51 protein-coding genes and 1 riboswitch (2 of these 52 running past the window's edge) are annotated in these 57,149 nt (G+C 71.5%); of the genes, 20 read left to right on the forward strand and 31 right to left on the reverse strand.

All coding sequences use genetic code 11. The features are described 5' to 3' along the window. The 3 genes from N5I75_RS08925 to N5I75_RS08935 form a co-directional block, all read left to right on the forward strand. Positions 1-1,131: the 3' portion of a DUF2252 domain-containing protein gene (locus tag N5I75_RS08925; RefSeq protein ID WP_476676034.1), read on the forward strand. The gene continues 201 nt to the left of window position 1, outside the view; 1,131 of the gene's 1,332 nt are visible here — the last part of the coding sequence; the start codon falls outside the window, past its left edge; the stop codon is at positions 1,129-1,131. 85 nt (positions 1,132-1,216) lie between these two features. Further along, the gene (locus N5I75_RS08930; protein ID WP_476676036.1) at positions 1,217-1,897 is read left to right on the forward strand and encodes a hypothetical protein; all 681 of its coding nucleotides are present in this window, start codon (positions 1,217-1,219) and stop codon (positions 1,895-1,897) included. A gap of 74 nt (positions 1,898-1,971) precedes the next feature. Next, the gene (locus tag N5I75_RS08935; protein WP_476676038.1) at positions 1,972-2,790 is read left to right on the forward strand and encodes a thioredoxin domain-containing protein; all 819 of its coding nucleotides are present in this window, start codon (positions 1,972-1,974) and stop codon (positions 2,788-2,790) included. Positions 2,791-2,806: 16 nt separating this feature from the next. On the opposite strand, the gene N5I75_RS08940 is transcribed toward N5I75_RS08935, so the two are convergent. Beyond that, positions 2,807-3,376, reverse strand: coding sequence for a dienelactone hydrolase family protein (locus tag N5I75_RS08940; protein ID WP_476676039.1), 570 nt, complete (start codon positions 3,374-3,376; stop codon positions 2,807-2,809). Positions 3,377-3,438: 62 nt separating this feature from the next. Between N5I75_RS08940 and N5I75_RS08945 the strand changes: the two genes are divergently transcribed. Then, positions 3,439-4,551, forward strand: coding sequence for a mechanosensitive ion channel family protein (locus N5I75_RS08945; protein ID WP_476676041.1), 1,113 nt, complete (start codon positions 3,439-3,441; stop codon positions 4,549-4,551). A gap of 21 nt (positions 4,552-4,572) precedes the next feature. Here N5I75_RS08945 and N5I75_RS08950 read toward each other — a convergent pair whose 3' ends face one another. From N5I75_RS08950 to N5I75_RS08970, 5 genes are all read right to left on the reverse strand, one after another. Beyond that, positions 4,573-6,159 (reverse strand): Na+/H+ antiporter, encoded by a 1,587-nt coding sequence (locus tag N5I75_RS08950; protein WP_476676042.1) that lies wholly within the window; start codon positions 6,157-6,159, stop codon positions 4,573-4,575. Between the two features lie 271 nt (positions 6,160-6,430). Further along, positions 6,431-6,910: a GNAT family N-acetyltransferase gene (locus tag N5I75_RS08955; RefSeq protein ID WP_476676044.1), complete on the reverse strand. Its 480-nt coding sequence runs from the start codon at positions 6,908-6,910 to the stop codon at positions 6,431-6,433. After that, positions 6,907-7,848, reverse strand: a complete 942-nt coding sequence (locus N5I75_RS08960; protein WP_476676046.1) for an RluA family pseudouridine synthase — start codon at positions 7,846-7,848, stop codon at positions 6,907-6,909. The genes N5I75_RS08955 and N5I75_RS08960 overlap by 4 nt, the downstream gene beginning before the upstream one ends. A 62-nt stretch (positions 7,849-7,910) precedes the next feature. Beyond that, complete coding sequence (lspA, locus tag N5I75_RS08965) at positions 7,911-8,501, reverse strand: signal peptidase II (RefSeq protein ID WP_476676048.1); 591 nt, start codon at positions 8,499-8,501, stop codon at positions 7,911-7,913. A 106-nt stretch (positions 8,502-8,607) separates the two neighbouring features. Then, positions 8,608-9,450 (reverse strand): TraR/DksA family transcriptional regulator, encoded by an 843-nt coding sequence (locus tag N5I75_RS08970; protein WP_476676050.1) that lies wholly within the window; start codon positions 9,448-9,450, stop codon positions 8,608-8,610. A gap of 614 nt (positions 9,451-10,064) precedes the next feature. Here N5I75_RS08970 and ileS point away from each other — a divergent pair. Further along, entirely contained in the window at positions 10,065-13,235 is a 3,171-nt protein-coding gene (ileS, locus tag N5I75_RS08975; RefSeq protein ID WP_476676052.1) for an isoleucine--tRNA ligase, read from the forward strand. Between the two features lie 329 nt (positions 13,236-13,564). Here the strand turns inward: ileS and N5I75_RS08980 are convergent, their stop codons facing one another. The 16 genes from N5I75_RS08980 to rsmH all read right to left on the reverse strand — a co-directional run bounded on the left by N5I75_RS08980 (position 13,565) and on the right by rsmH (position 31,575). After that, the gene (locus tag N5I75_RS08980; RefSeq protein ID WP_394434894.1) at positions 13,565-14,767 is read right to left on the reverse strand and encodes a DivIVA domain-containing protein; all 1,203 of its coding nucleotides are present in this window, start codon (positions 14,765-14,767) and stop codon (positions 13,565-13,567) included. Positions 14,768-14,813: 46 nt separating this feature from the next. Then, positions 14,814-15,098 (reverse strand): YggT family protein, encoded by a 285-nt coding sequence (locus tag N5I75_RS08985; RefSeq protein ID WP_476676054.1) that lies wholly within the window; start codon positions 15,096-15,098, stop codon positions 14,814-14,816. A 71-nt stretch (positions 15,099-15,169) separates the two neighbouring features. After that, a complete protein-coding gene (locus N5I75_RS08990; RefSeq protein ID WP_394434892.1) occupies positions 15,170-15,811 on the reverse strand; it encodes a cell division protein SepF in 642 nt (213 codons plus the stop codon). Positions 15,812-15,937: 126 nt separating this feature from the next. Further along, positions 15,938-16,693: a YggS family pyridoxal phosphate-dependent enzyme gene (locus N5I75_RS08995; protein ID WP_476676056.1), complete on the reverse strand. Its 756-nt coding sequence runs from the start codon at positions 16,691-16,693 to the stop codon at positions 15,938-15,940. Positions 16,694-16,699: 6 nt separating this feature from the next. Further along, positions 16,700-17,440 carry a peptidoglycan editing factor PgeF gene (gene pgeF / locus N5I75_RS09000; protein ID WP_476676058.1) on the reverse strand — a complete coding sequence of 247 codons (741 nt, stop codon included), beginning with the start codon at positions 17,438-17,440 and terminating at the stop codon, positions 16,700-16,702. Positions 17,441-17,501: 61 nt separating this feature from the next. Continuing rightward, a complete protein-coding gene (gene ftsZ, locus N5I75_RS09005) occupies positions 17,502-18,728 on the reverse strand; it encodes a cell division protein FtsZ (protein WP_476676060.1) in 1,227 nt (408 codons plus the stop codon). A 288-nt stretch (positions 18,729-19,016) separates the two neighbouring features. Beyond that, positions 19,017-19,823 carry a cell division protein FtsQ/DivIB gene (locus N5I75_RS09010; protein ID WP_476676995.1) on the reverse strand — a complete coding sequence of 269 codons (807 nt, stop codon included), beginning with the start codon at positions 19,821-19,823 and terminating at the stop codon, positions 19,017-19,019. A 28-nt stretch (positions 19,824-19,851) separates the two neighbouring features. Then, entirely contained in the window at positions 19,852-20,940 is a 1,089-nt protein-coding gene (gene murG / locus N5I75_RS09015; RefSeq protein ID WP_476676062.1) for an undecaprenyldiphospho-muramoylpentapeptide beta-N-acetylglucosaminyltransferase, read from the reverse strand. Positions 20,941-20,946: 6 nt separating this feature from the next. After that, positions 20,947-22,257: a putative lipid II flippase FtsW gene (gene ftsW / locus N5I75_RS09020; protein ID WP_476676064.1), complete on the reverse strand. Its 1,311-nt coding sequence runs from the start codon at positions 22,255-22,257 to the stop codon at positions 20,947-20,949. A 106-nt stretch (positions 22,258-22,363) separates the two neighbouring features. Continuing rightward, positions 22,364-23,806, reverse strand: coding sequence for a UDP-N-acetylmuramoyl-L-alanine--D-glutamate ligase (gene murD / locus N5I75_RS09025; RefSeq protein WP_476676066.1), 1,443 nt, complete (start codon positions 23,804-23,806; stop codon positions 22,364-22,366). Then, positions 23,788-24,861, reverse strand: a complete 1,074-nt coding sequence (mraY, locus tag N5I75_RS09030) for a phospho-N-acetylmuramoyl-pentapeptide-transferase (RefSeq protein WP_398197078.1) — start codon at positions 24,859-24,861, stop codon at positions 23,788-23,790. Before mraY ends, murD begins: the two co-directional genes overlap by 19 nt. Then, positions 24,858-26,252, reverse strand: a complete 1,395-nt coding sequence (locus N5I75_RS09035) for a UDP-N-acetylmuramoyl-tripeptide--D-alanyl-D-alanine ligase (RefSeq protein WP_476676068.1) — start codon at positions 26,250-26,252, stop codon at positions 24,858-24,860. Before N5I75_RS09035 ends, mraY begins: the two co-directional genes overlap by 4 nt. A gap of 4 nt (positions 26,253-26,256) precedes the next feature. Continuing rightward, positions 26,257-27,930, reverse strand: a complete 1,674-nt coding sequence (locus N5I75_RS09040) for a UDP-N-acetylmuramoyl-L-alanyl-D-glutamate--2,6-diaminopimelate ligase (protein ID WP_476676070.1) — start codon at positions 27,928-27,930, stop codon at positions 26,257-26,259. Between the two features lie 58 nt (positions 27,931-27,988). Beyond that, on the reverse strand, positions 27,989-29,956 hold the full coding sequence (locus N5I75_RS09045; RefSeq protein WP_476676072.1) for a peptidoglycan D,D-transpeptidase FtsI family protein: 1,968 nt from the start codon (positions 29,954-29,956) through the stop codon (positions 27,989-27,991). A gap of 4 nt (positions 29,957-29,960) precedes the next feature. Beyond that, the gene (gene ftsL / locus N5I75_RS09050) at positions 29,961-30,593 is read right to left on the reverse strand and encodes a cell division protein FtsL (RefSeq protein ID WP_476676074.1); all 633 of its coding nucleotides are present in this window, start codon (positions 30,591-30,593) and stop codon (positions 29,961-29,963) included. A gap of 25 nt (positions 30,594-30,618) precedes the next feature. Next, positions 30,619-31,575: a 16S rRNA (cytosine(1402)-N(4))-methyltransferase RsmH gene (rsmH, locus tag N5I75_RS09055; protein ID WP_476676076.1), complete on the reverse strand. Its 957-nt coding sequence runs from the start codon at positions 31,573-31,575 to the stop codon at positions 30,619-30,621. A gap of 411 nt (positions 31,576-31,986) precedes the next feature. Here rsmH and N5I75_RS09060 point away from each other — a divergent pair, with 411 nt between their 5' ends. From N5I75_RS09060 to N5I75_RS09075, 4 genes are all read left to right on the forward strand, one after another. Then, positions 31,987-32,535 (forward strand): beta-class carbonic anhydrase, encoded by a 549-nt coding sequence (locus tag N5I75_RS09060; RefSeq protein WP_476676078.1) that lies wholly within the window; start codon positions 31,987-31,989, stop codon positions 32,533-32,535. 184 nt (positions 32,536-32,719) lie between these two features. After that, the gene (locus tag N5I75_RS09065; protein WP_476676080.1) at positions 32,720-33,757 is read left to right on the forward strand and encodes an AAA family ATPase; all 1,038 of its coding nucleotides are present in this window, start codon (positions 32,720-32,722) and stop codon (positions 33,755-33,757) included. Next, complete coding sequence (locus tag N5I75_RS09070) at positions 33,757-35,157, forward strand: DUF58 domain-containing protein (RefSeq protein ID WP_476676082.1); 1,401 nt, start codon at positions 33,757-33,759, stop codon at positions 35,155-35,157. The genes N5I75_RS09065 and N5I75_RS09070 overlap by 1 nt, the downstream gene beginning before the upstream one ends. Continuing rightward, positions 35,154-37,553, forward strand: a complete 2,400-nt coding sequence (locus tag N5I75_RS09075) for a transglutaminase TgpA family protein (protein WP_476676084.1) — start codon at positions 35,154-35,156, stop codon at positions 37,551-37,553. The genes N5I75_RS09070 and N5I75_RS09075 overlap by 4 nt, the downstream gene beginning before the upstream one ends. An 85-nt stretch (positions 37,554-37,638) precedes the next feature. Here the strand turns inward: N5I75_RS09075 and N5I75_RS09080 are convergent, their stop codons facing one another. The 3 genes from N5I75_RS09080 to N5I75_RS09090 all read right to left on the reverse strand — a co-directional run bounded on the left by N5I75_RS09080 (position 37,639) and on the right by N5I75_RS09090 (position 39,819). Next, positions 37,639-38,043, reverse strand: a complete 405-nt coding sequence (locus N5I75_RS09080) for a DUF3040 domain-containing protein (RefSeq protein ID WP_324768364.1) — start codon at positions 38,041-38,043, stop codon at positions 37,639-37,641. Positions 38,044-38,317: 274 nt separating this feature from the next. Then, positions 38,318-39,139 (reverse strand): methyltransferase, encoded by an 822-nt coding sequence (locus tag N5I75_RS09085; protein ID WP_476676086.1) that lies wholly within the window; start codon positions 39,137-39,139, stop codon positions 38,318-38,320. A 98-nt stretch (positions 39,140-39,237) separates the two neighbouring features. Then, positions 39,238-39,819 carry an SAV_6107 family HEPN domain-containing protein gene (locus N5I75_RS09090; protein ID WP_476676088.1) on the reverse strand — a complete coding sequence of 194 codons (582 nt, stop codon included), beginning with the start codon at positions 39,817-39,819 and terminating at the stop codon, positions 39,238-39,240. Between the two features lie 163 nt (positions 39,820-39,982). On the opposite strand from N5I75_RS09090, the gene N5I75_RS09095 reads away from it, so the two are divergent. The 5 genes from N5I75_RS09095 to N5I75_RS09115 all read left to right on the forward strand — a co-directional run bounded on the left by N5I75_RS09095 (position 39,983) and on the right by N5I75_RS09115 (position 46,032). After that, a complete protein-coding gene (locus N5I75_RS09095; RefSeq protein ID WP_476676090.1) occupies positions 39,983-40,771 on the forward strand; it encodes an ATP-binding cassette domain-containing protein in 789 nt (262 codons plus the stop codon). Then, positions 40,743-42,827, forward strand: coding sequence for a YhgE/Pip family protein (locus N5I75_RS09100; RefSeq protein WP_476676092.1), 2,085 nt, complete (start codon positions 40,743-40,745; stop codon positions 42,825-42,827). The genes N5I75_RS09095 and N5I75_RS09100 overlap by 29 nt, the downstream gene beginning before the upstream one ends. A gap of 35 nt (positions 42,828-42,862) precedes the next feature. Beyond that, complete coding sequence (locus tag N5I75_RS09105; RefSeq protein ID WP_476676094.1) at positions 42,863-43,489, forward strand: TetR/AcrR family transcriptional regulator; 627 nt, start codon at positions 42,863-42,865, stop codon at positions 43,487-43,489. A 391-nt stretch (positions 43,490-43,880) separates the two neighbouring features. Next, a complete protein-coding gene (locus tag N5I75_RS09110; protein WP_476676096.1) occupies positions 43,881-44,492 on the forward strand; it encodes a DUF4126 domain-containing protein in 612 nt (203 codons plus the stop codon). Positions 44,493-44,535: 43 nt separating this feature from the next. Then, positions 44,536-46,032, forward strand: coding sequence for a phytoene desaturase family protein (locus N5I75_RS09115; protein ID WP_476676098.1), 1,497 nt, complete (start codon positions 44,536-44,538; stop codon positions 46,030-46,032). 58 nt (positions 46,033-46,090) lie between these two features. Here the strand turns inward: N5I75_RS09115 and N5I75_RS09120 are convergent, their stop codons facing one another. The 5 genes from N5I75_RS09120 to N5I75_RS09140 form a co-directional block, all read right to left on the reverse strand. Then, positions 46,091-46,993 carry a hypothetical protein gene (locus tag N5I75_RS09120; RefSeq protein ID WP_476676100.1) on the reverse strand — a complete coding sequence of 301 codons (903 nt, stop codon included), beginning with the start codon at positions 46,991-46,993 and terminating at the stop codon, positions 46,091-46,093. Between the two features lie 45 nt (positions 46,994-47,038). Then, complete coding sequence (gene metF, locus N5I75_RS09125; RefSeq protein WP_476676102.1) at positions 47,039-47,959, reverse strand: methylenetetrahydrofolate reductase [NAD(P)H]; 921 nt, start codon at positions 47,957-47,959, stop codon at positions 47,039-47,041. Positions 47,960-48,053: 94 nt separating this feature from the next. Then, positions 48,054-48,701 (reverse strand): thiamine phosphate synthase, encoded by a 648-nt coding sequence (thiE, locus tag N5I75_RS09130; protein WP_476676104.1) that lies wholly within the window; start codon positions 48,699-48,701, stop codon positions 48,054-48,056. Between the two features lie 72 nt (positions 48,702-48,773). Next, positions 48,774-49,139 (reverse strand): Rv2175c family DNA-binding protein, encoded by a 366-nt coding sequence (locus N5I75_RS09135; protein WP_476676106.1) that lies wholly within the window; start codon positions 49,137-49,139, stop codon positions 48,774-48,776. 120 nt (positions 49,140-49,259) lie between these two features. Next, complete coding sequence (locus N5I75_RS09140) at positions 49,260-50,492, reverse strand: NAD(P)/FAD-dependent oxidoreductase (protein WP_476676108.1); 1,233 nt, start codon at positions 50,490-50,492, stop codon at positions 49,260-49,262. 160 nt (positions 50,493-50,652) lie between these two features. Continuing rightward, positions 50,653-50,766, forward strand: a riboswitch (TPP riboswitch). Here N5I75_RS09140 and thiO point away from each other — a divergent pair. The 5 genes from thiO to N5I75_RS09165 all read left to right on the forward strand — a co-directional run bounded on the left by thiO (position 50,764) and on the right by N5I75_RS09165 (position 55,997). Then, positions 50,764-51,936: a glycine oxidase ThiO gene (gene thiO / locus N5I75_RS09145; protein WP_476676110.1), complete on the forward strand. Its 1,173-nt coding sequence runs from the start codon at positions 50,764-50,766 to the stop codon at positions 51,934-51,936. Its footprint overlaps the riboswitch before it by 3 nt. Further along, positions 51,933-52,133: a sulfur carrier protein ThiS gene (gene thiS / locus N5I75_RS09150; protein WP_476676111.1), complete on the forward strand. Its 201-nt coding sequence runs from the start codon at positions 51,933-51,935 to the stop codon at positions 52,131-52,133. Before thiO ends, thiS begins: the two co-directional genes overlap by 4 nt. Before the next feature lies 1 nt (position 52,134). Further along, complete coding sequence (locus N5I75_RS09155) at positions 52,135-52,929, forward strand: thiazole synthase (protein ID WP_476676113.1); 795 nt, start codon at positions 52,135-52,137, stop codon at positions 52,927-52,929. Positions 52,930-53,012: 83 nt separating this feature from the next. After that, positions 53,013-54,899, forward strand: a complete 1,887-nt coding sequence (pknB, locus tag N5I75_RS09160; RefSeq protein ID WP_476676114.1) for a Stk1 family PASTA domain-containing Ser/Thr kinase — start codon at positions 53,013-53,015, stop codon at positions 54,897-54,899. 231 nt (positions 54,900-55,130) lie between these two features. Then, positions 55,131-55,997, forward strand: coding sequence for a deoxyribonuclease IV (locus tag N5I75_RS09165; RefSeq protein WP_476676116.1), 867 nt, complete (start codon positions 55,131-55,133; stop codon positions 55,995-55,997). A gap of 31 nt (positions 55,998-56,028) precedes the next feature. Here N5I75_RS09165 and N5I75_RS09170 read toward each other — a convergent pair whose 3' ends face one another. Then, a complete protein-coding gene (locus tag N5I75_RS09170; RefSeq protein WP_476676118.1) occupies positions 56,029-56,661 on the reverse strand; it encodes a sulfite oxidase-like oxidoreductase in 633 nt (210 codons plus the stop codon). A gap of 176 nt (positions 56,662-56,837) precedes the next feature. Between N5I75_RS09170 and bfr the strand changes: the two genes are divergently transcribed. Further along, on the forward strand, positions 56,838-57,149 hold the 5' portion of the coding sequence (bfr, locus tag N5I75_RS09175) for a bacterioferritin (protein ID WP_476676120.1). 168 nt of this gene lie beyond the right edge of the window; only the first 312 of its 480 coding nucleotides appear in the window; the start codon lies at positions 56,838-56,840; its stop codon lies beyond the right edge, outside the window.

A 57,149-nucleotide genomic window follows, 5' to 3' on the forward strand; every position in this document is an offset into this window, starting at 1 on the left:
CCCTACCTGGACGACCGCACCAGCCGGGTGTGGATCCACGGCGACCTGCACGCGGAGAACTTCGGCACGTACATGGACGCCACGGGCCGGCTGATCTTCAACGTGAACGACTTCGACGAGGCGTACGTCGGCCCCTTCACCTGGGATCTCAAGCGGTTCGCCGCCTCCGTGGCGCTGATCGGCTACTCGAAGGCGCTCGGCGACGACCAGATCACCGAGCTGGTGCGCACGTACGCGGCGGCCTACCGCGAGCGCGTCCACGCCCTCGCGACCGGCGCCAAGAGCGACGAGGTGCCGCCCTTCACCCTGGACACGGCCGAGGGCCCGCTCCTGGACGCGCTGCGCGACGCCCGCTCGCTGACCCGCTTCGGGCTGCTCGACTCCATGACGGTGATCCGTGACTTCGAGCGCCGGTTCGCCGACGACGGCGGCGCCATCGAGCTGGACGCGGCGACGCGCTACAAGGTGCTCGCCGCGTTCGACGGCTACCTGGAGACGCTGCCGGAGTCGTCGCTGACCCGCCCGGACTCCTACCGCGTCAAGGACGTCGTGGGGCGCCGCGGCATCGGCATCGGCTCGGCGGGCCTGCCCTCGTACAACATCCTCCTGGAGGGCAACAGCGACGCCCTGGAGAACGACGTCGTGATCTACATGAAGCAGGGCCAGACCCCGGCCGTCTCCCGGCACATCACGGACGCCTCCATCCGCGGCTACTTCCAGCACGAGGGCCACCGCACCGTCATCTCCCAGCGCGCCCTCCAGGCCCACGCCGACCCGTGGCTGGGCTGGACCGAGCTGGACGGGGCGGGCCAGCTCGTCGCCGAGGTGTCGCCGTACGCGGTCGACCTGGACTGGGGCGACATCGACGACTACGACGAGATCACCGCCGTCGTCGCCGATCTCGGCCGGGCCACGGCCGCCATGCACGCGGCGGCGGACGACCTCTCGGGGCAGTCCCTCGTCCCGTTCTCCACCGAGCGCGCCATCGACGCGGCGATCGCCGCCGACGAGGACGGCTTCGCGGGCCTCCTGGTCGACTTCGCGCACAGCTACGGGGCACGCGCGCGTGCGGACCACCAGATCTTCGTGGACCTGTTCCGCAACGGCCGGATCCCGGGCCTGACCGCGTAGAGGCGCGTGGGCCAGCCCACGATTCCATAACGCACAGGTGCCCTTTAGCCATCGCCTACAGCGACCCATGGCACACTCCAGAGCGATGGACGACATATCCGGGACCCAGCTCAGAGCCGTGCGCGCGGCCCTCTTCACGGCGCTCGCCGTGACGCTCTCCGCCGCGTCGCACGTCCTGCTGTCCCGGGCCCCGCTGCCGCTCACGACGGTCGCCGTGACCGCCGTCGCCGTCTTCGTGATCGCGTACGCGCTGGCCGGGCGCGAGCGCCGCTTCGGCCGGATCGCGGCGCTGCTCGTCCCGCTGGAACTGGCCGCCGACACGGTTTTCACCACCGGCCAGCACGTCTGCTACGGCGAGGCGGGCGGTCCGGTCGCGGGCCCGCTGCGCTACCTCGGCTTCGACGTGCTGTGCGGCGGGACCGTCGGCACGCCCCTCGCCCGGATGACCGGCGGCACGAGCGACAAGGCCGCCGCCCTCCTCGCCCACAGCGACCCGGCGGCGTCCTGGCTGCTGCTCGGCGCCCACGTCACGGTCGGCCTGCTTGCCGCCGCCTGGCTGCGCCGCGGCGAGCAGGCCCTGGCGCAGCTCCTCCGCGCCGTGGCCGCGTTCGCCTTCCGCCCGCTGCTGATCGCGTTCGCCGCGGTCACCGCCCGCGCGGAGCGGGCTCCGCACCGCCCGCGCGTCTCCACGCGCGCGTGGGTCGCCCGTACGCGGACCGGACTGCCCTCCGTGGGACGGCGCGGACCGCCGTGCCTGGCCGCCTGAGCCAGAGCTAGCCACACCTTGAGCTAGAGCACGACAGTCCCCATCCTTTTCACGTATTCACGGAGCGACAGAACATGAGCAAGCGCAACAGCCAGCAGGCGAAGTCGGCGGCCCGCGAGCGGCTGCGGATCGAGCGGGAGCGCCAGGCCAAGAAGGACAAGGCGAAGCGGACGGCGATCGTCGCGAGCTCCATCGTCGGTGTCCTCGCGATAGCCGGCGTCGTCAGCTACCTGGTCATCCAGGGCAACAAGCCCTCCTACTGGGAGGCGGCGAAGGACGACGCCCTGGTCGCGCCGAAGAACACCAGCGGCAAGAACAACACCACGGTGGTCCTCGGCAAGGACTCGGCCAAGACGACGATCATCGCGTACGAGGACTCGCGCTGCCCGGTCTGCGCCAGCTTCGAGCAGACCGTCGGCCCGACGGTCAAGAAGGACATGGACGCCGGCAAGTACAAGCTCCAGTACGTCGGCGCGACCTTCCTCGACAACAACCTCCAGGGCGAGGGCTCGAAGAACGCGCTGAGCGCCCTCGGTGCCGCCCTGAACGTGTCCAAGGACGCCTTCTGGGACTACAAGGAGGCCCTGTACTCCGCGAAGTGGCACCCCGAGGAGACGACCGACAAGTTCAAGGACGACGCCTACCTGATCAAGGTCGCGAACACGATCCCCGAGCTGAAGGACGACAAGACGTTCCAGAAGGACGTCAAGGACGGCACCTTCGACAAGTGGGCCCTGGAGATGTCGCAGCAGTTCGACGACAACAAGTACGGCGTCCAGGGCACCCCGTCCTTCGTCGTCGACGGCAAGAAGCTCACCGGCTCCGACGGCGAGAACGCGCCGAGCACCGTCCAGGACTGGAACACCGCGGTGGACAAGGCCCTCAAGGGCTGACCCCCGCGCGGGACCCCTACAGGGTTTCGAGGAAGCCGAGCGCCACCCGCCAGGTGGCCTCGGCGGCCTCCTCGTCGTAGTCGGGCAGGTCGGGGTCGGTGTAGAGGTGGCCGGCCCCGGCGTAGCGGTAGACCTCGACGTCCGCCCCGGCCCGGCCCATCTGCAGGTACCAGGCGGTCAGCCAGTCGTCCGTCTCGAACGGGTCGGGCTCGGCGACGTGCAACTGGACGGGCAGCTCGTCCACCGACGCGTTCTCCGCGAGGTCGGACGTGCCGTGCAGGAGCAGCAGCCCCTTCGCCTTCTCGTCGCCCAGGGCGAGCGTCTGCGCGGTCGCGGCGCCGAAGGAGAACCCGGCGTAGACCAGGCGGCGGTCCGAGTAGGGCGCGGCGGCGAGCACGGCGCGCCTGAGCAGTTCGTCCTTGCCGATCTCGTCGCGGTGGGCCATGCCCTCCTCGACGGTGTCGAAGGTCTTCCCCTCGAAAAGATCCGGGGTCCACACCTCGTGCCCGGCGCCGCGCAGCCGGTCGGCGGCGGCCTTCACAGCGGGCCGCAGTCCGAACGTGGAGTGGAAAAGCATGATGTTCATGGTGGCCATGGTGCCAGGAACGCCACAGGTTAGAGGCAGCTGATCCCGGTTACCGTCGAGGAATGGAGAACGTACTGCGCCCTCTGATCGTCGTCGGCGGCTCGGTCGTGCTCACACTCCTCCTCGGGTGGGCCGTCGACCAGCTGCTGCAACGCGCCGACCGACGCCACCACGAGACACCACTGTGGGGACTGCTGCGCCGCTGTCGAGTGCCTCTGCAACTGGTGCTCTGCGCGGCCCTGCTGCGCGGCACCTACGACCACGCGGAGATCAGCAAGGAGCACTCCGCCGGGATCGGCCAGGTCCTGAGCCTCGTCCTGATCGGCGCCACCGCCTGGCTGATCGTGCGGATCGCCACCGCCGTCGTCGAGTCGTCCTACGCCCGCTACGCCACCAGCCACCGCGACGCCGCCCGGGTCCGCCGGGTCCGCACCCAGGTCACCCTGATCCAGCGCATCGTCACCGCGATCGTCGGTGTCGTCGCCGTCTCGGCGATGCTCCTGACGTTCCCGGCGTTCAAGACGGCGGGAGCCTCGCTCCTCGCCTCGGCCGGAATCCTGGGCATCGTCGCCGGTGTCGCCGCCCAGTCGACGCTCGGCAACCTCTTCGCCGGCTTCCAGATCGCGTTCGGCGACATGGTCCGCATAGGCGACACGGTCGTGGTCGACGGCGAGTGGGGCACCATCGAGGAAGTCACCCTCACCTACCTCGCCGTCCGCACCTGGGACGAGCGCCGGATCACGATGCCGGTGTCGTACTTCACATCGAAGCCGTTCGAGAACTGGTCGCGCGGCGGCTCCCAGATGACCGGCACCGTCTTCTTCCACCTCGACCACAGCGCCCCGGTCCCGCAGATGCGCGAGAAGCTGCACGACATCCTGCTCGACTGCGCCGCCTGGGACGGCCGCGACTGGGGCCTCGCCGTCACCGACACCACGCCCAGCACGATGCAGGTCCGCGCCGTCGTCACCGCGAAGGACGCGGACGACATCTGGACCGTACGGGTCCGGGTGCGCGAGCAGCTGCTCCGCTGGCTGACCGAGCACCACCCCTACGCGCTGCCCCGCATCAACACGGCGACGGCGCTGATCGCCCCGAACGAGATCGGCACGGCACTGCCCGACCACCACGTCCTGATGCGCGACGGCCGCGCCCCGCGCACGGGCCGCGGCTGAGCCCCCGTCCTCGTCAGCGGTCTACCGCAGACTGCGTACGTCGAGCTGCCGCAGCACCCGGTCGACGACCTCGGGGTCGGCGCCGGGTTCGCTGCGGGCGGCGAGCACCTCGTGGCGCGCCGCCGACAGCATCTCGTTCTGGATGCGCCGTACGCGCTTGATGCGGGCGTACCGCTTCTCGTGCGTCGCGCGCCGCTCCTCCGCCCCCATCTCGGGGTTGATCCGCAGGCCGATGTCGTAGGCGCGGCGCACCATCTGCTCCTGTACGTCCTCGGGCAGCTCCTCGACCTCCTCGATCTCCTTGAGCCGCCGCTTGGCGGCCTTGGCGGCGCGCAGGGCGAGATCCTTCTCGTACTGCTGCTCGATCTCGGTGTCGGCCTGGACGCCGAGCTTCCGCACGAGCCAGGGCAGGCTGAGCCCCTGGAGGATCAGGGTCGCCATGATCACCCCGAAGGCGATGAAGATGATCTCGTCCCGCTTGGGGAAGGGCGAGTCGTCGTCCATGGTCAGCGGGATGGCGAGGGCCAGGGCGACGGAGGCCACGCCGCGCATTCCCGCCCACCACATGATCACGGTCTCGCGCCAGCTCACCGGGATCTCCTCGGCGACGTCGCGCCGGGCGTGCAGCCGCTGGGTCACCCAGGTCATCGGCATCAGCCACAGCAGGCGGACGACGATGACGACGGCGACGACGGCCGCCGCCCAGCCGAGCATCTCGCTCCAGTGGCCCTCCGCCGTGCGGACGACGTTGTGCACCTCCAGGCCGATCAGGCCGAAGGCGACGCCGGTGACGAGCGTGTCGACGACGTCCCAGAACGCCCGTCCGGTCAGCCGGGTCAGCACGTCGTCGGCGTCGAAGGCGCGCTCGGCCAGGAACATGGCGACGGTCAGGACGGCGAGCACGCCCGAACCCTGCAGCTCCTCGGCGAGGACGTAGGAGGCGTACGGGACCAGGAGGGTCAGGCCGATCTGCAGCGTGGCGTCGCCGAGGTAGCCCATGAGCCGGTTCGCGGCCCAGCCGAGCGCGACACCGACGGCCACGGCGACGACGGCGGACAGCAGCAGTTCGAGCGCGGCGTGCTGCACCGTGAAGCTGCCGCTGACGGCGGCGGTGATCGCCACGTGGTACAGGGTGATCGCGGTCACGTCATTGAACAGCCCCTCGCCCTCCAGGATCGACACCAGGCGCCGGGGCAGGCCGAGTTGCCCGGCGACCGCGGTCGCGGCGACCGGGTCGGGCGGCGCGACGAGCGCGCCGAGCGCGACGGCACCCGCGATCGGCAGACCCGGCACGACGGCGTCGGCGACGACGGCGACAGCGGCCGTGGTGACGAACACGAGCGCGACGGCCAGGAGGAAGATGGGCCGTTTGTTGGCCGCGAACTGCCGCCAGGAGGTCCGGTGCACGGCCGCGTAGAGCAGGGGTGGCAGCACCAGCGGCAGAATCAGATCAGGCTGGATGTCGACATTCGGTACGGCGCGGATCAGGGCCAGAACGATGCCGAGCAAGGTCATCAGCACCGGGGCGGGCAGCCCGAGCCGGTCGCCGAGCGGGACGCTCAGCACGGCCCCGAGCAAGAGCACGAACAGCAGGGCCAATTGATCCACGGGTGCTCCGACCACAGTCGACGATCAAGGACTTCTGGTCTCCAGAGTGCCACGCGCATCCGCTTTGATACCTGATCGGCTGATCCGCGCCCATCCGCACGCCACACAAGGCGCGCCACCGTCGTGGCTGGTCGCGCAGTTCCCCGCGCCCCTGGAGGCATGCGGCTTCGCCGCGCCTCCATAGCCGCGCCCCTGAAATGGCGCACGCAGTGCGCATTTCAGGGGCGCGGGGAACTGCGCGCTCAGCCACGACGAAAGCCGCACACGACAGCTACGTCAGAGATTTCCTCATCGCCAGATGAGGGATTCCCGCGTCCGGGAACTCAGGCCCGTACCCCACGTACCCCAACCGCTCATAGAACCCCAGCGCATGCGTCTGCGCATGAAGATCGACCGCCGTCAGCCCCACACCCCGGGCCGCCTCCTCGACGGCCCCCACAAGCGCGGCGCCAACCCCCAGCCCCCGCGCAACCTTCAGCACGGCCAGCCGCCCAAGCGCCCCCACACCAGCCGCCCCACCGTTCTTCACCGCCGCAGCCTCACCGGTGAGCAACCGCCCGGCCCCGAGCGCCACCCCGTCCTCCCGCACGGCCAGCACATGCACCGCCCCGGCGTCGTACGCGTCGTACTCCAGCTCCTCCGGCACGCCCTGCTCGTCGACGAAGACCTCCCGCCGCACGGCGAAGCAGGCCTCCCGGTCCGCATCCGTCCCGGCGACCCGCACGACGTACCCGCCCCGAGCGGAGCTCATTCGCTCTCCGCCCGCACCCGGTCCAGCGCGACCTGAAGATCCTCGGGGTACTCGCTGGCGAACTCGACCCACTGCCCGTCGCCCGGGTGCTCGAACCCGAGCTTGACCGCGTGCAGCCACTGCCGGGTGATCCCGAGCCGCTTGGCGAGCGTGGGATCGGCGCCGTACGTCAGGTCACCGACACAGGGGTGCCGGTGCGCGGACATGTGCACCCGGATCTGGTGCGTACGGCCGGTCTCCAGCTTGATGTCGAGCAGGGACGCGGCGCGGAACGCCTCGATGAGGTCGTAGTGCGTGACGGAGGGCTTGCCCTCGGCGGTCACGGCCCACTTGTAGTCGTGGTTGGGGTGGCGCCCGATCGGCGCGTCGATGGTGCCGCTCATCGGGTCGGGGTGCCCCTGCACGAGCGCGTGGTAGCGCTTGTCGGGCACGCGCTCCTTGAACTGCCGCTTCAGCGACGTGTACGCCCGCTCGGACTTGGCCACGACCATCAGGCCGGACGTGCCGACGTCGAGCCGGTGCACGATGCCCTGCCGCTCGGCGGCGCCGGACGTGGAGATCCGGTACCCGGCGGCGGCGAGCCCGCCGATGACGGTCGTCCCGGTCCAGCCGGGGCTCGGGTGCGCGGCGACGCCGACGGGCTTCACGATGACCACGATGTCGTCGTCGTCGTGGACGATCTCCATGCCCTCGACCGGCTCGGCGACGATCTGCACGGGCGCGGGCGCCTGCGGCATCTCGACCTCCAGCCAGGCCCCGCCGTGCACGCGCTCGGACTTGCCGACGACCGAACCGTCCACCGACACCTTCCCGGCGGCGGCGAGCTCGGCGGCCTTGGTGCGGGAGAAGCCGAACATGCGGGAGATGGCGGCGTCGACGCGCTCGCCCTCAAGGCCGTCGGGCACGGGCAGGGTGCGGATCTCGGGAATCGTGCTCACCCGTCGAGTATGCAGGAGCGCACCGACAGCCTCGTACGCCAGCCCCGGGCCGGCGGGGACGCTCAGTCCTTGTGGACGGTCCCGTCCGGGTCGATCCCGCGGAAGGAGAGCACCACGATCAGGATGCCGCCGCACACGATCGCGGAGTCCGCGAGGTTGAAGACGGGGTAGTTCTTCGGCGCGATGAAGTCGACGACGGCGCCCTCGAAGACGCCGGGGGCGCGGAAGATCCGGTCGGTGAGGTTGCCGAGCGCCCCGCCGAGCAGCAGCCCGAGCGCGACCGCCCAGGGCGAGCTGTAGAGCTTCTTCGCCAGACGCGCGATGACGACGATGACCGCGGCGGCGATCACCGTGAAGACGATCGTGAACGCCTCGCCGATGCCCCAGGCGGCGCCGGGGTTGCGGATCACGTCGAGCTGGAGCCAGTCGCCGAGGACCCGGATGGAGTCCCGGTGCTCCAGCTTCGCGACCACGAGCAGCTTGCTGCCCAGGTCCAGGGCGTAGGCCAGGACGGCCACGGCGAACAGCACGGCGATCCGCCGCCTGCCCTTGGGCCGCGCGGCGGCTTCGCCGGCCTTCTCCGGCTCCGCTGCTGCCCCGGCATCCGATTCCGGGGTGTCCGGCGTACCGATGATGCGCTCCGCCTCTGCCACGTGAGTCCCTCGACCTAGGTACCTGACTGAGGACGAGAGTACGGCACACGCGCGCGGGGGCCCATGGACGGTGCGCCTCAGGACCGCCCCCGGGCCCCGCCTGACCTCAGTAGCGCCGCTCCTGCTTCTGCTTGCACTCCACACACAGCGTGGCCCGCGGGAACGCCTGCATCCGCGCCTTGCCGATCGGGTTGCCGCAGTTCTCGCAGAGCCCGTACGTACCGGCGTCCAGGCGCTCCAGGGCCCTCTGGGTCTGCTCCAGCATCTCGCGCGCGTTGGCGGCCAGCGCCATCTCGTGCTCGCGGGTGATGTTCTTCGTCCCGGTGTCGGCCTCGTCGTCGCCCGCCCCGTCCCCGGAGTCCCGCATCAGGCCCGCGAGCCCGGCCTCCGCCGCCTCGATCTCGCTGCCGAGCCGCATGGTCTCGCTCTGCAGCTCGGCCCGCGCCTCCGCGACCTCGTCCGGCGTCCAGGGGTCCTCGCCGGGCCGTACGGCCAGCTCACCGGCTTCCACGGCGGACTCCCGCGCCTTGGGAACTGCGCCGGGCTGCTGCGCCGCCGTGGCCGTGCCCTGACTCTTCTTCGCAACCACCGTCGTGGCTCCCGTCGTCTTCGCGGCATCGGCCGCGCCCTCGGCCGCGGAGGCGACCGACTTCTTCACCGCACCCTTGCGCCCGGCGGCCTTCTCGGACGTGCCGGCCGCCTTCTCCGTCTTCTTGGACGTACGTTTCCCAGATCCGGCCTTCTCCGCACCCTCGGCCGGGGCCATGTCCTCGCCGTCCGCGGCACCCTCGGCCGAGGCCATGTCCTCGCCCTCCGCCGCGCGTGCGGCCGGGGCCACGTCATCGCCTTCCGCCGCCCCGGCGGCCTGGCCCGCCTTCGCCCTCGCCTTCGCCTTCGCCTTCGCCTTCGCCTTCGCAGGGGTGCTCCCCGTGGTCTTCTTCGCCACCATGGCCGCGACCCCTTCACAAATTGTGATCTTGCACGCGAATCGTGCTGGGACGATAAATCGACTCCAGGCCCGCGGCAACGGGGCGCACAGGCCGATCCGGCCGTCTCACCGCCTTCGCGCAGCGGATCCGCGGGCGTCCCGCCCTGGTCGGCGCCCGGTGGGCCCCGGGATCCGCCCGTACCGGGGCCCCGGCGGGCGACCGACCGGGATCAGTCACCGTACGTATCGCCATTCGGGTCACCGCGCGCAGTCGCCCGCCGCGCCCCGCGCCCCCCGCGAAAACCGGTCGGCCGGCGTTGTCCGGGCGCCGTACACTGGGCACTGCGAGAGGCATGGATGGGGCCGAGTAGCGGCGTACGCAGCCAAGAGCGATCCGGGGACGGTGGGAGCCCGGAGGCGAGCGCGGCGTGAAGATCACCCCGGAGCCGTCGGAAGAAAGCGGCCACGCACGCGTGGCGGCCAGTAGAACCGGCATCGCGACCCCAATGAGGGGGCTCACCGGAGCACACCACGCGCCGGGGGCCAAGGAGGGTGGTACCGCGGGAGCGCGCCGCACACGGCGCACGGCTCTCGTCCCTCCGACGGAAGAGCGCACGTCCGCCGGAGGAAGACTGATGACGCAGTACCGCCAGGTGCCCGCCCAGGTCGACCTGCCCGCCCTCGAGCACGCGGTGCTCGACTTCTGGGCCGAGCAGAAGATCTTCGCCAAGACCCTGGAGCAGTCCGAGGGGCGCCCCGAGTGGGTGTTCTACGAGGGCCCGCCCACGGCCAACGGCATGCCGGGCGCCCACCACATCGAGGCCCGCGTCTTCAAGGACGTCTTCCCCCGCTTCCGCACCATGCGCGGCTACCACGTGGCCCGCAAGGCGGGCTGGGACTGCCACGGCCTCCCGGTCGAGCTGGCGGTCGAGAAGGAGCTGGGCTTCAGCGGCAAGAAGGACATCGAGGCGTACGGCATCGCCGAGTTCAACGCCAAGTGCCGCGAGTCCGTTCTGCGCCACACCGACGCGTTCGCCGAGCTGACGACGCGCATGGGCTACTGGACCGACCTCGACGACCCCTACGTCACGATGGACCCCGAGTACATCGAGTCGGTCTGGTGGTCGCTGAAGGAGATCTTCAACAAGGGCCTGCTCGTCCAGGACCACCGCGTCGCCCCCTGGTGCCCGCGCTGCGGCACGGGCCTCTCCGACCACGAGCTGGCGCAGGGCTACGAGACGGTCGTCGACCCCTCGGTCTACGTCCGCTTCCCCCTCACCTCCGGTCCGCTGGCCGGCCAGGCCGCGCTCCTGGTCTGGACGACCACGCCCTGGACGCTGGTCTCCAACACGGCGGTCGCCGCGCACCCCGAGGTCCGCTACGTCGTGGTGACGAACGGCGAGGAGAAGCTCGTCGTCGCCGAGCAGCTCGTCGAGAAGGCGCTCGGCGAGGGTTGGGAGCCGACCGGTGAGTCGTACACCGGTGCCGACATGGAGCGCTGGACGTACCAGCGCCCCTTCGAGCTCGTCGAGTTCCCGAGCGTCAGCGAGGGAACCAATGGGCACAGCCCGGCCGAGGCGCACTACATCGTCAACGCCGAGTACGTGACGACCGAGGACGGTACGGGTCTGGTCCACCAGTCCCCCGCCTTCGGCGAGGACGACCTCAAGGTATGCCGCGCCTACGGCCTCCCGGTCGTCAACCCGGTCCGCCCCGACGGCACCTTCGAGGAGGACGTCCCCCTCGTCGGCGGCGTCTTCTTCAAGAAGGCGGACGAGGCCCTCACCGAGGACCTGAAGAACCGCGGCCTGCTCTTCAAGCACCTCCCGTACGAGCACAGCTACCCGCACTGCTGGCGCTGCCACACGGCGCTGCTGTACTACGCGCAGCCGTCCTGGTACATCAGGACCACGGCCGTCAAGGACCGCCTCCTCCAGGAGAACGAGGGCACCAACTGGTTCCCGGGCAGCGTCAAGCACGGCCGCTTCGGCGACTGGCTGCAGAACAACATCGACTGGGCGCTCTCCCGCAACCGCTACTGGGGCACCCCGCTGCCGATCTGGCGCTGCGAGGACGACCACCTCACCTGCGTCGGCTCGCGCGAGGAGCTGTCGCAGCTCAGCGGCACCGACCAGTCGCAGCTCGACCCGCACCGCCCCTTCATCGACGACATCACCTTCCCCTGCACCGCCGAGGGCTGCACACACACCGCCGTGCGCGTCCCCGAGGTCATCGACGCCTGGTACGACTCGGGCTCGATGCCGTTCGCGCAGTGGGGCTACCCGTACAAGAACAAGGAGCTGTTCGAGGCGCGCTACCCCGCGCAGTTCATCTCCGAGGCGATCGACCAGACGCGCGGCTGGTTCTACACGCTGATGGCCGTCGGCACCCTGGTCTTCGACAAGTCGTCGTACGAGAACGTGGTCTGCCTGGGCCACATCCTCGCCGAGGACGGCCGCAAGATGTCCAAGCACCTGGGCAACATCCTCCAGCCCATCCCGCTCATGGACCAGCACGGCGCCGACGCGGTGCGCTGGTTCATGGCGGCCGGCGGCTCCCCGTGGGCGGCCCGCCGCGTCGGCCACGGCACGATCCAGGAGGTGGTACGTAAAACCCTCCTCACCTACTGGAACACGGTCGCCTTCCAGGCCCTCTACGCCCGTACGTCCAAGTGGGCGCCCAGCGCGGCCGACCCGGCCCCGGCCGAGCGCACCGTCCTGGACCGCTGGCTCCTCTCCGAGCTGCACCAGCTCACCGACGAGGTCACCCAGGCCCTGGAGGCCTACGACACCCAGCGCGCGGGCAAGCTCCTCTCCGCCTTCGTCGACGACCTGTCGAACTGGTACGTGCGCCGCTCGCGCCGCCGTTTCTGGCAGGGCGACAAGGCCGCGCTGCGCACCCTGCACGACGTGGTCGTCACCGTCACCCAGCTGATGGCCCCGCTGACCCCGTTCATCACCGAGCGGGTCTGGCAGGACCTGGTCGTCCCGGTCACCCCGGACGCGCCGGAGTCGGTCCACCTCTCGACGTGGCCCGAGGCCGACCGCTCGGCGATCGACCCGACCCTGTCCACGCAGATGGCCCTCGTACGCCGCCTGGTGGAGCTGGGCCGCGCCACGCGCGCGGAGTCGGGCGTCAAGACCCGTCAGCCGCTGTCGCGCGCGCTGATCGCCGCGTCGGGCTTCGAGGCGCTGTCCTCGGAACTGCGCGCGCAGATCACGGAGGAGCTGAACGTCACGTCGCTCGCCACGCTCGCGGAGGTCGGCGGCTCGCTGGTCGACACGACGGCCAAGGCGAACTTCCGGGCACTCGGCAAGCGGTTCGGCAAGCGTGTCCAGGACGTCGCGAAGGCGGTCGCCGCGGCGGACGCGGCGGCGCTCTCCCTGGCCCTGCGCGAGGGCAACGCCTCCGTCGAGGTGGACGGTGAAACGGTCACGCTCGCCCCGGACGAGGTCATCATCACGGAGACCCCGCGCGAGGGCTGGTCGGTGGCGTCCGACTCCGGCGCGACGGTCGCCCTCGATCTGGAGCTGACCGAGGAGCTGCGCCAGGCGGGCCTCGCCCGGGACGCGATCCGCCTGATCCAGGAGGCCCGCAAGAACAGCGGCCTGGACGTGGCGGACCGCATCGCCCTGCGCTGGACGTCGACGGACCCGGCCGTGATCTCGGCCCTGACCGAGCACACGGGCCTGATCGCGGACGAGGTCCTGGCAACGGACTTCGCCCAGGGCGAGGCGAACGACACGTACGGCACCCCGTTCACGGACGAGGGCCTGTCCCTGACGTTCAGCCTCCGCAAGGCGTAACCGCACCGCACGGTGGGGGCGGCAGGCCCGTCCTCCCGCTCCCGCTGCGGGCAGGCGCTCCGTCACCGCTGTGGGCAGGCGTTCCGCTGGGGCCCCCCGGACGGAGTCTGGGGGAGGGACGGGTGGGCACAGCCTGCAGCGCCGGGACACCGTCCCAGCGAGCGCCCGCTACAGCACCTGCAAGGGCTCGGCCCCGCCGGAACATTCCGGCGGGGCCGAGCCCTTCTCCCGCTCCCGCCGACGGAACAGACCGCGGCCCGGATCGCTGAACACGATCCGGGCCGCGGCCTGAATGAACGCCGACGCCTGCTGTACAGGCGCGGAGCGCCTTAGTTGTCGTCCTCGTCGATGAGGAACCCACGCATCGGCGAGGGCGCCTGCTGCATCGGCTGCGGCGCCTGCGGCCGCACCGGCGCCATCGGCTGGGTCATGGCGGGCGACATCTGCTGCTGGCCGCCCCCGTAGGACGGGCCACCGCTCTGCTGGTTGCCACCCATGCCCTGGTTGGAGCCGTAGGACGGCGCACCCGCACCGGCCGGGGCCATGGAGGGCGCCGGGGACGGCGGCAGCGAGGCGGTCGCCGGGGTCCGCGGCGGGGCGAGCGAGTCGTCCGCCTGGGTCTCCAGCTGGCGCAGCTGCGACTCGAGGTAGGACTTCAGGCGCGTACGGTACTCGCGCTCGAAGCCGCGCAGGTCCTCGACCTTGCGCTCGAGGGTGGCGCGGGCGGACTCCAGGGAGCCCATCGCGACGCGGTGCTTCTCCTGCGCGTCCCGCTCCAGGGCGTCGGCCTTGGCACGGGCGTCCCGCTCCAGACCCTCGGCGCGGCTGCGGGCCTCACCGACGATCTTGTTGGCCTCGGAACGCGCCTCGGCGATCGCCTGGTCGGCGGTCTGCTGGGCGAGGGAGAGGACACGCGCGGCGCTGTCGCCACCGGGACCGCCCTGGCCGGGCTGCTGCATCTGCGGAGGACCGCCGTGACCGCCCATGGGGCCGCCCATCGGTCCGCCCAGCTGCGGCTGGCCGCCCATCTGTCCCTGCATCGGACCCTGACCCATGGGGCCCTGGCCCATCGGACCGGGACCCTGCGGGCCGCCGGGTCCCTGCGGACCGTGGCCACCGGGCCCGGCCGGAAGCTGCGGGGCACCGCTCGGCAGCTGCGGGGGCCCGCCCATGGGGCCGCCCATCTGCTGCTGCGGCGGGCCCGATATGCCGGCGGGCACCGGCTGGCCGGGACCGCGCATCCCCTGCGGGGGGCCCTGCTGGTGGCCCTGCTGGTCCTGCGGGCCGCCCTGGCCCTCGGGGCCACCGGGGCCGCCGGGGCCCTTGCGCATTCCGCCCTGCTGCTGGTTCTGCGCGGCGGCGCGGGTGGCCGCGGCCAGCTTGGCGCGCAGGTCCTCGTTCTCGCGGAGCAGGCGGGTCAGTTCGGCTTCGACCTCATCGAGGAAGGCATCGACCTCGTCCTCGTCATAGCCTTCTCGGAGGCGGACGGTCGTGAACTGCTTGTTCCGCACGTCCTCGGGGGTCAACGGCATCTCTTCACCTCAACGTAGTCGTCGGCATTCGGCAAGACCGTATCGTTCACAGCCGGCTCACGACGGAGATCAGGATGTAGACGATGATCATCAGTACGAAGAAGGACAGGTCGAGCGCCACGCCCCCGAGACGCAGCGGCGGGATGAACCGCCGCAGAAGCTTGAGCGGTGGATCAGTGACAGTGTAGGTGGCCTCGAGGACCACCACCATCGCCTTGCCGGGTTGCCACGAGCGGGCGAACTGGAACACATAGTCCATGACCAGCCGGAAGATCAGCACGATGAGGAAACACATCAATGCGATGTAGACCACATCTCTAAACACGCCCATGGCGGCGGTTCCCTCTCCCCTGTTGCTCGTGCCTCGTGACTGGCCGGCCAGTCGTAAACCGGTGTTGCGTCTCAGCTCTGGTTGAAGAACCCACCCTCTGCGATACGGGCCTTGTCCTCCGCCGTGACATCGACGTTAGCAGGAGACAACAGGAACACCTTCTGCGTCACCCGCTCAATGCTTCCGTGCAGACCGAAGACGAGACCGGCGGCAAAGTCGACAAGTCGCTTCGCGTCGGTGTCGTCCATCTCGGTCAGATTCATGATCACCGGAGTGCCCTCGCGGAAGTGTTCCCCGATGGTACGGGCCTCGTTGTACGTCCGGGGGTGCAGCGTGGTGATGCGGTAGGGCTCCCGCTCGGACACGACCTTGGGCATGATCACCGGTGCGTTCTTCTCCAGGCTCTGACGTTCAGGTGTGATGGATGCCACGGGGGCGATTCGTGCCGGACGTCCGGATTCAGCGGCGAGCGAAGCGGACTGGCGCGCCGGCTCGCGCTGTGCGGGCGGCTGTACGACTCGTACCGATTCGTCCGCTTCCGGGGCGCGGGAGTTGTGTGACTGATGCGACGGTTCGTGCCGCCGCCTGTCGCGCTCGGGCTCCGGGTCAAGCTCGGGTTCGAAGTCGTCGTCGGGGTCGAACCCCCGGCCGTCGTACCCATCGTCCTCCACGAGGCCGAGGTAGACCGCCATCTTGCGCATCGCGCCGGCCATGCTCTGAGTCCTCCGCTCTGTGGTGGATCGGCTGACGTCAACCAAGCTGCCCGCGATCCACGTGATCTCCCCGCCCAGCAGCGGGAATGACCATATTTTCTGCTGTGGTCCGACTTCTTGGCGACGTTACCCGAGCCTGGGTCGGACTCCGAGTACCGCCGTACCGACGCGCACATGTGTCGCTCCGGCCGCCACGGCCTGTTCGAGGTCCGAACTCATCCCTGCCGACACCATGTTCGCAGCCGGACGGGAAGCGCGCAGGGCAGTCGACAAATCCATGAGCCGTTCGAACGCGGCCTGTTGGCGGCCCGCGTAGACCCCGGTGAGCGGCGCGACGGTCATCAGCCCGTCGAGCCGCAGCCCCGGCGCCTCGGCCACGCGCGCGGCCAACTCCTCGACGCCGCCGGGCCCGACGCCGCCGCGCTCGCCCCGGCCGTCCTCCGCCGCGTCGAGTGCGACCTGGATGAGGCAGCCGAGCTCGCGCCCGGCCCGCTCGGCCTCCTTGGAGAGCGCCGTGACGAGCTTGACCCGGTCCACGGACTGCACCAGATCGGCATAGCCCACCACGGATCGGACCTTGTTGGTCTGGAGCTGACCGACGAAGTGCCAGGTGAGCGGCAGGTCCGCGCACTCCTTCGCCTTGGGGGCGGCGTCCTGGTCCTTGTTCTCCGCCACGTGCCGCACGCCGAGCTCGGAGAGAATCCGCACATCGCTCGCCGGGGAGGTCTTGGTGACCACGATGAGGGTCACCTCCTCGCGCTTGCGCCCGGCCGCCGTGCAGGCGGCGGCGATGCGCTCCTCCACCTTGGCCAGGTTCGCGGCGAGTTCTTCCCTGCGCCCCGAAAGGTCCTGTGGGTCCTGTTGGCCCTGAAGGTCCGTCATGTCGTATCAGTCCAGCCAGACATAGCCCGCGAGCCGACCGGTGGTCTTGTCGCGGCGGTACGAGAAGTGGTCGTGCGACTCCCGCGTGCAGACCGGCGACTGCTCCCGGTCGCGCACCCCGAGCCGCTCCAGTTGGGCGTGGACCCCGGCGCTCACGTCGACGGCGGGGGTGCCCCAGCTGGTCTCGGCGTACGCGGCCGGCTCGATCGCGGCGGCCTCGGCGCGCATCTGCTCCGGCACCTCGTAGCACCGGCCGCAGACGGCGGGCCCGGTGCGGGCCACCATCCGGGCGGGGTCGGCGCCGAGCTCCACCATCGCCTCGACGGCGGCGGGCACGACCCCGGCGAGCATTCCCGGGCGCCCCGCGTGCGCGGCGGCGGCGACCCCGGCGGCCGGGTCGGCGATCAGGACCGGGACGCAGTCCGCGGTCAGGACGGCGAGGGCGAGCCCGCGCCGGGTGGTGACGAGGGCGTCGACCTGCGGAATGTCGGCTTCCGTGGCCCAGGGCCCGTCCACCACGGCGACGTCGGGGCCGTGCACCTGGTGCATCCAGACGACCCGGGTCGCTTCGAGGCCGAGCGCCTTGGCGACCAGCTCCCGGTTGCGCAGTACGGCCTCGCGGTCGTCGCCGACGGCGCCGCCGAGGTTGAGCTCCTCGTACGGAGCGGCGCTCACCCCGCCCCACCGGTCGGTGAAGGCGAAGTGCGCGCCACTCGTCGAGGTCACATCGTCCCGCTGGGCTATCACTGTCGTGCGGTTCCCGTCGGGCCCGGGAACGTCCCCGCCGGGGACGGCACTGTCAGGAACGTCACTTCAGGAAGTCCGGGACGTCCAGCTCCTCGGCCTGGCTGTCCGGGTAGGACGGCCGCGGCACGTGGGGCGGGGCGACCGGGGCCGCGGGGGCCTCGCTCGCCGGGGCGGGCACGTCGATCGGCTCCGGCTTCTGCTCCTCGCGCGGGGTGACGCTGCCGAGGCCGCCGAAGGCCGGGCGCGCGGGCTCGGGGGCCGGCGCCGGGCGGGCGGGCGGAGCGGACTCCTCGCGCTTGGCGGAGGACGAGCCGATCACGTTGTCCCGCTTGGCCGGTGGCTGGCCGCCGTCGAATCCGGCGGCGATGACCGTGACCCGTACCTCGTCGCCGAGGGCGTCGTCGATGACCGCGCCGAAGATGATGTTGGCCTCGGGGTGTGCGGCCTCGCTGACCAGCTGCGCCGCCTCGTTGATCTCGAAGAGACCGAGGTCGGAGCCGCCGGAGATGGAGAGCAGGACGCCGCGGGCACCGTCGATGGAGGCTTCGAGGAGGGGCGAGGAGATCGCCATCTCCGCCGCCGCCACCGCGCGGTCGTCGCCGCGGGCCGAGCCGATGCCCATGAGCGCGGAACCGGCCTCGGACATCACGGACTTGACGTCGGCGAAGTCGAGGTTGATCAGGCCGGGCGTGGTGATGAGGTCGGTGATGCCCTGGACACCGGAGAGCAGGACCTGGTCCGCCGACTTGAAGGCGTCGAGGACGGAGACCTGGCGGTCCGAGATGGACAGGAGCCGGTCGTTGGGGATGACGATGAGGGTGTCGACCTCTTCGCGGAGCTCGGCGATGCCGTCCTCCGCCTGGTTGGCCCGGCGCCGCCCCTCGAAGGTGAAGGGGCGGGTGACCACGCCGATCGTCAGGGCGCCGAGCGAGCGGGCGATGTTGGCCACGACGGGCGCGCCGCCGGTGCCGGTGCCGCCGCCCTCACCGGCGGTGACGAAGACCATGTCGGCCCCCTTGAGGACCTCCTCGATCTCCTCGCGGTGGTCCTCGGCCGCCTTGCGGCCGACTGCCGGATTGGCTCCGGCGCCGAGTCCGCGGGTGAGTTCACGGCCGACGTCGAGCTTGACGTCCGCGTCGCTCATCAACAGGGCTTGCGCGTCGGTGTTGATGGCGATGAACTCGACGCCCTTGAGACCGACCTCGATCATCCGGTTGATGGCATTGACACCACCGCCGCCGACACCGATGACTTTGATGACTGCGAGGTAGTTCTGCGGTGCTGCCACGTCGAAGGCCTCTCGCCTCGAGTTACGTGTCGCCGCTTCGCGTTCTGCCGAGGCGACGACTGATGTCGAATGGGGACGGTCCGGACTACTAGTCGACTGCCGACCCGAACCCTAACGGTGAAGTTTAGGGTTACCAGTGTGTCTGTTCCCTGGACTCTTCCGAACCTGACACTAAGTCGACAAGTGGCGCCCGTTCAACGAACACGCCGAACCTCCCGTTTTTCTTTTCACCCTATGTGATCAGCCGTAGCGCTGCCCAACCAGGGTGCTGGCCTGCGCGGATGTGCGTCAACTCCCTGATGAGGCAGGCGCGGTGGGGACACTCACGTCGAAGTGCGACGCCTTTGGAGCTGCTTTCATGAGGCTGCGCAGTACGCGCGCCTTGGCGTCGCCCTTCTCGGCACTTCCCCATACGACGGTGCGCCCTCCGGTGAGCCCCAGGGAGATGTCGTCGTACGAACGGACCTCGACGGTACGGGTGTCACGCGCGACGGCCGCCGGAAGGTGCCCGCCGACCCGGACCGCCTCACGGACCAGGCGGTCGGTACCGAAGCGTCGCAGGCTTGCGGCGGCGCCCGCCTGATCCGGCGTCAATTCCAGCCGGGGCACGCCCTTCGGCGCTTTGTCGACCGTCGCAAAACGCACACCGTCATGGTCCACTTCGACGAACTTGCCCGAATTTCGGGCGTCTTCGACAATGAGAACGGGCTTGCGTTCCGTCACTTTCAGCCCGATTCCATGCGGCCAGGAACGCACCACGTCCACCTCGTCGACGCGGGGCAGCTTCCGCCGGATCCGGTCCGCGATGGCGTCGGTGTCGACGGAGACCAGCGGGGCGCCGACCGGCACCGCGGCGGCCTCGCGCACCTGTTCCGGGGTGAGGACCTCGGTCCCGGAGGCCGTGACGCGCTCGACGCGCAGCCACTGCGATCCGTACAGGGCCCAGACGGAGCCCGCGCCGACGAGGACGACGAGGACGCCGCCCACGACGAGCGTGCGCAGGCGGGGCAGGCGCAGCCGGGGCGGCGGCGGGCCGGAGGGGGTCACCTCGGCGTCGTCTCGTTCGCCGCGGTCCGCGGTGGTCGCTCCGGCCACGCTGCCCTGCCTCATGTGTCGTACGCCGTCAGCGGCGTGAGTTGATCGCCTCGTACACCATTCCGACGAGCAGGTCGTCGGCGTCCCTGCGGCCGAACTCGGAGGCGGCGCGGGACATCTCGTACAGCCGGTGCGGGTCGGCGAGCACGGGCAGGACGTTGCCCATGACCCACTCGGGGCTCAGCTCCGCGTCGTCGACCAGCAGGCCGCCGCCGGCCTTGACCACCGGCTGGGCGTTGAGCCGCTGTTCGCCGTTGCCGATGGGCAGCGGGACGTAGGCGGCCGGGAGCCCGACGGCGGAGAGTTCGGCGACGGTCATCGCGCCCGCGCGGCAGAGCATCATGTCGGCCGCGGCGTACGCGAGGTCCATCCGGTCCACGTACGGTACCGGGATGTAGGGGGGCATTCCCGGCATCTGCTGTACGTGCGGCAGTTCGTTCTTCGGGCCGACCACGTGCAGGATCTGGATGCCGGACTGCTGGAGCAGCGGGGCGACGCGCGTGACGACCTCGTTGAGGTGGCGGGCGCCCTGGGAGCCGCCGGAGACGAGCAGCGTCGGCAGGTTCGGGTCGAGGCCGAAGGTGTGGCGGGCCTCGGGGCGCACCGCCGCGCGGTCGAGCATGGCGATGGTGCGGCGCAGCGGGATGCCGATGTAGCGGGCGTCGCGCAGCTTGCTGTCCGGGGTGGAGACGGCGACCCCCGCCGCGTACCGGGAGCCGATCTTGTTGGCGAGGCCGGGGCGCGCGTTGGCCTCGTGCACGACGATCGGGACGCCCGCGCGCTTGGCGGCGAGGTAGCCGGGCAGCGCCACGTAGCCGCCGAAGCCGACGACGCAGTCCGCCTTGGTGCGCTCCAGGATCTGCTCGGCGGCCTTGATGGTGCCGCGCAGCCGCCCGGGCACCGTGATCAGCTCAGGGGTGGGCTTGCGGGGCAGCGGGACGGCGGGGATCAGCGCCAGTTCGTAGCCGCGTTCCGGTACGAGACGGGTCTCCAGGCCGCGCTCCGTGCCGAGGGCCGTGATCCCCACGGTCGGGTCCTGCCTGCGCAGGGCGTCCGCGAGGGCGAGCGCCGGCTCGATGTGGCCGGCGGTCCCCCCACCGGCGAGTACGACATGCACCGAAATTCACCGCTCTCCGGACGTACGCGCCGAGGCGCGCCGTCGCATCGTGTTCCATCTCATCCGTGGCTGCCGCATGGCCAGGGCCGCCCGTGCCGCCGGTTCGTCCCGCGCGAACGCGATCAGAAGCCCCACGGCGAACATGGTCGGCAGCAGCGCGGACCCCCCGTACGAGAACAGCGGGAGCGGGACCCCGGCGATCGGCAACAGGCCGAGCACCGCACCGATGTTGACCACGGCCTGCGCCGTGATCCAGGTGGTCACGCCTCCCGCGGCATAGCGTACGAAGGGGTCCTCCGTGCGTCCGGCCACGCGGATACCCGCATAGCCTAGAGCCGCGAACAGGGCGAGCACCGACAGCGTCCCTGACAGGCCCAGTTCCTCACCGGTGATGGCAAAGATGAAGTCGGTGTGCGCTTCGGGAAGTTGGCCCCATTTTTCCACACTGGCGCCGAGCCCGGAACCGAAGAGTCCGCCGGAGGCCAGGGCGTAGATCCCGTGCAGTCCCTGCCAGCACATGTCGTCGGGTCCGGCGTCGGCGCGGCCGAGGCAGGCGAGGCGGGCCATACGGTTCGGGCTGGTCTTGATCAGCATGACGCCGATCAGGCCCGCGACGGACAGGACGCCCACGAACAGCCGGGTCGGGGCGCCCGCCATCCACAGCAGGCCGAAGAGGATCGCGGTGAGCAGGATCGCGGTGCCCATGTCGCCGCCGAGCATGATCAGGCCGAGCAGCAGGAACGCCATGGGGACGAGCGGCACCAGCATGTGCTTCCACTGCGTGAGCAGCCGCTTGTCGTGCTTGCGGGCGAGGAGGTCGGCGCCCCAGAGGATCAGCGCCAGCTTGCCGAACTCGCTGGGCTGGAGCATGAAGGGGCCGCCGAGCGAGATCCAGTTCTGGTTGCCGTTGATCGACACCCCTATCCCCGGCACCTGCACCAGGACCATCAGGAAGACGCTGACGGCGAGGATCGGGTAGGCCAGGGCCCGGTGGAGCTTGACCGGCATCCGCATGGCGAGCACAAGCAGGATCGCGCCGAGGACGGCCGCGACGAACTGCTTGCGGAAGAAGTACGAGGAGGACAGCCCCATCTGCAGGGCCGTGATCATCGACGCCGAGTAGACCATCACCAGGCCGAGCCCGGTGATGAGCAGGGCCGAGCCGAGGATCAGGTAGTACGCGGTGAGGGGCCGGTCCCAGGCGCGGCGGGCCCGCCCGTAGAGGCGCCGTACGGGGTTGGCGCGGGCCCGGTAGACGCGGCTGGTGCGCCTCGGCGGGGCCGGGGGACGCTTGGTGGCTCCGGCGCTACCGGGCATGACCGCTCCCCCACGGTGAGCCGCAGTACGGGCTCTGCTCTCGCTGGTGCGCTGCCACGTTCCCCTCCCGAGGGTGCCCGGCGTCACCGGGCACCCGAAGGTACCGTCAGACGCTGGTGGCGCCCAGTTCGCGGACCGCTTCCGCGAACGCCTCGCCACGCTTGTTGTAGTTCGTGAACATGTCCATCGACGCGCAGGCCGGGGCCATCAGGACGGTGTCTCCCGGGCGGGCGAGCCGCGCCGCCTCCCGGACCGCCGCGGACATCGCCCCAGTGTCGGTCCGGTCGAGGTCGACCACCGGTACTTCCGGGGCGTGTCGCTCCAGGGCTTCCCGGATCAGGGCCCGGTCGGCGCCGATGAGGACGACGCCGCGCAGCCGCTTCGCCGCGCCGCTGACCAGCTCGTCGAAGGTGGCGCCCTTGGCGAGCCCGCCCGCGATCCACACGATCGACTCGTACGCGGCCAACGACGCCTGCGCGGCGTGGGTGTTGGTCGCCTTGGAGTCGTTCACGTACGCCACGCCGGCGACGTCGGCGACGTGCGCGATGCGGTGGGCGTCGGGCGTGAAGGCGCGCAGACCGTCGCGGACGGCGGCGGCTTCGACGCCGTAGGCGCGGGCGAGGGCCGCCGCCGCGAGGGCGTTGGCGATGTTGTGCGGGGCCGGCGGGCGCACGTCGCCGACCTCGGCCAGCTCCTGCGCGTTCTTCTGCCGGTCCTCGACGAAGGCCCGGTCGACGAGGATGCCCTCGACGACGCCGAGCTCCGAGGGTCCTGGCGTACCGAGGGTGAAGCCGATGGCGCGGCAGCCCTCCTCGACGTCGGCCTCGCGGACCAGGTCCTCGGTGGCCTTGTCGGCGGTGTTGTAGACGCAGGCGACCTGGTTGCCCTCGTAGATGCGGCCCTTGTCGGCGGCGTACGCCTCCATGGAGCCGTGCCAGTCGAGGTGGTCGGGCGCGAGGTTGAGGACGGCCGCGGAGTGGGCGCGCAGGGAGGGCGCCCAGTGCAGCTGGTACGAGGACAGCTCGACGGCGAGGACGTCGTAGGCGTCGTCGCCCTCCAGGATCACGTCGACGATCGGGGTGCCGATGTTGCCGACGGCCGCCGTGCGCTTGCCCGCCGCCGTCAGGATCGAGGCGAGCATCTGCGTCGTGGTGGTCTTGCCGTTGGTGCCGGTGATGGCGAGCCAGGGCGCCGCATCGGGGCCGCGGAGGCGCCAGGCGAGCTCCACGTCGCCGATGACGTCCACGCCCGCCTCGGCGGCGGCCGCGAACAGGGGCGAGGTCGGCTTCCAGCCCGGCGAGGTGACGATCAGCTCGGTGCCCTCGGGCAGCGTTTCGGCATCCCCCAGGCGTACGGCGATGCCCTCTTCTTTAAGAAGAGCCGCCTTTTCACGCTGGGCGGGGCCGTCGCCGCCGTCCACGACGGTGACCGACGCGCCGAGGCCGGCCAGGGCGCGGGCGGCGCTGAGGCCGCTCACGCCGAGACCGGCGACGGTGATGGCCGTCCCCTGCCAGGGACCCTGACCGGATGTCACTTCTTGGCTGCCCATCCTGCGTAGAAGAGGCCGAGGCCGACGATCACGCACATGCCCTGGATGATCCAGAAGCGGACCACGACAAGGACTTCGGACCACCCCTTGAGTTCGAAGTGGTGCTGGAGTGGCGCCATGCGGAAGACGCGCTTGCCGGTCATCTTGAAGGAGCCGACCTGGATGACCACGGACATGGTGATCATCACGAAGAGGCCGCCGAGCAGGGCGAGGAGCAGCTCGGTGCGCGAGCAGATCGCGAGACCGGCGAGGGCGCCGCCGAGGGCGAGCGAGCCGGTGTCACCCATGAAGATCTTGGCGGGCGAGGTGTTCCACCACAGGAAGCCGAAGCAGGCGCCCATCAAGGCCGAGGCGACGACCGCCAGGTCGAGTGGGTCTCTGACCTCGAAACACGCCGCTGGGTTGGTGAGGGTCTGCGCGTTGGCGCAGGACTCCTGGAACTGCCAGACGCCGATGAAGGTGTAGGCCCCGAAGACCATCACGGAAGCGCCGGTGGCGAGACCGTCGAGGCCGTCGGTGAGGTTCACGCCGTTCGACATGGCGAGGATCATGAACAGCGCCCAGACGACGAAGAGCACCGGGCCGATCGTCCAGCCGAAGTCCTCCACGAAGGAGAGCCGGGTGGAGGCCGGGGTCTGTCCGCGTGCGTCCGCGAACTGCAGGGAGAGGACCGCGAAGGCGATGCCGACGATCAGCTGCCCGGCCATCTTCGCCTTGGCCCGCAGACCGAGCGAACGGCGCTTGACGATCTTGATGTAGTCGTCGAGGAAGCCGACCAGGCCCATGCCCGCCATCAGGCCGAGCACGAGGAGACCCGACAGGGTCGGGCTCGCGCCGGTGATCAGCTTGGACAGGAAGTACGCGATGAGGGTCGCCAGGATGAAGGCGATACCACCCATGGTCGGCGTACCGCGCTTGCTGTGGTGCTCGCGCGGGCCGTCGTCACGGATGTACTGGCCGTAGCCCTTGCGGGCGAGGAGCTTGATCAGCAGGGGTGTGCCGACCAGCGTCAGGAACAGACCGATGACGCCCGCGAAGAGGATCTGCTTCATCATCGGGCATCGACCTCGCCCTCGAGCAGCGCCTGTGCCACGCTCTCCAGGCCGACCGACCTGGAGGCCTTCACGAGCACGACGTCACCCGGGCGCAGCTCGCTGCGCAACAGGTCGACCGCCGCCTGTGCGTCGGACACGTGCACCGACTCCTCACCCCACGAACCCTCGTTATAGGCGCCCAGTCGCAACCAGGACGCTTCCCTGCCCCCGACTGCCACGAGCTTGCTGACGTTGAGCCGGACGGCGAGCCGTCCGACCGCGTCGTGCTCGGCCAGCGACTCGTCGCCGAGCTCGGCCATGTGCCCGAGCACCGCCCACGTCCGCCGCCCCTTGCCCATGGCCACGAGCGCGCGCAGGGCGGCTCGCATGGACTCGGGGTTCGCGTTGTAGGCGTCGTTGACGATCGTGACGCCGTCCGGACGCTCGGTGACCTCCATCCGCCAGCGGGACAGGGAGCCCGCTTCGGAGAGCGCGAGCGCGATCTCCGAGGCGGACATGCCAAGGTCATGGGCGACGGCGGCCGCGGCGAGCGCGTTCGACACGTGGTGCTCACCGTACAGGCGCAAGGTCACTTCGCTGCACCCGGAGGGTGTGTGAAGGCGGAAGGCGGGCTGCCCGTTCTCCGTGAGCCGGACATTCTCGGCACGTACGTCGGCTTCGTCGCTCTCCCCGAAGAGGAGCACCTTGGCCTTCGTGCGCGAGCGCATGGCCCGTACGAGGGGGTCGTCGGCGTTGAGGATCGCGGTGCCGTCGGCAGGGAGCGACTCGACCAGCTCACCCTTCGCTTCCGCGATCTGCTCCTTGCCGCCGAACTCGCCGATGTGGGCGCTGCCGACGTTGAGGACGACGCCGACGCGCGGGGGCGTGAGGCCCGTCAGGTACCGGATGTGGCCCTTGCCGCGGGCGCCCATCTCCAGAACGAGGAACTTCGTCTCGTCGGTGGCGGACAGGGCAGTCAGCGGCAGGCCGATCTCGTTGTTGAACGAGCCGGGCGTGAAGACGGTGGGCGCCTTGCTGCCGAGGACCTGGGCGATCAGGTCCTTGGTGCTGGTCTTGCCGGCCGAGCCGGTCAGCGCGACCAGGGTGGCGCCGAGCCGCTCCACGACGTGCTGGGCGAGCGCGCCGAGCGCGGCCTGGACGTCGTCGACGACGATCGCGGGCACGCCGACGGGGCGGGACGCCAGGACGGCGGCCGCTCCCTTGTCGACGACCTCGCGCGCGTAGTCGTGGCCGTCCACGCGCTCACCGGCGAACGCGGCGAACAGGCTGCCGGTCTCGACCTTGCGCGAGTCGATGACGACCGGGCCGGTGACCCGGACCTGATCGTCCGGTATGTCGTAGGTCTGCCCGCCGACAGCTGAGGCGATCTCGGCGAGGGAGAGGGCGATCACAACTTCATCCCTGGGTCTGCTCGATGGCTTCGCGAAGCACCTGGCGGTCGTCGAAGGGACGCACCACCCCGGCGATGTCCTGGCCCTGCTCGTGGCCCTTGCCCGCGACGAGCACCGTGTCGCCGGGCTTCGCACGCGCGACGGCGGCGGCGATGGCGGCGGCCCGGTCCTCGAAGACGGCGACGTCGCCGCGCTCGTGGGCGGGCACGTCGGCGGCGCCCGCCAGCATGGTGGCGAGGATCGCGAGGGGATCCTCGCCGCGCGGGTTGTCGGAGGTGAGGATGGCCGTGTCGGCGAACCGGGCGGCGGCGGCGCCCATCGGCATCCGCTTGGTCCTGTCCCGGTCGCCGCCGCAGCCGAGCACGATGTGCAGCTTGTTCTCGGTGACCTTGCGCAGGGCCCGCAGGACGGACTCGACGGCGTCGGTCTTGTGCGCGTAGTCGACGACGGCGAGGTAGTCCTGGCCCGCGTCCACGCGCTCCAGGCGGCCCGGCACCCCGGGGACGGCGGCGACGCCGTCGGCGGCCGTCTGCGGGTCGATCCCGGCGACGGCGAGGGTCACGATCGCGGCGAGGGTGTTCGCGACGTTGAAGGCACCGGGGAGCGGTGCCTTGGCGGCGAACCGCTCGCCCTTGGGGCTCACGACGGTCAACGTGGAGCCGAGCGGCCCCACTTCGACGTCCTCGGCGCGCCAGTCGGCGTCGGGGTGCCCCTCCGCCGAGAAGCTCACGACCGGGACCTCCGACTCACGGATGAGCCGGCGCCCGTACTCGTCGTCGAAGTTCACGACGCCCTGTTTGCTGCGTGCGCGTGTGAACAGCTGCGCCTTCGCCCGGAAGTAGTCCTCCATGTCGGAGTGGAACTCCATGTGCTCCGGGCTGAGGTTGGTGAAGACCCCGATGTCGAAGACGCAGCCGTCGACCCGGCCGAGCACCAGGGCGTGGCTGGAGACCTCCATGGCGACGGCGTCGACGCCGCGCTCGCGCATGACCGCGAACAGCGCCTGGAGGTCGGTGGCTTCGGGCGTGGTGCGCTCGGACTTGATGCGCTCGTCGCCGATGCGCATCTCGACCGTGCCGATGAGCCCGGTGGAGCGGACCGACTTCAGACCGCCCTCGACGAGGTACGCGGTCGTGGTCTTGCCGGACGTGCCGGTGATCCCGAGCTGGAGCAGGTCCTTGCCCGGGTGGCCGTAGATGGTGGCGGCCAGTTCGCCCATCCGCGCGCGCGGGTTGTCCACGACCAGCGGGACGAGCCCGGCCTCGGCGACGCGGTCCGCGCCGGCCGGGTCGGTGAGGGCGGCGACCGCGCCGAGCGTGGCGGCCTGGGCCGCGTAGTCGGCGCCGTGCGCGCGGGCGCCCGGCAGGGCCGCGTACAGGTCGCCGGGGCGGACCGCGCGGGAGTCGTGGGTGATGCCCGAGATGCTCGGGCCGCTCCCGTCCGCGCCGGTGGCCCGTGGTGCGGGTACTCCCAGCTGATCTGCCAGTTCCGCGAGGGGTGTGGCGGAGACCTCGACCGGCCGCGGCGGCCCGGGGTATGTCACGGGTGCGCCCTTCTGGGTGGTTTGGGACTGATCAGCGTGTGGCACGGCGGTGAGCGTACCGGGCGGACCCCCCGCTGAGCGAAGCGAGGGGCGTGGCGGGAGCTGGTTCCCGGAGTCGGAGGTGATGGTTGTCACGAGCTCTCAGGGTGTCTGGTGAGGGTGAGGTGATCATGGACACGGTGGTTCCCGGCCGTCATGGCTGGAACGTGACGGGGAGCCGGGCGGACTTGGCGCCCGTGGGCGGTACTTGGAGGGTCTTCAGCGCGAACTCCATGACCTGCTTGTAGATGGGGCCGCAGATCTGTCCGCCGAAGTAGCTGCCCTTCGTGGCGTTCTGGATGGCGCAGTACACGGTGACCCGCGGCTTGTCGGCGGGCGCGAACCCGGCGAAGGACGACGTGTACCCCTTGTAGCGGCCGGTGTCCGGATCCACGCGGTTGGCCGTACCGGTCTTGCCCGCGACGCGGTAGCCGGGAATGCGCGCCTTGGTGCCGGTGCCTTCCTCGTCGTCGACGACGGACTCCAGCATCTTGGCGACCGTCTTCGCCGTCTTCGCGCTGACGACCCGGGTCTCCTTGGGCCGGGGCGCGGGCCGGAACCGGCCGTCGGCGTCCCTGGCGCCGCGCACCAGCGTCGGTTCGATCCGTACGCCGTCGTTGGCGATGGTCGAGTAGACGGAGGCCGCCTGCATGGCGTTGATGGAGAAGCCCTGGCCGAACGGGATCGTGTACTGCTGCGACGTCGACCACTTGTCCGCCGGTGCGAGGATGCCGGAGGTCTCGCCGGGGAAGCCGAGACCGCTCTGCTCGCCGATGCCGAACTTGCTCAGGTACGAGTGGAGCACCCGGTTGGCCTTCGGCTGGGTCTCGCCCAGCTCGCCGGTGGCGAGGATCGTGCCGATGTTGCTGGACTTGGCGAGGACGCCGTTGAGCGTGAGGTGCCAGGTCTCGTGGTCGATGTCGTCCTGGAAGAGCCGGTCGCCGCGGTGCAGGCGGTTGGGCACGGTGACGTGGGTCAGGGGCGTCGCCGCGTTCTCCTCCAGGATCGCCGCCATCGACATGACCTTGGCGGTCGAGCCCGGCTCGTACGCGTCCTGCAGCGCGGCGTTGCCGAGCGCCGCCGGGCTGGCGTCCGAGAGGTCGTTGGGGTCGAAGCCGGGCGCGTTCGCCATGGCCAGGACCTCGCCGGTGCGGGTGTCCTGCACTATGACGTAGCCGCGGTCGGCGCCGGACTTCGCCACCTGCTCGGTGATCGCGTTCTGAGCGGCCCACTGGATGTCGCGGTCGATGGTCAGCTCGACGTCGGAACCGGCCACCGCGGGCTGCTCGGTGGAGCCGGCGGTCGGTACCTGCTGCCCGCCCGACTGGGCGTAGCGGATCTTGCCGTTCTTGCCGGCCAGCTCCTTGTTCAGCTGCTGCTCGATGCCGCCGCCGCCCTGGCCGTCGGCGTTGACCCAGCCCAGTATCCCGGCGCCGAGGTCGCCGTTCGGATAGACGCGCTTGCTGCTGGGGTCGGCGAGCACGCCGGACAGGACGCTCGCCTCGCGGCCCTCGGCGTTGGCCTTGTCGTTCAGCGTCGACCTGAGGTCCTTGATCTGCTTCCAGACCTGCGGCGTCTGCCGCGTGGCGAGCCGCACGTACCGGGTCTTCTTCGTCCGCAGCTTCTTCGCGATGGCGTCCGCGTCGCCGCCGACGATCGGCGCGAGGAGCGCCGCCGCCTGCTCGGGGGCGTCCTCGACCTTGGTGGCCTTCTTGGTGAACAGGGTCGGGTCCGCGGTGATGTCGTACGCGTCGACGCTGGTCGCGAGGGAGACGCCCCTGCGGTCGGTGATGCCGCCGCGCTCGGCGGCGATGGTGTGGCTGACGTACCGGTTCAGCTCGGCCCGTGCGGCGTACGCGTTCGCGTCGACGCCCTGCACCTGGAAGAGCCGGACGACGAAGACCAGGAGGACGAGCGTGAGGCCGAGGCTGACCATCCGCAGCCGGGGACGGGGGCTGCCCAGGCGCAGTGGGGTGCGGCCCTTCGCGGCCGAGGGGCGCGGGCGCCGCGCGGCCGGGCGCCCGCCGGGTCCGGGGCGCCGCTGCGCGGCGGGGCGGGGCGACGGGCCGCCGCCGCGCGCGGGTCCTGGCACGCGGCGGCGCGGAGGCTCCCTGTCGGTCATGGCGTCACCTGCCGGAGTTCGAAGGAGCGGGGGCCGTTTCGGCGGGGGCCGTCCCGGCGGGGTTCGTCGCAGCGGGGCTCACCGCAGTGGGCGCGGGCGGCGCGATCGGCGACGGGGACGCGGCCGGGACCGTCACCGCGGGCTGCGGCGGCGCGGGCGCCTGCTGGTACAGCGGCGCGGAGTACGCGGCCTTCTTCGGCACGCCGCGCACCGCGCCGTCCGGGTCGAGGAAGGCGGGGTCGCCGCCCGGGACCATGCCCAGCTCACGGGCGCGGCGCTGGAGGGCGTCGGGCGCCGAGTAGGAGTCGACGTCGCGCTGGAGCTGCTGCTCGTCGTCGGTGAGCTCGGTGGTCTCCTTCTTGAGCCTGCTGAGCTTGAACGATCCTTCGTTCAGCGAGGAGTTGAGCACGAGCAGCGTGATCAGTCCGCCGCCGAGGAGCAGGACGACGAGGAGGACGAACGGGGTCCGGGCGGCCTGGGCGCCGCCGGACGGGGAGACCGGCATGAGCCGCGCGAGGCGGGCGGCGCGCCCGCGCGGGGGCGCCACGGCCTTCTTCGGCCTCGCGGCGCCCTTGGCCGCCTGCGGCCTCCTGCCCGGGGAGTTCTTCGCGTCGTTCGGGCCGCTCCTGGCGGTCATGACCACCTCTCCACGCGCGCGTGCCTCACTCGGCGACCTCCTCGCGGATGCGCTGCGCACCCCGCAGCCGTGCCGGAGCGGCCCGGCGGTTCTCGGCGACCTCTTCCTCCGTGGGGAGTTCGGCGCCGCGGGTGAGCAGCTTGAGCCGGGGCTGGTAGCGCTCGGGGACGACGGGCAGCCCGGGCGGGGCCGTGGTGGCGGCGCCCGCCGCGAAGACCTGCTTGACCAGGCGGTCCTCGAGCGAGTGGTAGGACAGGACGGCGATCCGGCCGCCGACCGCGAGCGCCTTCACGGCCGCGGGGACGGCGCGCTCCAGGACGCTCAGTTCGCCGTTGACCTCGATGCGCAGGGCCTGGAAGGTGCGCTTGGCGGGGTTGCCGCCGGTGCGCTTGGCGGCCTGCGGCAGGGAGTCGCGGATCAGTTCGACGAGCCGGGCGCTGTTGCTGAACGGCTCCTTGTCGCGCTCCCGCACGATCGCCGAGACGATGCGCTTGGCCTGCTTCTCCTCGCCGTACTGGCGCAGGATCCGCACGAGCTCGCCCGGCGCGTACGTGTTGAGGACCTCGGCGGCGCTCATCCCCGTCGTCTGGTCCATGCGCATGTCCAGGGGCGCGTCCTGGGCGTAGGCGAAGCCGCGGTCGGCCTCGTCGAGCTGCATGGAGGAGACGCCGAGGTCGAACAGGACCCCCTGGACGCGCGGGATCTCCAACCGGTCCAGGACCTCGGGCAGTTCGTCGTAGACGGCGTGCACGAGGGTGGCGCGGTCGCCGAAGCGGGCGAGGCGCTCCCCCGACAGGCGCAGCGCCTCCTTGTCGCGGTCGAGGGCGACCAGACGGCAGGAGGGGAAGGTGGAGAGGAGGGCCTCGCTGTGGCCGCCGAGCCCGAGGGTGCAGTCGACGACGACCGCTCCGGGCTCGGCCAGGGCCGGGGCCAACAGGTCCAGGCAGCGCTGGAGCATCACCGGGACATGTCGCTGACTCAAGGGGCCCTCTCAGGTCCGGCGGGGCGGTCGCACGCACTGCCGGGTCCCCGCCCGCTCGTGAAGGGGAGAGTGGTCCGTCGGCGCCGGGGAAGTGACGCCGGCCGACCCGAGCGGGAGGAGGCCGAGCCGTACGTACGCGCCGCGCACGCGGGGAGCGTCCGGCAGTGCCGGGATCTCCGTGTTGCTTCGATTTATCGGGGTTCGGCGTCACTTTAGTCCACGGCGCTCCTCGGTCAATCAACCGGCCTGCGCGTCGCCGGGCGCGTCGTCGGATGAGGCGCATGACGCCTTTTCACCCGCCCGGCCGCGGCCCGTGCGCCCTTGTGGGTTAGCTCACAACAAGGGTCGACACCCCTCTTTGCGCCCACCCAAAGCGGGCCGCGCACCCCCGCGACCATTACCGTCGTCACCATGACGACGCCTGCCGCTTCCAGCCCTAGCCCCGACGACGCCATAAAGGGCGCAGCGACCGTGACCGACCGCTGCGTCGCGGCGAACGCGCGCTACGCCGCCGCGTTCAGCGACCCCGGCCTGAGCGCGCGCCCCGCCGCGCAGGTCGCCGTCGTCACGTGCATGGACGCCCGCCTCGACCTGTACGCCGCGCTCGGCCTGCAGCTCGGTGACTGCCACACCATGCGCAACGCGGGCGGCGTCGTCACCGACGACGTGATCCGCTCGCTCACCATCAGCCAGCGTGCGCTCGGCACCCGCAGCGTGGTCCTCGTCCACCACAGCGGCTGCGGCATGGAGGGGCTCACCGAGGACTTCCGCTACGAGCTGGAGCGGGAGGTCGGCCAGCGGCCGACCTGGGCCGCCGAGGGCTTCGCCGACGTTGAGCAGGACGTCCGGCAGTCCATCGAGAAGGTGCGTACCTCACCTTTCCTGCTGCACACCGATGACGTGCGCGGCTTCGTCCTGGACGTGAAGACGGGCGAGCTGCGGGAGATCAAGCCCCGCTGAAAAGCGACATATCGCGGCCAGTTGTCCACAGGCGAGTGACACGAACCGGTAACGCCAACAAGAATGCGGGTGTGGCACCTCGCGCGAGCTTCGGAACTTTTCGCGCGTGGTGTCCGTGTTTCGGGGTGGGCCGGTCCGCGTCACAGAGCGTCGGCCCGGGAAAGTACGGGCCGAGGAGGGCCGGGTGACGACCTATGACGATCGAGCGAGCCTCACTGATCTGACCACCACCGCGGAGCGTGTGCGCCAGTCGGTGGAGGGTGTGATCGAGGGCAAGCCGGAGGTCGTACGGCTTTCGCTGACAGTGCTGCTCGCCGAGGGGCACCTGCTCATCGAGGATGTGCCGGGCGTCGGCAAGACGATGCTCGCCAAGGCGCTGGCGCGCTCCATCGACTGTTCGGTGCGGCGCATCCAGTTCACGCCCGACCTGCTGCCCTCGGACATCACCGGGGTGTCCATCTGGGACCAGCAGCGCCGGGACTTCGAGTTCAAGCCGGGTGCGATCTTCGCCCAGATCGTGATCGGCGACGAGATCAACCGCGCCTCGCCCAAGACCCAGTCGGCGCTCCTGGAGTCCATGGAGGAGCGCCAGGTCACCATCGACGGCAAGACCTACGAACTGCCGAGCCCGTTCATGGTGGTGGCGACGCAGAACCCGGTCGAGATGGAGGGCACCTACCCGCTGCCCGAGGCGCAGCGCGACCGTTTCATGGCCCGCGTCTCCATCGGCTATCCGCACCCGGAGGCCGAGCTGCAGATGCTGGACGTGCACGGCGGCGCCTCGCCCCTGGACGACCTTCAGCCGGTGGCGCACGCGCACGACATCGTGAAGCTGGTCGACGCGGTGCGCACGGTCCACGTCGCCGAGGCGGTGCGCCGCTACGCGGTCGACCTGGTCGCCGCCACGCGCACGCACCCGGATCTCAGACTCGGCGCGTCCCCGCGCGCGACGCTGCACCTGCTGCGGGCGGCCAAGGCGTCGGCGGCGCTCAGCGGCCGCGAGTATGCGCTCCCGGACGACGTGCAGGCGCTGGCCACCGCGGTCCTGGCGCACCGTCTGCTGCCCACCGCGCAGGCCCAGTTGAACCGGCGCACGGCCGAGCAGGTCGTCCTGGACATCCTGCAGCGCACCCCGGTCCCGGCGGCCGACACGCGCGCGCCCGGCTACCCCGCCCATCCCCCGATCTACGGCCAGCAGCCGCCCGGCGCCCGGGGGCTGTGATGACGGCAGGGGGGTATCCGGCGCCGGACCCCGGGGGCGGCTTCACCGGCGGCGACGGCGCGACGAACGACAAGGGCGACAAGAGCGGCCTGCGCACCGCCCTCGCCGGGCTGACCACGCGCGGCCGCTCCTTCCTCGCGGCCGGGGTGGCCGCGGCGGTCTGCGCGTACGTCCTCGGCCAGAACGATCTGCTCCGGGTCGGACTGCTGCTCGCGGCGCTGCCGCTGGTCTGCGCGGGTGTCCTGTACCGCACCCGCTACCGGGTCGCGGGCAGCCGCCGCCTCTCCCCCGCGCGCGTGCCCGCCGGTTCGGAGGCCCGCGTCCATCTGCGGATGGACAACATCTCGCGCCTGCCCACCGGCCTTCTGATGCTCCAGGACCGGGTGCCGTACGTGCTCGGGCCCCGGCCCCGTTTCGTCCTCGACCGGGTCGAGGCGGGCGGCCGCCGCGAGGTGTCCTACCGGGTCCGCTCGGACCTGCGCGGCCGCTACCCGCTCGGCCCGCTGCAACTGCGCCTCACCGACCCCTTCGGCATGTGCGAGCTGACCCGGTCCTTCTCCACGTACGACACCCTGACGGTGATCCCGCGCGTGGAGCCGCTGCCGCCGGTGCGGCTCTCCGGTGAGGCCAAGGGGTACGGGGACGGGCGGCAGCGCTCGCTCGCCCTGGCCGGTGAGGACGACGTGATCCCGCGCGGGTACCGCTACGGGGACGATCTGCGCCGGGTCCACTGGCGTTCGACGGCGCGCTACGGCGAGCTGATGGTGCGCCGCGAGGAGCAGCCGCAGCGGGCCCGCTGCACGGTGCTGCTCGACACGCGCGGCATCGCCTTCCAGGGCGCGGGCCCTGACTCGGCCTTCGAGTGGGCGGTGTCCGGCACGGCCTCCGCCCTGGTCCACATGCTCGAACGGGGCTTCTCGGTCCGCCTCCTGACCGACACGGGCAACGCGGTGCCGGGCGAGGGCACGGACGGCTTCGCGGGCGCGGGGCAGGAGTCGGCGGACGCGGCGGGCCTGATGATGGACACGCTGGCGGTCGTCGACCACTCCGACGCGTACACGCTGTCGGCGGCCTACGACGTCCTGCGCGGCGGCAACGAGGGCCTTCTGGTCGCCTTCTTCGGTGACCTGGACGAGGAACAGGCCGCCGTCGCCGCCAAGATGCGGCAGCGCAGCGGCGCCGCCGTCGCCTTCCTCCTGGACAGCGCCTCCTGGGCACAGGGTGCGGGGGCGCCGCTCTCGCCGGAGTGCGCGGAGCGGCTGCGCATGTTGCAGGAGGCGGGCTGGACCGCGGTCGTCGTGCCGCCCGGCGCGTCCGTCGTGGACACGTGGCGTCAAGCGGACCGGGAGCGTAGTACAGGGGCCGTGACGGCCCCGGGCGGCACAGGGGGCTGGTCATGAGCGGCGGGGCGCGTCTGTCGATCTGCGCGACACTGGCCACCTTTCTGGCCTCGTGCTCGCTGCTGCCGCTCGTCGACAGGGCCACCTGGATCGTCCAGGCCGCGATCCTGCTGGTCATCCAGGCCGCGGTCGGCGCGGCGGCCCGCAGGATCCCGCTGGCGCGGCCGCTGACGGTCGCCGCGCAGGCGCTGGTCTCCCTGCTGCTGCTCACGCTCGTCTTCGCGCACGAGCAGGCGCTCGGCGCGGTGATCCCGGGCCCCGAGGCGTTCCGGCACTTCGGCCTCGTCCTGGAGTCCGGCGGCGACGACATAGGCCGGTACATGATCCCGGCGCCGCTGACCGACGGCATCCGGCTGATGCTGGTCGGCGGCGCGCTGGCGATCGGCCTGCTCGTGGACATGCTCGCGGTGACGTTCCGCAGCGCGGCCCCGGCCGGTCTGCCGCTGCTCGCGCTGTACTCGGTCGCCGCCGGGCTCTCCGACGGCGGCACCGACTGGTTCTGGTTCCTGCTGGCCGCGGGCGGCTACCTCCTGCTGCTGCTCGCGGAGAGCCGCGACCGGCTGTCGCAGTGGGGCCGTGTCTTCGGCGGCACCGGGCGGGTGCCCGGCGGCGGTGCCCCGGTCCGCGACGGCGGGGGCGGCGCGGTCGCCCCGGTCCGCACCGGCCGCCGCATCGGCGCCGTCGCCCTCGGTATCGCCGTGCTCGTGCCCCTCTCCCCGTGGCTCTCGATCGACGGCGGCCTCCTGGACCCCTCCGGCACCGGGGTGGGCAAGGGGCCGGGGGGCGGCGGCACCATCTCCGCGGTCAATCCGCTGGTCTCGCTGCAGAACAGCCTGAACCAGCCGGAGGACCGGACGGTGATGACGTACCGGACCAACGCCGAGCAGACGTCCGACATGTACCTGCGGATCGTCTCGCTCGACGAGTTCGACGGCACCACCTGGCGCCCCTCGGTGCGCAGCATCACCGATGTGCCGTCCCCGCTGCCGAACCCGCCGGGTCTCGGCGCGGACATCGGCAGGACCGAGATCACCACCCGGATCTCGGCGGCCGACTGGTACCAGCAGGACTGGCTGCCGATGCCCTACCCGGCGACGAAGGTCTCGATCGACGGGCGCTGGCGGTTCGAGCAGGTCGGCCGGACCCTGGTGGGCGACCACGGGCAGACCACGCGCGGGAAGTCGTACACCGTCAGCAGCATGATCGTGCAGCCGACGGCAGAGCAGCTGGCGAACGCGGGGCCGCCGCCGAACGAGCTGGCGCGGGAGTTCACCAAGGTGCCCGGCTCACTGCCGGACGTGGTGCGCTCGACCGCGCTGCGGGTCACGGCGGGCGCGTCCGACAACTACGAGCGCGCGGTCAAACTGCAGGACTGGTTCGCGGTGAACGGCGGCTTCACCTACAACACGGAGGTGCAGGCCGGCAGCGGCTCCAGCGCCATAGCCCGGTTCCTGAAGCAGAAGGAGGGCTTCTGCGTCCACTTCTCCTTCTCGATGGCGGCGATGGCGCGGACGCTCGGCATCCCCGCGCGCGTGGCGGTCGGCTTCACGCCCGGCTCACCGGCGGGCGACGGCACCTACTCGGTGGGGCTGCGCGACGCGCACGCCTGGCCGGAGCTGTACTTCGAGGGCGTGGGCTGGACCCGGTTCGAGCCGACGCCGAACCGCGGCACGGTCCCGCAGTACACGCAGGACGACACCCCGATCGGCAGCCCGAGCGATCCGGCGGCGCCCACCGAGTCCGCGTCCTCGGCGCCGTCGGCCTCCCAGCCGTCGTCGTCGCAGAGCTGCTCGGCGGCCCAGCTGAAGGACGGGTCCTGCGGCAACACGGGCCCGGCGGTCGCGGGCGGCCCGCCGGACGACGATTTCCCTTGGCTCGGGTCCCTGCTGACCGCCCTGGGCGTCCTGCTGGTCGTCTCGGTGGTCCTGACGCCGATGATGTGGCGCAAGGGGGTCCGGGCGCGCCGCCTGTCCGCCCCCGGCCGTACGGAGGCCGATGCCGGACCGCGCACGCTGGCGGCCTGGCGTGAGGTGACGGACACGGCGTGGGACTACGGCATCGCCCCGGACGACTCGCTCACCCCGCGCAAGGCGGCGGAGCGCATCGTGCGGACCGGGGAGCTGTCCCCGGCGGCCTCCGCGGCGGTCCAGCGGGTGGCGTCGGCGGTGGAACAGGTGCTCTACGCGCCGCGGCCCCTGCCCGTCTTCGGCCTGGGCGAGGACGTGCGGCACGTGTACACCGATCTGCACACGAAGGCGAGCGGCTGGACGCGCCTGTGCGCGACGCTGCTGCCGCGTTCGGCCGTCCGGGTGGTGTGGGCGGCGTCGGAGCGCTGGGAGTCGTTCCTGGCGCGGCAACGGGAGCGCTGGTCCCGTCCGTCGGGCCAAGAAGGCTGACGCGATTGCGCGAAAAGGGTGACCGCCTCGGGCGGTCACCCTTTTCCGTACGTCAACGAATGCGCGGCCTGCGCGGCGGAGCCGCTCAGCGACCGCCCTGCTCGTCGCGGCGGCGCTGCCAGCGCTGCTCGATCCGGTCCATCATCGACCGCTTGGGTTTGGACTGGCGCCGGGCGGCCGGTGCGCCTGGCACCGCCCCCGCCGGCTGTTCGCCCGGCTTGGGGGCTTTGCGCCACCCTGTGACGGCGAGCACCGCACACCCCAGCATGACGAGGAACCCCACCACACTGATCCAGATCTGCTGCGCGACCATTCCAGCCATGAGGAGCGCGATACCCACCAGGAAGCCCGCGACTGCCTGGTAGACCCGACGTCGGGTGTACGTACGCAGCCCGCTTCCCTCAAGCGCTGTCGCGAACTTGGGATCTTCGGCGTACAGCGCTCGCTCCATTTGCTCGAGCATTCGCTGCTCGTGCTCCGAGAGCGGCACGGAGTCCTCCTCATCGTGCAGTCGCCGGGGCGACCGGGGGTCCCCTTCAGGATAGGCAGGGAATCGCCCCCGTGAAACCCGCCCCTCTACGCCAACTTCACCATTCCGGACCGCGCCACGCCGCTCCGGCTCACTGAGCGTCATTCCCCAGCGGCCGACCCGTCATGCCGGACGGTCTACCCCGATCATACGGCGACAGGCGCCCGATCGGGGGGCCTGTGGCGTACTCCATCTGCCGCTGCGCCGCTGATCAGCGGCGGCCGACCGGAGTCGCTCAGGCCCCGTCCGCCGCGCGCTTCGCACCGAGCACGTGCAACTGCGTGGCCACGGCGTGGAAAGCGGGTAGTTCGGCGGCGGCCGCCTCCAGTTTCACCAGCTCCTGGAAGGCGCCGGGTTCGGTGTCCACGAGGACTCCGGGGACGAGGTCGGCGAAGACCCGTACGCCGTGCACCGCGCCGACGTCCACGCCCGCGTCGCCGACGAGGCTGGAGAGCTGCTCGGCGGTGAAGCGCCGGGGCACCGGGTCGCCCTCGCCCCAGCGGCCCGCCGGGTCGCCGAGCGCCTGCCGGGCCTCCTTGAAGTGCCCGGCGAGGGCCCGCGCGAGGACGGCGCCGCCGAGCCCCGCGGCGAGCAGGCTGAGGACGCCGCCGGAGCGGAGCGCGCCCACCGCGTTGCGCACGCCCGCGGCGGGTTCCTCGACGTACTCCAGGACGCCGTGGCACAGGACCGCGTCGTAGGCGTCGCGCTCGACGACGTCGAACAGGCCGGAGATGTCGCCCTGGACACCGCGCACCCGGTCGGCCACGCCGGCCTCGGCGGCCCGGCGCTCCAGCGCGAACAGCGCGTTCGGGCTGGGGTCGACGACGGTGACGTGGTGGCCGAGGCGGGCGACGGGCACCGCGAAGTTGCCGCTGCCGCCACCGGTGTCGAGGACCTTCAGCTCGGGCTGCCCGCCGGTCTTGACGCGGTCGTCGAGGGCGTCCTTGAGGACTTCCCAGACCACGGCGGTGCGCAGGGAGGCGCGGGAGCGCGAGGGGTCGGTGTGCGGCGTCGCCGTTCGGGGGTGGGAGACGGGGTGGCGCGACGGGTCCGACACGGCAGCTGACTCCTCGTCGTGAACAGGTTGGGGCGCCTCCAGCCTAATGGGCCGGGGCGGACCGCCTCGCCACCCCCGCGCACCGGCGCCCGCGCTGGTCACCCCGCGTCGGGCACCTCCCTGTCCGCCCTGTCCAGCCTGTCCGCCCCATCGATTCCGCGCAGGCCGTCCTCGTGGCGCGGCTGGGGCAGGAGCGGCTGCAGGACGAGCATCCGCTCGACCAGGCGCAGGAACATCGCGACGTCGCGGAGCAGATCGTCGGCGTCGCGGGCGCTGGCCGCGCCGCGTATGCCGGCTTCCGCGCGGGCGCGGCGGTCGGCCCCGGAGGCGAACAGGGCGCCCCAGTCGGCCAGCTCGGGGGCTATCTCGGGGAGCACTTCCCAGGCGCTCCGGATCCTGGCGCGGCGCTTGGGCGTGGCCTCGGGGCGGCCCCGCGCGGCGAGCACGGCGGCGGCGGTGCGCAGGGCGGCGAGGTGGGCCGTCGCGTACCGCTCGTTCGGCGGTTCGAGGACGCTCGCCTCCTCCAGGCCCGCGCGGGCCTGGGCGAGCAGGTCGAGCGCTGCGGGCGGGGCGCCCGCGCGGCGCAGCACGGGATGGACGTCGCTCGCCGGTCCCGTCAGTGAGGGGGCAGGGCCGGTGGTGGCGCGGCGGCGTGCGGCGGCTGCGGGGTACCTGGCCATGACGAACCTCCTGTCGTCTGGGTGACGGCCCAGTGGCCGTATGTACCCATCGTGGGGCGTACCACTGACAATCGGCCCTGACCTGGCCTTTTGCTTCCGACAGCGGCCCGGGGTAGCTTTTGCACTGACTGGTCAGTCTAAAAGTCGGAGGGGGTCCACGATCATGGACGGTCCGGAGGGCGGGGCCGCCGTCTCCGCCGCGGGGTTCGGGGTGAAGGGGCCGCGCGGCTGGGTCTTCCGCGGCGTCGGCGTCGACGCGGCGCCCGGCTCGCTCGTCGCCGTCGAGGGTCCGTCCGGCAGCGGCCGCACCTGTCTCCTGCTCGCGCTGACCGGACGGATGCGCTCCGCCGAGGGCACCGCGACCGTGGCCGGTCTCCGGCTGCCCAAGCAGATGGCGGCCGTACGACGCGTGAGCGCGCTCGCGCACGTGCCCGGGGTGACCGATCTGGACCCGGCGCTCACCGTCGCCGAGCACATCCGGGAGAGGGCGCTGCTGCGGCGCCGCTTCGACGGATCGCTGCGCGGGCTGCTGCGGGGGATGCTGCGTCCCCGCTCCGCGCGCAAGGCCGAGGCCCGGCAGCGGATCGACGCCGCGCTGAGCGCCGCCGGGCTCGACCTGGACACCCTGCCCAAGGGCCCCCGTACGGCCGTCCGCGACCTGGAACGCGTCGAGGCGCTGCGGCTCTCGCTCGCCCTCGCCCTGGTCGGCACGCCGCGTCTGATCGCCGTGGACGACACCGACCTGAAGCTCGCGGACGCGGAAGCGGCCGAGATCTGGGCCCAGTTGAAGGCCGTCGCCGCGGCGGGCACCACGGTCGTCGCCGTGTGCAGCCAGGCGCCGGACGCCGCGGACGTCGTCGTGTCGACCGCTCCCGCGCAGCCCACCGCCGTGACCGACATGCCCACAGACAAGGAGGCGGCCGATGCGCTCGCCGAAGCTGGCCGCGCTTGAGCTCAGGCGCTTCGGACGGGGCAGGCTGCCGCGCGCCGCGCTCGTCGCGCTCCTGCTCCTGCCGCTGCTCTACGGCGCGCTGTACCTGTGGTCCTTCTGGGATCCGTACGGGCGCCTGGACAAGATCCCCGTGGCGCTCGTCAACGACGACAAGGGAGCCTCCGCCCAGGGCAAGAAGATCGCCGCGGGTGACGACATCACCGAGGGGCTGCGCGACAGCGACACCTTCCAGTGGCACGAGGTCGACGCGGAGGAGGCCGAGCGGGGCGTCGAGGACGGCAGGTACTACCTGTCGCTGACCATGCCGAAGAACCTCAGCGAGCGGATCGCGTCCAGCTCCGGGGACACACCCGAGACCGGTGCCCTCCAGGTGCGTACGAACGACGCGAACAACTACATCGTGGGGCAGATCTCCCGGACGGTGTTCTCCGAGGTCCGCTCCGCCGCCTCCACGAACGCCTCGCGGTCCTTCCTCGACAAGATCTTCGTCTCGTTCTCCGACATCCACGACAAGACGCAGAAGGCCGCCAAGGGCGCGGACGACCTCGAGACCGGCATCGGCAAGGCCAAGAAGGGCTCGAAGGACCTGGCCGACGGTCTGAAGGACGCCAAGAAGGGCAGCGGCGACCTGGCGACAGGGCTGACCAGGCTCGACAAGGGCGCGGGCGACCTGGAGACGGGTTCGCGGCAGGTCTCCGACGGCACGCAGGAGCTCGCGGACAAGGTCAACGGCGCGGCCGACCAGGCCCTGCCGTTCCTCAAGGGCAACAAGAAGCAGATCGGCGACACCGCCAAGCTCGTCGCCGACTCCGCGCGGGGCGTCCGGAACAACCTCGCCGACCTCGTGAAGGCCGCCCCCGTCGCCCGCAAGGGCGCTCACGCGGGCTCCGACCTCCTCGCGGGCATCTACGAGGCGCGCTGCGAGAAGGCGCCGCTCGACGACCCGGCCTGCCCGGACCTGAAGAAGGCCATGACGGCCGCCGCCGATGTCGCCACGGTCTCCGACGACCTGGACACGCTCGTCAAGGACGAGAACGGCGACCTGAAGGTCATGGACAGCCATCTCAGGACTCTTCAGACGCAGGCGGAGGAGCTGGCCCGGCGCGCCCCCACGCTCGACAAGGACGTGGAGAACGCGGTCGCACAGATCAACAAGCTCAACAAGGGCGCGGGCGAGGTCGCCACGGGCGCCCAGAAGCTGCACACCGGGCTCGGCACCGCGAGGACTGGCGCCACGAAGCTCGACACCGGCGTGGGCACGCTGAAGACCGGGGCGAACGACCTGAACGGTGGCATGTTCAAGCTGGCCGACGGCTCCAGCGAACTCGCGGGCGGTCTGCACGACGGGGTGCGCAAGATCCCCGACTACGACAAGAAGGACCGCGACCAGCGCACCGGCGTCATGGCCGACCCGGTCCAGCTCGCCTCGCACGCGCTGCACAAGGCGCCCAACTACGGCACCGGTTTCGCCCCGTACTTCATCCCGCTGTCCCTGTGGGTGGGCGCCATGGTCGCCTACATGCTGATCGCGCCCCTGAACCGGCGCGCGCTCGCCCTGGGCGCCTCGTCCTGGCGCGTGACGCTCGCGGGCTGGCTGCCGGTCGCCGCGCTCGGCCTGCTCCAGGTGGGGGCCCTGATGTCCGTACTGCACTGGGCGCTCGGCCTGGAGATGCTGCACGCGGCCGGAACGGTCGGCTTCCTGTGCCTGGTCACGGCGTGCTTCGCCGCGCTCGTGCAGTGGCTGAACGCCCAGTTCGGCGCGGCGGGCCGCATCCTCGTCCTCGCCCTCCTGATGCTCCAGCTGACCTCGGCGGGCGGCACCTACCCGGTGCAGACGAGCCCGGGATTCTTCAACGCGCTCCACCCCTACCTGCCGATGAGCTACGTCGTCGAGGCCCTGCGGCGGCTGATCTCCGGCGGCGGGCTCGGCCCCGTATGGCAGGCGTGCGTCGTCCTGGCGGCGTTCACGGCCGGCGCCCTGGCGCTCACCGCCTGGACGGCCAGGCGCCGCCAGATGTGGACGCTCGACCGGCTGCACCCGGAGCTGAGCCTGTGAGCGCGCCCACAAGGCGGCCTGTGAGAATCGGGTCCATGGAAAGCAGCACACGGCGCCAGGCCACCCGGCAGAAGCTCTACGAGGCCGCTGTCACGCTCATCGCGGAGCAGGGCTTCTCCGCCACGACGGTCGACGAGATCGCCGAGCGCGCCGGGGTCGCGAAGGGCACCGTCTACTACAACTTCGCCAGCAAGTCGGTCCTCTTCGAGGAGCTGCTGCGGCACGGCGTCGGCCTGCTCACCGCCTCCCTGCGGGACGCGGCGCGCAGGACGGACGACGGGGGCGGCAGCAAGGTCGACGCCCTGGACGCGATGATCCGCGCGGGCCTCGTCTTCATCGACGAGTACCCCGCCTTCACGCAGCTCTACGTGGCCGAGCTGTGGCGCACCAACCGCGCCTGGCAGTCCACGCTCGCGGTGGTCCGCCAGGAAGCGGTGGCCGTGGTCGAGGGCGTGCTGCGCGACGCGGTGGCCAACGGTGAGCTGAGCGACGAGATCGACGTCCCGCTGACGGCTGCGGCCCTGGTCGGCATGGTCCTGGTGGCGGCGCTCGACTGGCAGGCGTTCCAGCCGCAGCGCTCCCTGGACGACGTGCACGCCGCGCTGTCGCTGCTGCTGCAGGGCCGGGTGGGCGGCGGCCAGCCGCTGAAGGGCCGGGCCTGACCCGCGCGCGGGACGTCGCCCTGGCTTGAAAAACAGAGCGCCGGTCCGGCAGGGCCTGTGGTCGTTCAGGCCTCACCGGACCGGCGCATCCCCCGTTGTCCCCCGTGCTCCCCGTGTTCCCCCGTCGGTCCCCCGTACGGTCTCCCCCGGGTCCCCCGTGCCTCGCTCTCACCCTTGCGGGCGAGAGGAGCGGCCAAGGGCGCCGCGTCCGTTCCGCCGCCCCGTGTCGGCGGTACCGGAGCCGCGCCCCTCTCCGTGCCCACCACTCTTCCGTCCGCGCAGGTCATGACCCATCGGTGCACCTACTCATCTCCCTCTCTGAGTACGGATACTCAGCCATGCGCGCTCAACCTCAGGCACGGAGAGTTCGCGGCTGGTTACGATCTTCCGCGTGTCCGTACTCCCCCTGGTCTTCACCAGCGGCTGGGCGAGCGGCATCAACGCGTACGCGGTGGTCCTGCTGCTCGGCATCTTCGGCGCGACCGGCCTGACCGACGAGGTCCCCGAGTCGCTGCAGCGTCCGGACGTCCTGATCGCGGCCGGTGTGCTCTTCCTGTGCGAGGCGGTCGCCGACAAGATCCCGTACGTCGACTCGGCGTGGGACTCCGTGCACACCGTGATCAGGCCGGTGTCGGGCGCGGTCGTCGGGGCGCTGCTCGCCGGGCAGAGCGGATCGCTCTCCGACCTGGCGGCGGGCGCGATCGGCGGCTCCACGGCGCTCGCCAGCCACGCGGTGAAGGCCGGTACGCGCATGGCGGTCAACACCTCGCCCGAACCGGCGTCGAACTTCGTGCTGAGCCTTGCCGAGGATCTCGGCGTCGCCGGCCTCGTGACGTTCGCGATGTTCCACCCGGAGGCGGCCGCGATCATCGCGGCGGTGCTGCTCGTCCTCGGGCTGCTGACGCTGTTCCTGCTGGTGCGGCGCATCCGCCGGTTCCTGCGCAGACGTGCCGAGCGGCGGGCGGACAAGCGCCTCGCGCGTGACGGGCCGCCGCCCCCGTGACCTGCGGACGGCACTGTCAGTGGCGGCCGATAAAGTCCCTGGCATGGCACGAATTGCGGTGATCGGCGCGGGGCTCGGCGCCATGGCGGCCGCCGCTCGGCTGGCCGTCGCGGGCCACCGACCGGTGGTCCTCGAGCGCGCGTCGACGTACGGGGGCGCCGTCGGCCGTCTCGAGCGCGACGGCTTCTCCTTCGACACGGGCCCCGGACTCCTTCCCCTGCCCGCCGTCTACCGCGACCTGTTCGTCAAGACGGGCCGGAAGCCGCTGGAGGAGCTGGTCGGCCTCACCCAGGTCGAGCCCGCGGTGCGGCACGTCTTCGCGGACGGCACGGTGACGGACCTGCCGAACGCGCGGCGTGCGGGCGTCGCCGAGGCGCTGGACGCGGCGGTCGGCGCGGGCGCGGGCGCGCGCTGGTCGGCGTTCATGAACCGCGCGCGGGAAGCCTGGGACCGCTCCCGGCGCCCGCTCCTCGAAGAGCCGCTGTGGCCCAACTGGCAGGTGCTCGCCGACCGCGAGCCGTACCCGGCGGTGACGGCGCGGCGGCTCCTGCGCAAGGACCGCACGGCGACGACGCTCAGCGAGATCGGCGCGTTCGAACTCGACGGCGACCCGCGCCTGGTGGCGCTCCTGGAGCAGTACGCGCTGGCGTACGGCCTCGACCCCCGTACGGCACCGGCGAGCGCGGCCGTGCTGCCGTACATGGAGCAGACCTTCGGCACGTGGGCGGTGACCGGCGGGATGCGGGCGCTCGCGGACGCGGTGTACGCGCGCTGCCTGGAGCGCAAGGTCGAGTTCGTGTTCGGCGCGGACGTCACCCGGATCGTCGTGAAGGACGGCCGCGCGGCCGGTGTCGAGCTGGCCGGCGGCGCCGTGGAGGACGCCGACTTCGTGGTGGCGGGCGTCGCGCCGGGCGTGCTTGACGCCCTGGTGCCGGGCCGGGCCCTGCGCGGCGAGGTCCCGGCGCGCTCGGAGGCGGGCGTGCCCAGCCGGCTCATGGTCCATCTGGCGCTGCGCGGGGCGCGGCCCGAGGGCACCCCGCACCGCACGGTCGTGCACGGCGCGGACCGGGGCGCCGAGCTGGCGTGGCTGTTCGAGGACGGCCCGCGGCCCGCGAGACCGACGGTGACGGTGCTGCGGCCCGGCGAGGCGGCCCAGACCCCGGACGCCGGGCACGAGGCGGCGACCGTCACCGTGACCGTGCCGCCCCACGCGCGCGTGGACGCGGCCGACGTGGAAGCGGTCCTCGCGGCCGCCGAGCGCGCCGTGCCCGGCCTGCGCGACCGCCTCCTGTGGCACGAGGTCCGCACGCCGCGGGACATCGCCGAGGAGACCGGGGCGGCGGGCGGAGCGGTCCCCGCGCCCGCGCTGGCCGCCGCGCGGGGCGCGCTGCTGCACCCGGCGAACACGACGGAACTGCCCGGCCTGTTCGCGGTGGGCGGCTGGTCGCACCCCGGTGGCGGACTGCCGCACGCGGGCATGTCGGGCGCGCTGGTGGCGGGCCTGATCGTGGAGGGCCCGGAGTTCCGCGGCTCGCAGTGAGCCGCGGCGGGCGAGGACGCGCGGCCGGTCGACCCTGCCGCTCCGGCGGCCGGGCGGGTCAGTACCGGTACTGCTGCTCGTTGTACCCGTTGTTGTCGTACCCGGTGTTCGGGTCGTGCTGCGGGTACCCCGGGTAGGACTGCTCGGGCGGCAGCTCGCCACCGTAGTTCTGCTGCTCGCCCTCAGTGTTGCGCTGCTGGGGCACCCAGACGCCGCCCGGAGGCGTGTCGGTGCCGTAGCCCGCGCCCGCCGCGTACGGATCGCCGTACTGCTGCTGCCCGGTGCCGTACGCGTCGTCGTACTGGGCCTGCGCCGGGTAGGACTGGCCGCCGATGTACGGGTCGGAGTAGTTCGCGGCGTAGGACTGCTGCCCGTGGTCGTACCCGTAGCCCTGCTGGTCGTAGCCGTAGGACGCGGTGTCGTAGCCGTAGCTCTGCTGGTCGTGGCCCTGCTGGCCCTGCGCGCTCTGGGCGTACGCGGCGTCGCTGTAGACGCCGTACTGGCCGGTGTCGTCGGGCATCGGCTCGGTGGCGGCGTAGACCGCGGTGGACTCGGCCGGGCTCTCGGGGTGCTCCGGGTAGTCCTGGGCCGCGTGCTCCTGGCCCTCCTGCCCGTACTCCAGGCCGGAGATCTCCAGCTGCGGGTCCTGCTGGACCGGCTCCTTGCGGCGGCGCTTGCGCCCGCCCTCGCTCTCCTCGGCGCCCGGCTTGTTCTTCAGGGCCCAGCCGGACGCGAAGCCGCTGCGGAACGACAGCGTCACGTACGTCTGGCCGACCGCGAAGGCGATGGCGCCGGCCGCGATGACGAGCACCGACGGCAGCAGCACACCGAGGACGACGCCGAGGAAGCCACCGAAGGCCAGCAGGCGCCAGCGGAGGCGTGCCTTGTACTGCAGCAGCACCTCACCGAGGAGCCAGAGTGCCACCAGCCCGAACGCAAGGTAGAGGACCGCCCAGCCCATGTACGCCCCTCTCGTACGGCCGTGACCCCGCGCGGGTACGGCCCATCAGGCCCGCTGTGCGTGCAGGCCCAGATTTTCGTAGATCTCCAGCGTCGCCGTGGAGTTGTTGAGCGTAATGAAGTGCAGACCCGGGACACCCTCGTCAAGCAGCTTCGCGCAGAACTCCGTCGCGAACTCGATGCCAATGGAGCGTACAGCGGCCGGATCGTCTTTGGCTGTGAGGATGCGCTCTTTCAGCGCCGGCGGGAAGTCGGCGTTGCTCAGCTTGGGCAGCCGCTCGAGCATGCGCACGCTCGTGACCGGCATGCATTCGGGGATGATGGGGGTCTCGCAGCCCGCCGCCGCGACCCGGTCGCGCAGCCGCAGGTACTCCTCCGGGTAGAAGAACATCTGCGTGATCGCGTAGTCGGCGCCCGCGCGGCACTTGTCGACGAAGTGCCGCACGTCGGTGTCCCACTCCGCGGAGCGCGGGTGCATGGCCGGGAACGCGGCGACGCCGACGCAGAAGTCCCCCGACTCCTTGATCAGCTCGACCAGTTCGGCCGCGTACGTCAACCCCTGCGGGTGCGAGATCCAGTCGCCCATGGGATCCCCGGGCGGGTCACCGCGGACCGCGAGCATGTTCCGGATCCCGGCGTCCGCGTACTGGCCGATGATGTTGCGCAGCTCGGCGACCGAGTGCTCGACGGCGGTGATGTGGGCGACCGGCGTCAGCGTCGTGTCGGCGACGATCTGCTCGGTCTCCTTCACCGTGCCCGCGCGCGTGGAGCCACCGGCGCCGTACGTCACGGAGACGAAGTCCGGGGAGACGGCCTCGACCCTGCGCAGGGCGTTCCACAGGTTGCGCTCGCCCTTCTCGGTTTTCGGCGCGGAGAATTCGAACGAGTACGTCGTCTTCCCGGCCGCGAGCATGTCGCGCACGGTGCGGGCTCGATCAGTCCTGGTGGAAGCGGTGCCAAAGGCCATACGGGCAGGTTACTGACGGAATGGGGTTGCCCCTAATCCCCGTCCACCTTCCGGACAGCGGGCCACGGCGCCGCTCCCGGACGGGCACTTCGGGTCATATCGAACGCAGCCGCTTGGCGAACTCGGCCGCTGCGGCACCGGGATCGTCGGCCTCGGTGACGGCGCGGACGACGACGACGCGACGGGCGCCGGCCTCCAGGACCTCATCCAGGTTCCCCAGGTCGATGCCGCCGATGGCGAACCAGGGGCGGTCGGTGGAGAGGGCGGCGGTGTGGCGCACCAGGTCGAGGCCGGGCGCGTGGCGGCCGGGCTTCGTCGGCGTCGGCCAGCACGGTCCTGTGCAGAAGTAGTCCACGCCGTCCTGGACGGCGGCCGCGTCGGCCTCCGCGTCGGCGTGCGTGGAGCGGCCGATCAGGACGTCGTCGCCGAGGAGGGCGCGGGCGGCGGGGACGGGCAGGTCGCCCTGGCCGAGGTGCAGGACGTCGGAGCCACTGGCGTGCGCGACGTCGGCCCGGTCGTTGACCGCGAAGAGCTTGCCGTGGCGGCGGGCCGCGTCGGCGAACACGGCGAGGTGCTCCAGCTCCTCACCGGCCTCCATGCCCTTGTCCCGCAGCTGCACGATGTCCACGCCGCCCGCGAGCACGGCGTCGAGGAACTCCGGCAGGTCGCCTTGGCGCTTGCGGGCGTCGGTGCACAGGTAGAGCCGTGCGTCGGCGAGCAGGGCGCGCTGCGGGTCGGCCATGGGACATCCCCCGTTGTTGTCGAGGGTGTGCGCGCCACGCGCGCGTGGCGCGCACACCGGACGGTTGTCAGGTCAGACGGCGAGCGCCTGGGCGCGGCGCTTCACCTCCGTGCCGCGATTCTCGCTCAGGGCCTGCGCGGGCGTGCCCGGCAGGGTCGGGTCGGGGGTGAAGAGCCACTCCAGCATCTCTTCGTCGTTGAAGCCGTCGTCCCGCAGGAGCGTCAAGGTGCCGGTGAGGCCCTTGACGATCTTGTCGCCGTCGATGAAGGCGGCGGGCACGTGCAGCGCCCGGTTCTCACCGCGGCGCACAGCGATCACCTGGCCCTCCTTCACCAGCTGGCGCACGCGCGTCACCTCGACGCCGAGCCGCTCGGCGATGTCGGGAAGGGTGAGCCAGTCGGGGACGAGAGCATCGGTCTTTGCGTCAATCTCGGTCACAGGACAAGCGTGCCACCCCGGACTGACAGACGGAAAGCCGGACCGGTCTGACCAGGTGTTTCCCCGCGGTGTACGGCGGTCAGGCCGCGGCGGACTTCAGCGGCCTCGCGGTGTACGGGGTCAGGCCGCGGCGGACTTCAGCGGCCTCGCGGGGTCGGCGAGCAGCTCCGGGTCGAGCACGGTGCCCGCCTCGATGAGCTTGCGCCCCTGGGCGAGGTCGCGGGGCTTGCCGACGGCCAGGACGGCCACCAGGGCCCCGTCGCGCAGCCAGCACACCGACCAGGCCGCACCGGCCGGGTCCCCGCGCCACACGGTCCGGTCGGCGGCGCGGTGGTGCCCCGCGTACTGCACGAACCGCCCGAACTGCTCGGACCAGAAGTAGGGCACGGGGTCGTACACGGCCGGTGTCTCACCGATGATGTTCGCCGCGACGGTCCGGGGCCCTTGCAGGGCGTTGTCCCAGTGGTGGACGAGCAGCCGCTCGCCGTAGCGCGCCGAGGGGAAGGACGAGCAGTCCCCGACGGCGTACACATCGGGCACGGAGGTGCGCAGACCGGCGTCGGCGACGACTTCCCGGTGCTCACCGAGCTCGATGCCGGAACCGGTCAGCCATCCGGTGGCGGGGCGGGCGCCGATGCCGACGACGACGGCGCCCGCGGGCAGCCGCGTCCCGTCGTCCAGGGACACGAACCCCGGCTCGACGCGTTCCACGCGCGCGTGGGTGCGCAATCGCGCCCCGGCGTCGGCGTACCAGGCGGTCATCGGGGCGGCGATCTCGGCGGGCAGCGCCCCGGCCAGCGGCCGCTCGGCGGCCTCCACGACGGTGACGCGGCAGCCGGCCTCGCGGGCGGCGGTGGCGAACTCGGCGCCGATCCACCCGGCGCCCACGACCACCACGTCGCGCTGCTCGGCGAGGACGGGCCGCAGCCGCTCGGCGTCGTCGAGGGTGCGCAGCAGATGCACACCGGGTACGGCGTCGGCGCCGGGCAGCCGGACGGGTTCGGCACCGGTGGCGAGGACGAGGACGTCGTAGGGCACGGCCCCCTCGGCGGTGTCGAGCTCATGATCACCGGGCCGCACACCGGTGACCTCGCGCCCCAGCCGCACATCGACACCGAGAGCGGCGAAGTCCACGTCGAAGGCGGACCCGTCGGCCTTGCCGAGCAGGACGGCCTTGGAGAGCGGCGGCCGGTCGTAGGGCGGATGGGGCTCGGCGCCGATCAGCGTGACGGTGCCCGCGAAGCCCTGTTCGCGCAGGGCCACGGCGGTCTGCACACCGGCCATCCCCGCGCCGACGATGACGACCTTGCGCCGCCCCTGAGATGTCCCGTTGCCACTCGGTTGCTCGCTCACCGGATCACCTTAGGCACCTGATCTTGCGTCAGTCAGCGGCGCGGGCCACTCCCGCGCCGTGACGTCCTGCACACGTGTCACCGGTTTAGCGATCAAGCCGCTGTCCGCACCGGCGGCCGTACTTACTGCGGGCCGCGCCCACCGGTTAGGGTGGCCGCCGTAAAGCACTCGCGGGAGCCCGTACGCAGCGGGCTGAGAGGGAGGCTGGAGCGGCCTCCGACCGTACGAACCTGATCCGGGTCATGCCGGCGAAGGGAGGGGCTGGACGCCCATGTCACGTATCCCGAACGAAGCCACCGACGTACTGGTCGTCGGGGGCGGCATCATCGGTCTCGTCACCGCGTGGCGGGCTGCGCAGCGCGGCCTGTCGGTCGCGGTAGCGGACCCCGAACCGGGTGGCGGGGCCGCCCAGGTGGCGGCCGGAATGCTGGCCGCGGTCACCGAACTGCACTACGGCGAGCAGACGCTGCTCGCCCTGAACGTCGAGTCGGCGCGCCGCTATCCGCGGTTCGCGGCGGAGCTGTCCGAGGCGAGCGGCCAGGACCTCGGCTACCGCGCGTGCGGCACCCTCGCGGTCGCCCTGGACGCGGACGACCGGGCGCACCTGCGCGAACTGCACGCCTTTCAGCTCAAGTCGGGCCTGGAGTCCGAGTGGCTGTCGGGCCGCGAGTGCCGCCGTCTGGAGCCGATGCTCGCGCCGGGCGTGCGCGGGGGCCTGCGGGTCGACGGCGACCACCAGATCGACCCGAGAAGACTCGCGAGCGCCCTTGTGACGGCCTGCGAGCGCGCGGGCGTGACCTTTTACCGCCAGAAGGCCGAACGCCTCTCAGTGATCCACGACAGAGCGCAGGGCGCGACCCTGACGGACGGCACCACCCTGGCGGCCGGCCGGACGGTCCTGGCGACGGGCAGCCACAGCGCGTCGCTGCCCGGCGTCCCCGACGAGGTACGCCCGCCGGTCCGCCCGGTGAAGGGCCAGGTCCTGCGTCTGACGGTGCCGCCGCGGTACGCGCCGTTCCTCAGCCGCACGATCCGCGCGGTGGTCCGCGGCAACCACCTGTATCTGGTGCCGAGGGTCAACGGCGAACTGGTCGTCGGCGCCACCAGCGAGGAGCTCGGCTGGGACACGACGGTCACGGCGGGCGGCGTCTACGAACTCCTCCGCGACGCCCACGAACTGGTCCCCGGCATCACGGAACTCCCGCTGACGGAGGTCTGCGCGGGCCTGCGCCCGGGCTCCCCGGACAACGCCCCGCTCCTCGGGCCCACCACCCTGCCCGGCCTGCTCCTGGCAACGGGCCACTACCGCAACGGCGTCCTGCTGACCCCGATCACGGGCGACGTGATGGCCCACACCCTCGCCACGGGTGAACTACCGCCGGAGGCACGCCCCTTCGCACCGCAGCGCTTCAAGACCACCGCCACCTCGGAGCAACCCGCATGAACGTCACCCTCAACGGCGAGCCACAAGCGGTGGCAGCCGGAACGACCCTGTCCACGCTCGTGACGACGCTCACCACCGCACACTCCGGTGTGGCCGCGGCCCTGAACGAGACGGTCGTACCGCGCACCCAGTGGCAGGCGACAGAACTGAACGAGGGCGACCGCGTAGAGGTCCTCACCGCAGTGCAAGGAGGCTGACATGGCGGACGACGCCTTCGTCATCGGAGACACGACCTACTCCTCCCGCCTGATCATGGGCACGGGAGGCGCCCCGAGCCTGGACATCCTGGAACGCGCGCTGACGGCGTCAGGCACAGAACTCACCACAGTGGCGATGCGCCGAGTAGAGGCGAAGTCCCACGGCTCGGTCCTCTCCGTCCTCCAGAAACTGAACATCCAGGTACTGCCGAACACGGCGGGCTGCTACACGGCGGGAGAAGCGGTTCTCACAGCCCGCCTGGCACGCGAGGCACTGGGCACCAACCTGCTGAAACTCGAAGTGATAGCGGACGAACGAACCCTGCTCCCGGACCCGATCGAAACCCTGGAGGCGGCGGAAACCCTGGTGGACGACGGTTTCACGGTCCTCCCGTACACGAACGACGACCCGGTCCTGGCGCGCAAGCTGGAGGACGTGGGCTGCGCGGCGGTCATGCCGCTCGGCTCCCCCATCGGCTCGGGCCTCGGCATCCGCAACCCGCACAACTTCGAGCTGATCGTCGAGCACGCGCGCGTGCCGGTGATCCTGGACGCGGGCGCGGGCACGGCCTCCGACGTGGCGCTGGCCATGGAGCTCGGCTGCGCCGGTGTGATGCTCGCCTCGGCGGTGACCCGGGCCCAGGAGCCGGTGCTCATGGCCGAGGGCATGCGGCACGCGGTGGAGGCGGGCCGGCTCGCACACCGGGCGGGCCGCATCCCGAAGCGCCACTTCGCCGAGGCCTCCTCGCCCACCGAGGGCCGGGCCCGCCTCGACCCGGAGCGCCCGGCTTTCTGAGACGGTCACAGCTCTGCTGCAGTACGGGCCCGGTCCCGCAGCGGGACCGGGCCCTGTCAGTCACCCCTCGTACACTCGCCTGCGTGGACACGACCCTTCAGGACCCGTTGCTCGGGCATGTGCTCGACGGCCGGTACCGCATCGACGCACGGATCGCGGTCGGCGGGATGGCCACGGTCTACCGGGCCGTGGACACCCGTCTGGACCGTGTGCTCGCGCTCAAGGTGATGCACCCCTCCCTCGCCACGGACGCGACCTTCGTGGAGCGCTTCATCCGCGAGGCCAAGTCGGTGGCCCGCCTGGCGCACCCGAACGTCGTGGGCGTCTTCGACCAGGGCGCCGAGGGCGCGTACGTCTACCTGGCGATGGAGTACATCGCGGGCTGCACGCTCCGTGACGTACTGCGCGACCGCGGCGCCCTGCGCCCCCGCGCGGCGCTGGACATCCTGGAGCCGGTCCTGGCCGCGCTCGGAGCGGCGCACCTGGCGGGTTTCGTGCACCGGGACATGAAGCCGGAGAACATCCTCATAGGGGACGACGGCCGGGTGAAGGTGGCGGACTTCGGCCTGGTCCGCGCGGTGGACACGGTCACGAACACCACGGGCACGCTCCTGGGCACGGTCTCCTACCTGGCCCCGGAGCAGATCGAGAACAACGTCGCCACTCCGGGCGTGGACGTCTACGCATGCGGCGTGGTCCTCTACGAGATGCTGACGGGCACCAAGCCGCACAGCGGCGACACCCCGGCCCAGGTCCTCTACAAGCACCTGCACGAGGACGTCCCGGCCCCGTCCACAGCCGTGCCCGGCCTGCCCACGGCCCTGGACACGCTGGTGGCGACGGCCACGGCGCGCAACCCGCAGGCCAGGCCGCAGGACGCCGTGGACCTCCTGGCGCACGCGAGGACCGCCCGGGCGGCCCTGACCGAGACAGAGCTGGACACGGCACCCCCGCAAGCACACGAGGCACAGCACGCGGGCGCGGAGAACCGCACAAGCGTGCTCCCCCGAGCAGTACAGCCACCCCCGACAAACCCCACCAGCCGCCTGCAGTCACCACCCCCACCCCGACCCAAATCAAACAGACCACGCAAAGCACAGTTCGCGATCATCGCCGCGCTGCTCCTGGTCCTGGGCATCGGCGCGGGCGTCTGGTACATCAACTCGGGCCAGTTCACGGAGGTCCCCCCGCTGCTGGCCAAGACGGAGGCCGAGGCGAAGAAGCGCCTGGACAAGGCGGGTCTCCACGCGGGCGGCAAGGTCACCTACGAGTACAGCGACGCGTACAAGCGCGGCACGGTCATGGGCACGGACCCGGAGGCGAAGGCCCGCATCCGCGACGACGGCGCGGTGAACCTGACCGTCTCCAAGGGCCCGAAGACAGTGAAGGTCCCGGACCTGGAGGGCACCCGCCTCGCCACGGCGAAGAGCGACCTCAAGCAGCGCGGCCTGGAACCGGGCATGGTCACCAAGGAGTTCAGCGAGGACATCGCCAAGGGCTCGGTGATCAGCACAAACCCCGAGTCCGGCACGGTCCGCGCCTCCGGCTCCGCGGTGGCCCTGATCGTCTCCAAGGGCGCCCCCGTCGACGTCCCGGACGTCACGGGCGAGTCCGAGGACGACGCCGTGGCGGAGCTGGAGGAGGCGGGCCTGAAGGCGAAGATCGCCGCCACCCGCGTCACGTCCGACGAGGACAAGGGCGACGTGGCCCGCCAGTCCCCGCAGGACGGCCGCCTCAGCGAGGGCGACACGGTGACCCTGACGATCTCGAAGGGCCCGCCCATGATCGAGGTCCCGGACGTGGAGGGCATGAGCGTGGACGACGCCCACGACACGCTGGAGAGCGCGGGCTTCGAGGTGGACGAGGACCGCGGCCTCCTGGGCCTGTTCGGCGACACGGTGAAGAACCAGTCGGTGGACCCGGGCGACAGGGCCCCGAAGGGCTCGACAATCAAGATCACAATCCGCTAGCCCCGGCCCGCGACCACGAACGAGCTAGCCGGACCGGCCAGCCACCACCGGCCTGCGGGTCTGGCTCGTACGAGACGGAAGGGCCGGGTCGGGGTATGTCCGCCCGCAGCACAGCACACGCGGTGACGGCCCCCGAAGCAACCGGCGACGCCATCAAGATGGCGAGGACGGACATACCCCGACCCGGCCCGCACCACAGCGCACCTCGGAGCCCATGACACCCTGGACAGGGTGAACACCCGCAGACCCCGCAACCCCATCGGCGGCCACGTCCCGGTAGCCGGCGGCCTGGCCACCGTAGGCCTCCAGTACGCCGAGGACGTCAAGGCCGAGACCGTCCAGGTCTTCGTCGCCAACCCGCGCGGCTGGGCCACTCCCCCCGGCAACCCCCAGCAGGACGAAGCGTTCCGCGCCCGCTGCGCCGCCGCCGACATCCCGGCCTACGTCCACGCCCCGTACCTGATCAACTTCGGCTCGCACACCGAGGCGACGGTCGAGAAGAGCGTGCTGTCGATGCGGCACTCCCTGCGCCGCGCCCGGGACATCGGCGCCCTGGGCGTAGTGGTGCACACGGGCTCGGCAACAGGCGGCCGCGACAGATCAGTGGCGCTGGCCCAGGTCCGCACACACATGCTCCCCCTCCTGGACGAGCTGACCCACGACGACGACCCGTTCCTCCTCCTGGAGTCGACCGCGGGCCAGGGCGCCTCGCTCTGCGCCCGCACCTGGGACTTCGGCCCGTACTTCGACGCCCTGGACCACCACCCGAAGCTGGGCGTCTGCCTGGACACGTGCCACATCTACGCGGCGGGCCACGACCTGGCGGGCCCGGGCGGCATGAAGCAGACCCTCGACCTCCTGGTCGACACGGTCGGCGAGGACCGCCTCAAGCTGATCCACGCCAACGACTCCAAGGACGTCGTGGGCGCCCACAAGGACCGCCACGAGAACATCGGAGCGGGCCACATCGGAGCGGACCCGTTCAAAGAACTGATGACGCACCCGGCAACGGACAACGTCCCGCTGATCGTGGAGACACCGGGCGGCAAGGAAACGAACGCGGCGGACATAGAACGCCTGAAGACACTCCGCGCTTGAAAAGAAGAACCCACGAGAAGACGGCCCGGGCTCAGAGCTCGGGCCCTTCCCCGGGAACCTCCTGGTACGAGTACCGCTGCTCCCGCCAGGGATCCCCCACGTTGTGGTACCCGCGCTCCTCCCAGAACCCCCGCCGATCCGCGGTCATGTACTCAACTCCCCGCACCCATTTCGGCCCTTTCCAGGCATACAGATGGGGCACGACGAGCCGCAGCGGAAACCCGTGCTCGGCGGTGAGCAGCTCCCCGCCCTTGTGCGTGGCGAAGATGGTCCGCTCGGAGGCGAAGTCGGCGAGCCGCAGGTTGGAGCTGAACCCGTACTCGGCCCAGACCATGACGTGCGTGACGGCGGGATCGGGCGGCGCGAGCTCGAGGATCGTGGAGGCACGCACGCCGCCCCATTCGGCACCGAGCATGCTGAATTTGGTGACGCAGTGCAGATCGCCGACGACGGTGGCGTACGGGAGGGCGGAGAACTCCTCGTGGTTCCAGCAGCGCTTGTCGCCGTCCGCGGTGGCCCCGAAGACCCGGAACTCCCACCGCTCGGGCCGGAACTTGGGCACCGGCCCGTAGTGCGTGACCGGCCAGCCGCGCTGCAGACGCTGCCCCGGAGGAAGCTCCGGCTGCACTGCTCCTCCAGACTCGCGACCCACCGGCTGACCCATGCCTCCATCCTGACAGAAGCTGAGCGGTGGCCGTGACCACGCGCCCGCCACCCACCCCTCGCCGATCATTAATTCGGGGCAACTCGTACTAAGCATGCACTTACTGGACGGTTTTCGAGACCGATGCGAGGATGCGCGCTACTTGCCCAGTCCACCACGTGGAAGGAGCCTCTGCGATGCAGGGCGACCCCGAGGTCATCGAATTCCTCAATGAGCAGCTCACGGGCGAGCTGACGGCCATCAACCAGTACTGGCTCCACTACCGGATCCAGGACAACAATGGCTGGACCAAGCTCGCCAAGTACACCCGTGCCGAGTCCATCGACGAGATGAAGCACGCGGACAGGCTGACGGAACGAATCCTCTTCCTCGATGCCCTGCCGAACTACCAGCGGCTGTTCCATGTACGCGTCGGCCAGACGGTCACGGAGATGTTCCAGGCGGACCGCCAGGTGGAGGTGGAGGCGATCGACCGCCTGCGCCGGGGC

The organism is Streptomyces sp. R818 (genome assembly GCF_056172735.1).

What these genes read in the sequence shown, in the direction of transcription:
- N5I75_RS08930 (WP_476676036.1), top strand. Translation starts at nt 1,217, where the DNA reads ATGGACGACATATCCGGGACCCAGCTCAGAGCCGTGCGCGCGGCCCTC.
- N5I75_RS08935 (WP_476676038.1), top strand. Translation starts at nt 1,972, where the DNA reads ATGAGCAAGCGCAACAGCCAGCAGGCGAAGTCGGCGGCCCGCGAGCGG.
- N5I75_RS08940 (WP_476676039.1), bottom strand. Translation starts at nt 3,376, where the DNA reads ATGAACATCATGCTTTTCCACTCCACGTTCGGACTGCGGCCCGCTGTG.
- N5I75_RS08945 (WP_476676041.1), top strand. Translation starts at nt 3,439, where the DNA reads ATGGAGAACGTACTGCGCCCTCTGATCGTCGTCGGCGGCTCGGTCGTG.
- N5I75_RS08955 (WP_476676044.1), bottom strand. Translation starts at nt 6,910, where the DNA reads ATGAGCTCCGCTCGGGGCGGGTACGTCGTGCGGGTCGCCGGGACGGAT.
- N5I75_RS08970 (WP_476676050.1), bottom strand. Translation starts at nt 9,450, where the DNA reads ATGGTGGCGAAGAAGACCACGGGGAGCACCCCTGCGAAGGCGAAGGCG.
- ileS (WP_476676052.1), top strand. Translation starts at nt 10,065, where the DNA reads ATGACGCAGTACCGCCAGGTGCCCGCCCAGGTCGACCTGCCCGCCCTC.
- N5I75_RS08980 (WP_394434894.1), bottom strand. Translation starts at nt 14,767, where the DNA reads ATGCCGTTGACCCCCGAGGACGTGCGGAACAAGCAGTTCACGACCGTC.
- N5I75_RS08985 (WP_476676054.1), bottom strand. Translation starts at nt 15,098, where the DNA reads ATGGGCGTGTTTAGAGATGTGGTCTACATCGCATTGATGTGTTTCCTC.
- N5I75_RS08990 (WP_394434892.1), bottom strand. Translation starts at nt 15,811, where the DNA reads ATGGCCGGCGCGATGCGCAAGATGGCGGTCTACCTCGGCCTCGTGGAG.
- N5I75_RS08995 (WP_476676056.1), bottom strand. Translation starts at nt 16,693, where the DNA reads ATGACGGACCTTCAGGGCCAACAGGACCCACAGGACCTTTCGGGGCGC.
- ftsW (WP_476676064.1), bottom strand. Translation starts at nt 22,257, where the DNA reads ATGCCCGGTAGCGCCGGAGCCACCAAGCGTCCCCCGGCCCCGCCGAGG.
- murD (WP_476676066.1), bottom strand. Translation starts at nt 23,806, where the DNA reads ATGGGCAGCCAAGAAGTGACATCCGGTCAGGGTCCCTGGCAGGGGACG.
- mraY (WP_398197078.1), bottom strand. Translation starts at nt 24,861, where the DNA reads ATGATGAAGCAGATCCTCTTCGCGGGCGTCATCGGTCTGTTCCTGACG.
- N5I75_RS09045 (WP_476676072.1), bottom strand. Translation starts at nt 29,956, where the DNA reads ATGACCGACAGGGAGCCTCCGCGCCGCCGCGTGCCAGGACCCGCGCGC.
- ftsL (WP_476676074.1), bottom strand. Translation starts at nt 30,593, where the DNA reads ATGACCGCCAGGAGCGGCCCGAACGACGCGAAGAACTCCCCGGGCAGG.
- N5I75_RS09060 (WP_476676078.1), top strand. Translation starts at nt 31,987, where the DNA reads ATGACGACGCCTGCCGCTTCCAGCCCTAGCCCCGACGACGCCATAAAG.
- N5I75_RS09070 (WP_476676082.1), top strand. Translation starts at nt 33,757, where the DNA reads ATGACGGCAGGGGGGTATCCGGCGCCGGACCCCGGGGGCGGCTTCACC.
- N5I75_RS09075 (WP_476676084.1), top strand. Translation starts at nt 35,154, where the DNA reads ATGAGCGGCGGGGCGCGTCTGTCGATCTGCGCGACACTGGCCACCTTT.
- N5I75_RS09090 (WP_476676088.1), bottom strand. Translation starts at nt 39,819, where the DNA reads ATGGCCAGGTACCCCGCAGCCGCCGCACGCCGCCGCGCCACCACCGGC.
- N5I75_RS09095 (WP_476676090.1), top strand. Translation starts at nt 39,983, where the DNA reads ATGGACGGTCCGGAGGGCGGGGCCGCCGTCTCCGCCGCGGGGTTCGGG.
- N5I75_RS09100 (WP_476676092.1), top strand. Translation starts at nt 40,743, where the DNA reads ATGCGCTCGCCGAAGCTGGCCGCGCTTGAGCTCAGGCGCTTCGGACGG.
- N5I75_RS09105 (WP_476676094.1), top strand. Translation starts at nt 42,863, where the DNA reads ATGGAAAGCAGCACACGGCGCCAGGCCACCCGGCAGAAGCTCTACGAG.
- N5I75_RS09115 (WP_476676098.1), top strand. Translation starts at nt 44,536, where the DNA reads ATGGCACGAATTGCGGTGATCGGCGCGGGGCTCGGCGCCATGGCGGCC.
- N5I75_RS09120 (WP_476676100.1), bottom strand. Translation starts at nt 46,993, where the DNA reads ATGGGCTGGGCGGTCCTCTACCTTGCGTTCGGGCTGGTGGCACTCTGG.
- metF (WP_476676102.1), bottom strand. Translation starts at nt 47,959, where the DNA reads ATGGCCTTTGGCACCGCTTCCACCAGGACTGATCGAGCCCGCACCGTG.
- thiE (WP_476676104.1), bottom strand. Translation starts at nt 48,701, where the DNA reads ATGGCCGACCCGCAGCGCGCCCTGCTCGCCGACGCACGGCTCTACCTG.
- thiO (WP_476676110.1), top strand. Translation starts at nt 50,764, where the DNA reads ATGTCACGTATCCCGAACGAAGCCACCGACGTACTGGTCGTCGGGGGC.
- thiS (WP_476676111.1), top strand. Translation starts at nt 51,933, where the DNA reads ATGAACGTCACCCTCAACGGCGAGCCACAAGCGGTGGCAGCCGGAACG.
- N5I75_RS09155 (WP_476676113.1), top strand. Translation starts at nt 52,135, where the DNA reads ATGGCGGACGACGCCTTCGTCATCGGAGACACGACCTACTCCTCCCGC.
- N5I75_RS09170 (WP_476676118.1), bottom strand. Translation starts at nt 56,661, where the DNA reads ATGGGTCAGCCGGTGGGTCGCGAGTCTGGAGGAGCAGTGCAGCCGGAG.